Genomic DNA, 44,673 nt, shown 5'->3' with positions numbered 1-44,673 from the left:
CGCGAACCGGCTTGCGTCGAATTCGCTGTTGGAGGCCGTGGTCTACGCCGCGCGCATCGCCGACGACATCGCCGGCCGCACCACTCCCTCGCCCGCACGTCTTGCGGACGTGCCGACGCCGGGGGACGGCGCGCCGGATGCTGCGGCCGTGAAGCGGCTGCGGATGCTGATGAGCACGCATGTCGGCGTGATCCGCAATGGTGACGGGCTTGCGGACGCGGTTCGCAGCTTCTCCGCGCTCGAACGCGAGGCCACGAGCATCGCGGTCCGCAACATGGCAACGGCAGCCCTGCTCGTGGTGGCGTCAGCCTGGAACCGGCGCGAGAGCCGCGGCGCGCACTTCCGCTCCGACCATGCCGCGGACGTGCCCCCCCTCGCGCAACGCACGATGACGACGCTCGCAGCAGTGCGCGAGATCGCGGACAGCCTGAGCGAACGCCCGACACCGCGCACGGCGCAACCGATGACCGCCTGACGGAGTCTGCCATGATCACCCCGAATTCTCTGCTTTATCCCGACGCCTTCCTCTCCCCGCTCGCGATCGACGAGGCCGTGCTGCGCGCGCTCGATGAGGATCTCGGCCGCGCCGGCGACATCACCTCACTTGCGACGATCCCCGAAGCAACGAAGGCGCAAGCAATCCTGGTCGCGCGGCAGTCCGGCGTGATCGCCGGCTTGCCACTGGCGCTCGCCACCTTGCAAAAGCTTTCGCCCGACATCGAGATACGCGCACATGTTCGCGACGCCGCGCGCGTCGCCCGCGGGCAGCAGGTGCTGACGATCTCGGGGCCGGCACGCGCCATCCTCACGGCGGAGCGGACCGCGCTGAATTTCGTCGGCCGCCTGTCGGGCGTTGCGACGCTCACGGCGGACTATGTCGCGCGCACCGAGGGCACCCGGATGAGAATCTGCTGCACGCGAAAGACCACGCCCGGGCTGCGCGCCTTGGAGAAATACGCGGTACGCTGCGGCGGCGGCTTCAATCACCGCTTCGGGCTCGACGACGCGATCCTGATCAAGGACAACCACATCGCGGTCGCCGGCGGCATCCGTCCCGTGCTGGAGCGCGCCCGCGCCCAGGCCGGCCATCTCGTCAAGATCGAGATCGAGGTCGACACGCTTCCGCAGTTGCGCGAGGTGCTCGACACCGGCCTTGCCGACGCCGTGCTGCTCGACAACATGGATATTGCGACGCTGCGCGAAGCCGTCAGGCTCAACGAGGGACGCCTCAAGCTGGAGGCATCCGGCGGTGTCACCCTGGACTCGATCCCAGCCATCGCTGCGACCGGCGTCGACTACGCCTCATCCGGCGCGCTGACGCATTCGGCGCCAAATTTCGACTGCGCGCTGGATATCGAGGCGTGAGGCGCTACCGCCGCTCGGTCGCGCCCATCTCGGCGGAGCTCTTGGCTTGCTGAGTGAGCTCGGCGGAGAGCGCGGCGGTCTGCGCCGGGGTGCCCCAGCTCGGCTCTTCGCTGCCATCGCCCCAGGCGCGTGGGCGATAGAAGGTGTGGACGCCGGTCTTGTACATCTTCTTCATCTCGGCGACCCAGGACGGGCGCACCCAATAGGCGTGGTAGTGCGTGGACTTGCCGACCTCGGGCAGCCAGATCTGGCCGTCGAGCATGGCCTTCGAGATCTTTTTCGCACGGTCCCACATCTCGGGCTCGCGGATCACGTCGGCATTGTTGTCGCAGGCAAAGGTGAACTGGCAAGCGAGATGGCGGTGCTTGTTCTGATAGACGGCGCCGCACACGGTGTCCGGGTATTTGCCGGAGAACACGCGATTCATCACCACCTGCGCAACCGCCATCTGACCGCGCACGGCCTCGCCGCGGGACTCGAAATAGACGGCCTCCGCGAGGCATTTTTCGGACTTCGCGCGCGACTTGTCGTCGAGCGCGAGCCGTTCCGCCGGCGATCTGGCGCGCTGATTGTCGACGTTGACCTCACCCTTCGGCGCGACGCTCTCGCCGCTTTCGATATCCTTCGCAATATCCTCCGACGGCGGCGATAGCGACGCCGTCACCTTCATGTCGGGGTCGGGCATCACGATCAGCGGCTCCGCACCGGGTTGCCAGCTCTCGATGCTCTCGACGTTGCCTCCGAGCGAGGAACTGCCGAAGAACAGGCTCGAGGTCTTGACCCGGAACGGATCGCGCGGCGGTGCAGCCGGAATGGTGGCCTGCTTCAGCGCTTCGAGCGGCTGGAGCGCGAGCGAGCGCGCAGCGTCGCTGGCTTGTGGCGCATTGGTGTATTGCGGCAGCGGCGGCGCACGCAGCGCCTCCGCGAGTTCGGGATCCAGCGCGGCCGCGGATTCCGGCGACATCGCCTGCGGCAGCGCGACGGTCTTGGCGCCGAACACCGAGCTGTTCGACGTCGCGGGATCCTCCTGCGTCGGCACTGCCGTCGGCGCGCCCGCTTCGGGAGCCTGCGTCGGCGTGACCGTTGCGAGGCGATCACCCTTCATCGAGCGATCGACCTTGGGAAAATCGGCGGCCTGGTAGCGGGGCGGCGCCTGCAGCGCCGGATTGCGGCTGATCGCGCCGGTGACGTCGCGGCTGTCGAGGCTCGCGAGACGAACCATCGCGCTCTGCGGAGCCGAAGTGCCGATCGGCCGGGAAAAACTGTAAGTGGCCAGTTGTATGGAGGACGCAGCAGAGAATACCTGCTTCTGCCAACGCTCCGCGACCCCGGGTTGGCGCGCCAACAGCGAGGCAATGTCCTGATAGCCGGTCTCTCTCGGCATCAATGCGAAGATGCAGAGACCGATGCCGAAGGACGCGAACCGCGCGCCCTTCGGATGGGTACGCAACAAAAACATCGATACGCTCACGCTACGCTTACGCTAGAAAAATCGAGCCGCAGTACATCCGTGCAATTCGATCTTTATCGTGAGTATCTAATTTAGGTTGCTGGGGCGTTAATCGGCGTTGCGCATGCGGCACACGCAAGCAATCGCAGGTGTTCTCACGGGGCGATGATGCGCCTTGGTAAATGCGCCCTCACGCGAAGGGGTAAACAACTGGTCAACGCGAATGGTGAAGGAACTCTTGCGCGCACGTGTCATTACGGGATGCGCGCGGTTCCATCGCCACTTCGACCATAGCCGCCATGCCCCGCGAAGGCGGGGCATAGTACGCCGCGGCTCCTTCCCTATCACGTCACCGCCTCTGGAATACTGGATCGCCCGCTTACGCGGGCGATGACACTGAATGTGTGGCAAGAACGTCGCCTCAAAAGAAAGAGGCGGGGTTTTGGCCCCGCCTCTTTCGCTCTCAACATTCAACTCGCCGCTTACCTTACGCTTGGCTCGCGATCGCCTTGCCGAGCGCGGCTTGCGCGGCGGCGAGGCGGGCGATCGGGACGCGGTAGGGCGAGCAGGAGACGTAGTCGAGGCCGATCGCGTGACAGAAGGCGACGGAGGCGGGATCGCCGCCGTGCTCGCCGCAGATGCCGACCTTGAGCGAGGGGCGCGTCTTGCGACCGCGTGCGACGCCGATCTTGACGAGCTCGCCGACGCCTTCCTGGTCGAGCGCGACAAAGGGATCGATCGGCAGGATGCCCTTGGACACGTAGGTGCCGAGGAAGCTTGCGGCATCGTCACGGCTGATGCCGTACGTCGTCTGCGTGAGGTCGTTGGTACCGAATGAGAAGAACTCGGCGCTCTCCGCGATCTCGGCCGCGAGCAGGCAGGCGCGCGGCAGCTCGATCATTGTGCCGACCTGATAGGTCAGCTTGGTGTTGGTGTCGCGCATCACCGCCTTCGCGGTGGAATCGATGCGCGCCTTGACGAGGTCGAGCTCCATCTTGGTGGCGATCAGCGGCACCATCACCTCGAGGCCGACGGCCTTGCCGGTGCGCTTCTCGGCCTCGACCGCCGCTTCGAAGATCGCACGTGCCTGCATCTCGGCGATCTCGGGATAGGCTATCGCGATACGGCAGCCGCGGAAGCCGAGCATCGGATTGAACTCCGACAGCTCCCGCGCGCGGTCGGCCAGGCGCCGCGGGTCGGTGTTCATGGCGCGCGCCACTTCCTCGACCTCGGCATGGGTGTGCGGCAGGAACTCGTGCAGCGGCGGATCAAGCAAGCGGATCGTGACGGGCAGGCCCTTCATGATCTCGAACAACTCGACGAAGTCGGCGCGCTGCATCGGCAGCAGTTTTGCCAGCGCAGCGCGGCGCGACTGCTCGTCCTCGGAGAGGATCATCTCGCGCACCGTGCGGATGCGCGTCTCCTCGAAGAACATGTGCTCGGTACGGCAGAGGCCGATGCCTTCCGCGCCGAACTTGATCGCAGTGTGCGCGTCCTCCGGCGTGTCGGCGTTGACGCGCACGCCGATCTTGCGGACCTGGTCGGCCCATTTCATCAGCGTGCCGAACTCGCCGGACAGCTCGGGCTCGATCATCGGCATGCGGCCGGCGAGCACCTGGCCGAGCGAGCCGTCGATGGTGATGACGTCGCCGGTCTTGAAGGTGCGTGAGCCGATGCTCATGGTGCCGCGGCCGTAATCGACGCGGATGGTGCCGCAGCCGGAGACGCAGGGCTTGCCCATGCCGCGCGCGACGACCGCAGCATGCGAGGTCATGCCGCCGCGGGTGGTCAAGATGCCTTCGGCGGCGTGCATGCCGTGGATGTCTTCGGGGCTGGTCTCGATCCGGACCAGAATCACCTTGCGTCCGTCGGCCTGAAGCTTGGCCGCTTCGTCCGAGGAGAACACGATCTCGCCGGAGGCCGCACCCGGCGAGGCCGGCAGGCCGGTCGCAATCACGTCGCGCTTGGCGTTGGGGTCGATGGTCGGATGCAGCAGCTGGTCGAGCGAGGCGGGGTCGATCCGCGTCACTGCTTCCTTCTTGGTGATCAGGCCTTCATTGGCGAGCTCGACCGCGATGCGCAGCGCCGCCTTGGCAGTACGCTTGCCGCCGCGGGTCTGCAGCATCCAGAGCTTGCCCTGCTCGACCGTGAACTCCATGTCCTGCATGTCGCGGTAGTGCTTCTCGAGCAGCGTGTAGATCCGCGTCAGCTCCCTGAAGGCTTCCGGCATCGCCGATTCCATCGATGCCTTGTCGGAGCCCGAGTCCTTGCGCGCTTCCTCGGTGATGTCCTGCGGTGTGCGGATGCCCGCCACCACGTCCTCCCCTTGCGCGTTGATCAGGAACTCGCCGTAGAGCTTGCTCTCGCCGGTCGAGGGATTGCGCGTGAAGGCAACGCCGGTCGCCGAGGTCTCGCCCATGTTGCCGAACACCATGGCCTGCACGTTGACCGCGGTGCCCCAGGATTCCGGAATGTCGTGCAGCCTGCGGTAGGTCACCGCGCGGGCGTTCATCCAGGATGAAAACACCGCGCCGATCGCGCCCCAGAGTTGGTCGTGCGGGTCCTGCGGAAAATCCTTGCCCGTTTCGCGCGCGACCGCGTCCTTGTACTTGCCGACCAGATCGACCCAGTCGTCGGCGGTGAGATCCGTGTCGAGCGTGTAGCCCTGGCTGTCCTTGAAGGTATCGAGGATTTCCTCGAAATGATGATGCTCGAAGCCGAGCACCACGTCCGAATACATGGTGATGAAGCGGCGATAGCTGTCATAGGCGAAGCGGCGATCGCCCGACAGTTCCGACAGCGCTTCCACCGTCTCGTCGTTGAGGCCGAGATTGAGCACCGTGTCCATCATGCCCGGCATCGAGGCGCGGCCGCCGGAGCGCACGGAAACGAGCAGCGGATTCCTGGAATCGCCGAAGATCTTGCCGGTCAACTTGCCGACATGATCGAGCGCCTTCTCAACCTGCGACTTCAATTCCTTCGGGTAGGATTTGTCATGCGCGTAGAAATAGGTGCAGACCGAGGTCGGGATGGTGAAGCCCGGAGGCACCGGCAGGCCGAGATTGGCCATCTCGGCGAGGTTGGCGCCCTTGCCGCCGAGCAAATCGCGCATCTCCGCTTTGCCCTCGGCCTTGCCGTCCCCAAAGGTGAACACCCACTTGCCGGCCTTGGCCGCAACAGGCGCAGCCTTGGTTGAAGCAGTCTTGCTCGGTACCGGCTTCGCGGCGACCTTCGGCGCAACCGGCTTCGTCGCTGCCTTTGCAACAGCCTTGGAAACCGACTTGGCGGCAGGCTTCACAGCCGGCTTGGCAGCGGCCTTGGCCACGGGCTTCGGGGCGCGCTTGGCAAGTGCCTTGCGGGCCGCCGGCGCGGCTTTCGCCTTGGCGGAGGACTTTGATTTCGCTGGAATTTTCGCTGGAGTTTTCGAGGCGGCTTTGGCCATAGCTTGCACACAACCTGCGAGAGGAATGGGTAATTGCGCGCCTTACACCACTTTGGGCAGGTCCGCGCAAGTCGAAGAGTTCCCTAGAATGAAGGCCTAGAGATGGAGCCACTTCAACAATCCGAGCCCGATCGCACCATTTATGATGAGAAAAATCGCGACGATCAGGTTCAGGAGGCGCGGCATGATCAGGATGAGCACACCCGCAAGCAGCGACAGGATCGGCGAGATGTGGGCGACGGTGATGTGCATGAATTTTCTTTCCGTGGGTGGGGCGAATCGCGGCGGGATCATAGCGGACTGGGTTCCGCGGGTAGAGACGCACCGGGGGCGCGCGAGTTCCCGGCTTCGCGAAAACTGCCCGAAAATGCCGCGAATGCGGCGGGCGTTTTCCGGAACATCGCGGAGACGCATGCATTGGCAACCGGTCGCGCCAGTGGCGCTTCCCGAAAACCTTCTCGAAGGAGTTGCCCATGCGGAACAGGATTCTTGCTCTTGCAGCGCTCGCGGCCTCGATCGGCTCGCCCCTTGCGGCGCAGGCGCAAAGCAGCGTCACCGTGGGACGCGCGCCCGTCGTCGTCGAGAGCGGCCCGACCATTGCGGTCGAGCAGCGGCCGGCTTTCCGCGACTATGTCGTCGAACAACGTGTGCCGGCTTTCCGCATCCCGGATCGCGTGGTGGTCGGTGCCACCTTACCTGAAAGCGGCGTCACCTATTATGACGTGCCGCAACGTTTCGGCGCCACCACCTATCGCTACACCGTCGTAAACGGCGAGACCGTGCTGGTTGAGCCGCGCTCGCGGCGCATCGTCGAGGTGATGGACTAACGTTTCCGGTATCAACTAGGTGTCCGGCGCGTCACATCAATCAGGCTGACGCGAGCAGTATAGTCGGACATCAGGCCCCGCCCGGTCCTCCCCCCGCCGGGCGGGGCTTTTTGTGTGGGCACTCTTCGCGCACAGCAATTGCGGCCACCAACTCCGTCGTCATGGCCCGGGCTTGTCCCGGCCATCCATGCCTCTCCGCGAGCGAAGAAGGACGTGGATGCCCGGGACAAGCCCGGGCATGACGGGGTCCAGTTGCGCCAAGACGCGCTCAATCCTGGATCTTCGAGAAATCCGCCACCGCACGCGTGGCGCTGCGGATCTCGTTGAGCAATTTTAGCCGGTTCTCACGCACCTTCGCATCCTCGTCGTTGACGCGAACTTTCTCGAAGAACGCATCGACCGGCGGACGCAGCTTGGCCATCGCACTCATCGCGGCAGCGAAGTCTTCCTTCGCGACAGCAGCGCTTGCCTCCGCCTTCACTTCGCCGATCGCGTTGGCCAGCGCCTTCTCCTCGTCGAGGCCATAGAGCGCAGCATCGGGCGCGCCCTCGAACGCGCGCTTGTCCTTCTTCTCCTCGATGCCGAGGATATTGCTGGCGCGCTTGATGCCGGCGAGCAAATTCTTGCCGTCCTCGGACTCGAGGAATTTTCCAAGCGCCTCGACGCGGCGGACGATCATCAGAAGGTCGTCCTGGCCACCGAGCGCGAACACGGCGTCGACCAGATCGTGCCGCGCGCCCTGCTCGCGGAGCTGCACTTTCAGCCGGTCTGCGAAGAAGGCGAGCAGGTCGCTCGGAAGCTTCTGCGCATCGGCAGGCTTCAAGGACAAGCCGGCGAGTGCGGACGCCGCCATCTTCATGATCGACATACGCAGTGCGTTCTCACCGATCAGCCTGATCACACCCAGCGCCGCGCGGCGCAGCGCATACGGATCCTTCGATCCCGTCGGCTTTTCGTCGATCGCCCAGAAGCCGACAAGCGTGTCGAGCTTGTCCGCGAGCGCGACTGCGACGCTGACCGGATCGGTCGGCACGCGATCGGCAGGCCCTTGCGGCTTATAGTGCTCCTCGCAGGCGGCAGCGACGGAGGCGTCCTCGCCCTGGGCCAGCGCGTAGTACTTGCCCATCAGGCCCTGCACCTCGGGGAATTCGCCGACGACTTCGGTCAGCAAATCCGCCTTCGCCAGATGCGCGGCGCGCGTCGCCTTGGCGACATCGGCGCCGACGAGCGGCGCGATCTCTGCGGCGAGACGCTCGATTCGCTTGATGCGCGCAGCCTGGGTGCCGAGCTTCTCGTGGAACACGATCTGCTCGAACTTCGGCAGCCGGTCTTCCAGCTTCGTCTTCAGGTCCGTCTCGTAGAAGAATTTCGCATCCGACAAGCGCGGACGAATCACACGCTCGTTGCCGGCGACGATGGTCTTGCCGCCGTCAGGCGCCTCGATGTTGGCGGTGAGCACGAACTTGTTGGTCAGCTTGCCCGTCTTGGGATCTTTGACGACGAAGCACTTCTGGTTGTTGCGGATGGTGGCGCGGATCACCTCGTCGGGGATCGCGAGATACTCCGCTTCGAACGATCCCATCATGACGACGGGCCATTCGACGAGACCCGAAACCTCATCGAGCAGCACCTGATCCTCGACCAGTTCGAACCCTTGCGCAAAGGTCAGCTCCTTGGCGTCGGCAAAGATGATGTCCTTGCGCGCCTGCGGATCGAGGATGACTTTTGCGGCCTTCAGCTTCGCTTCGTAGTCCTCGAAGCGGCGGACGGAAATCGCGCTAGGAGCCATGAAGCGGTGACCGTAAGTGGTCTGGCCGGCCTCGATGCCGTCCACCGAGAATTTGACGACATCGGGCTCTTCGGTCTCGAGCCCAAACGTCGCGGTGATCGCGTGCAGCGGACGCACCCAGCTCAGCGAGCCCGGCTTGCCGGAGCGCGCGCCCCAGCGCATCGATTTCGGCCAAGGGAAAGTGCGGATGATCACGGGGAGGATTTCCGCGAGCACGTCGATGGCGTCGCGGCCGGGCTTCTCGATCAGCGCGATGTAGAAGTCGCCCTTCGGATCGCGCTGGATCTTGGCCTCGTCCAGCGACGTCAAACCCGTCGCTTTCAGAAAACCCTGCACGGCCGCGTCGGCCGCACCGATCTTCGGTCCGCGGCGTTCGGTCTTCAGGTCAGGCTGGCGCGCAGGGATGCCGTGCACGGTAAGCGCAAGGCGGCGCGGCGTCGCGAACGCCTTCGCGCCTTCGTAGACGAGACCCTCGGCGACGAGCTTGTCGGTGACCATGCGGCGCAGATCGTCCGCCGCCTTGGCCTGCATGCGCGCGGGGATTTCTTCCGAGAAAAGTTCAAGCAAAAGATCGGGCATCAGGTCGCTCCGCCCGCTTCAGTATGTATCCAGGCCTCGCCGCAAGCTTTTGCCAGTTCGCGCACGCGAAGAATGTAGCTCTGCCGCTCCGTCACGGAGATCACGCCGCGCGCGTCGAGCAGGTTGAACACATGGCTTGCCTTGATGCACTGGTCATAGGCCGGAAGCGACATCAGATGCGCCTCGCGCTTGCCATCTTTCCAACCCGCATCGAGGTATTTCCGGCAGGCGGCTTCCGCCATCTTGAACTGCTCGAACAGCATCGCGGTGTCGGCCACTTCGAAATTGTGCTTCGAATATTCCCGCTCGGCCTGCAGGAAGACATCGCCATAGGTGACCTTGGCGTCGCCGTCGCGGCCGTTGAAGTTGAGGTCGTAGACCCGGTCGACGCCCTGCACGTACATCGCGAGGCGCTCGAGCCCGTAGGTGAGTTCGCCCGCGACCGGCGCGCATTCGACACCCGCGACCTGCTGGAAATAGGTGAACTGGCTGACTTCCATGCCGTCGCACCAGCACTCCCAGCCGAGGCCCCAGGCGCCCAGCGTCGGGCTCTCCCAATCGTCCTCGACGAAGCGAATGTCGTGCACGGCGGAATCGATGCCGATCGCGGCGAGCGACTTCAGGTACAGCTCCTGAAGGTTCGCCGGCGACGGCTTCATGATCACCTGGAATTGGTAGTAGTGCTGCAGCCGGTTCGGATTCTCGCCGTAGCGGCCGTCCTTGGGCCGCCGCGAGGGCTGCACGTAGGCCGCATTCCAGGGCTTTGGCCCGAGCGCGCGCAGCGTGGTCGCCGGATGGAAGGTACCCGCACCCATCTCCATATCGTAGGGCTGCAGGATCACGCAGCCCTGCTCGGCCCAGAACCGCTGGAGCGCGAGGATAAAGCCCTGGAACGAGCGTTCCGGGCGCATATGGGCGGGCAAGGAGGCGTCCATCGTCAGATCGGGCTCTCGCGGGGGGTTGAATCGCGCGGGACCGTATCGACGGCAGGGGTGGGAATCAAGGTGAAGGGGGTGGATTCGGGCCTAGTTCTCCGTCATGGCCGGGCTTGTCCCGGGCATCCACGTTCTTCGTGCGGTGAGACAAGGCGTGGATGGCCGGGACAAGCCCGGCCATGACGTCTGCAGCAACTAACCCGGCCGATATGCTCCGGTGACGGGATCCTGCTTCAGCGTCTGGACGGCCCCCATATGGGCGGCCTCGGCGACGCGCGAGAGGCGCATCTCCTCCAGCTCCTGGTTGATCCTGACGGCGGTCTTGTAAGCCCAGCGGACCACGGCAAGCCCGCCCAGGACGCCCGCGAATGCGACGAACGGCGGCATCGGTCGTTCCTTGTTCACAATGCTCAGCCCCCACGCGCATTCTTGCGCAGACCGGGCCGCGCCGCAATTGGCACGGCTTCAAGTCTCCTTGGGGCCAAATGGCGCGGAGGGGCTCCGTCTAAAACCCGAATTTCGCCCAGATCGCGCGCGTCTCGACCGCCGAGATCAGGTCGTCCGGCAGGCTGGCCATTGATTCCATGGCGGAAAGCTGCCCCGCGCCGGGCGATTTCCGGCCCAAAAGGCCGGAGAGCAGACCGGTCGGCTGGGCAATCACGGGGGTGAGAACCTTCTCGCCATAGCGGGCACGAAGAGTTGAGCGGAGATCGCCGATGCTGTCGGCGAGCCCCAGCGCGATCGAACTCTCGCCGGCCCAGTATTCGCCCGTGAACAGGGTGTCGTCGGAGCCCTTCAACCGCGCGCCGCGGCTCTCCTTCACCAGCGCGATGAAGATCTGGTGGATCTCGCGCTGGAGCGCCTTGAGCTTGGCGACGTCGTCGGGGTTTTCAGGGAGAAACGGATCGAGCATCGCCTTGTGCGCGCCGGCGGTGTAGAGGCGCCGCTCGATGCCGAGCCGCTTGATCGCCTCCTGGAAACCAAAACTGCCGCCGACCACGCCGATCGAGCCGAGGATCGAGGACGGATCGCAGATGATCTCGTCGCCGGCGCACGCGATCATGTAGCCGCCGGAGGCCGCGACGTCCTCGACGAACACCAGCACCGGCAGCTTCTTCTCCGCCGCGAGCTGCTTGATGCGCAGGTAGATCTGGCGCGACTGCACCGGCGAGCCGCCGGGCGAATTGATCACCAGCGCCACCGCCTTGGCGTTGCGCGTCGAAAACGCCCGCTCCAGAACCCGCGAAACCGTCGCGAGCGTCATGCCCGGGCGCAGCGGCGTCACTGCGCCGATCACACCGGACAGCCGCACCACCGGCACCACGGCCGTGCCGGGACGGAAGCGCGCCGGCAGATATTGCATGAGCTTGTCGGCCAGGCCGGAACTCTCAGGATCGTTCAATTTTTCGGCCATGCCGTTACCTCTGATTAACCGTTTCTTATCACGCGACTGTCATTGGAAGGGCCCGGAACGTGTTTTGCAGAAACGCCGTTGAGAGGCTGCAATGGGCCAGCGGAGAACACCATGAAAATCTATCTGCTGATGCTGCTGATCGGTGCGCTGTTCATGGCGATCCGCCTGACGACTCCGCAAGAGCAGCAGTCGGAATCGCTTCCGCGATAGCTCAGCACGGTTCCACCAGGGGTAGAACCGCCCTTCCCTCCAGAATATCCATCACCTCTATTTTGGGCACGCGTGACTCCTCGTTGAGCATGAGGCCCGGCAACAATCGTACCGGTGCCCTCCCGCCCTTGATTGCGCGCACCAGCACGCGGATCGCGGGCCGCCCGGCTTCACCGTGAACCGGCAGAATCGCGAGACTGCCGAAGCCGCGAGACAGCGCCGCCAAAACCTCCGCGATCCCATCTGCGCGCCAGATCAATGTCAGCGCGCCATGCGATCGGAGGATGCGCCGCGCCGCATGCACCCAGGCATTCAGCGTCTGATCCGTCGCCACATGCGCGATCTGGCGCGCCTGATCGGGCGAACCGCGATGGCGAGCGGGATCGTTGAAGGGCGGGTTCATCAGCACGACGTCGACGCTGTCGGGCGCGAGCCCGCTGGCTGCGAAGGCCTGCGCGTCCGCGGTGACGTCGAGCACGATCGTCTCGGCGGCAATCGCATTCGCGGCCGCATTGGCGCGCGCAAGCTCCGCCAGCTCCGGATCGATCTCGAGCAGGCCGAGCCTGATCCCGGCGACGCGCCGAGCCAACGCAAGGCCCGCCGTGCCGATGCCGGCGCCGAGATCGACGACACGGTCGCCCGCCCTCGCCTCCGTCGCCGCCGCGAGCAGAATGGCGTCGTGCCCGGCGCGATGGCCAGACCGCTTCTGCTTCAGCCGCAATTGCCCGCCGAGAAAGGCGTCCTCGGTGAGGTCTGTCAGGGCTTCACTCATCGCCGCGCAGTTCGTGGCTGAGGCCGGCCTCGGTCAGAAGCTGCCGGGCCTCGATGGCGTCGTCCTCGTGGACCAGGATCCGCCGCGGCAAAATGCCGAGCGAGCCCTCAATGATGCTCATGTTCTGGTCCAGCACCAGATGATGGATGTTGGCGCCGTCGAGCAGCGCGCCGATCGCCGACACCAGCACCATATCGTTGGTCCGAACCAGTTCTCGCAAAACACAGCCTCCTGCCTGACGGGGATTAAGCGCCAAATGTCAATGGTTCCACGGCCCTTGCCGCATCCCCGTCCAGTTTCTATTGTCTTTCCATCAGAATAGCCCTTCCGGGGCAAATATTGGAGACCGGCGTGGCCGTCATCGTACCTTTCGAAACCCCCGGCGCGTCGATCGAAGAGCTGGTTGCCCTTGTCGCCGGTGACATGGAGCGCGTCAACGCCACGATCCTGTCGCGGACCGGTTCGGACGTGACCATGATCCCGGAGGTCGCCAACCATTTGATCTCCTCCGGGGGCAAGCGCCTGCGTCCGATGCTGACGTTGGCCATGGCCAACCTCGCCGGCTACACCGGCGACGGCCATATCAAACTCGCCGCCAGCGTCGAGTTCATGCATACCGCCACGCTGCTCCATGACGACGTCGTCGACGAGAGCGAGATGCGCCGCGGCAAGCTGTCGGCGCGCATGCTCTGGGGCAATGAGGCGAGCGTGCTGGTCGGCGACTTCCTGCTCGGCCAGGCCTTCCGCATGATGGTCGAGGTCGGCTCGCTCCGCGCGCTCGACATTCTCTCCGCGGCCGCCGCCACCATCGCCGAGGGCGAGGTGATGCAGCTTGCCGCCGCCAAGAACACCGCGACCACCGAAGACGAATATCTCGCCGTAATCCGCGGCAAGACCGCCGAGCTGTTCGCGGCCGCCTGCGAGGTCGGGCCCGTGATCGCCAACCGCCCGAAGGCGGAGCAGACCGCCTGCCGCTCGGTCGGCATGAATCTCGGCATCGCCTTCCAGCTCGTCGACGACGTGCTCGACTATGGCGGCAAGAGCGCCAAGCTCGGCAAGAACACCGGCGACGATTTCCGCGAGGGCAAGATCACGCTGCCCGTCGTGCTCGCCTTCCGCCGCGGCAACGACACCGAGCGCGCCTTCTGGATCCGCGCGCTGGAGCGCGGTGAGATCGGCGACACCGACCTCGACCACGCCATCGGGTTGATGAACAAGCATCGCGCGCTCGAAGACACGCGCAGCCGCGCCCAGCACTACGGCGCCATGGCCGTGGACGCGCTGGCGCTGTTCCCGTCCTCGCCGATGAAGAGCGCGCTGGAGCAGGTCGTGGCGTTCTGCCTGGCTCGGTCGCATTAGCTACCTGCATCCTTAGCGCTTGCTGGTAGCCACACCCTCAGTGTCGTCCCGGCGAAGGCCGGGACCCATTACCTCGGTCAGCGTTGTCTTAGCGCCTGTAGCAACCATCGTGCACCACAACAACAGTCGTGGCTATTGGGTCCCGGCCTTCGCCGGGACGACATCGTTGAGATACGCGCCACCACCGCATTAACAGCGTCATTGCGAGCGCAGCGAAGCAATCCAGAATCTTCCCGCAAAGGGACTCTAGATTGTTTCGCTTCGCTCGCAATGACGAGCTAGGTGTGCGAGGGCCGCCTTCCAACTTGCATTCAAATCCTGTGCGCCATCTTGCGGCACACCTCCGTCGGAGTGTTCTAACGGTTCGCCTACTAACTTGCATTTTGCAAGCTACTCACCTACCTTCCCCTCATGCAGCCCAAATCCCCCTCCATTCAGGAATGTCCGGTCGGCCGCGCCGTGGAGACGGTCGGCGAATGGTGGAGCATTTTGATCCTGCGGGATGCATTCCAGGGCGCAACGAGGTTCGACGAATTTTCGCAAAGCCTCGGGATCGCGCCGAACATCCTGTCGCGGCGGTTGGCCCATCTCACCGAAAGCGGCATGTTCGTCCGCCGCCGCTACAATGAACGGCCGCCGCGCTACGAATATGTGCTGACGGACAAGGCCCGGGACTTCTTCCCCGTGGTCGCAACCCTGCTCGCTTGGGGCAACAAGCATCTCGCACCGATGGGCGAAGCGATCCTGCTCGCGAACCGGCACGATTGTCGTCCGTTCAATCCGGTCGTGGTCGATGCCGCCGACATGCAGCCGATCACGCTCACCAATGCGGTCGTCGTCGCAGGCCCCCGCGCCAGCCGTGTAATGCGTAAACGGCTGACCTCGCTCAAAGCCATGAACCCGGCCGTCGCGCCGGCTGGAGACTGACATGCGTCGTATCGTCGTGACGGGAATGGGCGCGGTGTCGCCGCTTGGCTGCGGTGTCGAACTTTCGTGGCGCCGGCTGCTGGCCGGCCAAAGCGGGCTGCGCCCGCTGCCGGAATGGTCGCAGGCGCTGCCCGCACGTATTGCCGGCCTCGTGCCCGACAAGGCCGATGACGCGGAGGGCGGCTTCGATCCCGCGCAGGCCGCCGCGCCGAAAGACCAGCGCAAGATGGACCGCTTCATCCTGTTCGCGCTGCTCGCCACCGCGGAAGCGGTTGCGCAGGCCGGTTGGACGCCGCAGGACGCGGCGGCGCAGGAACGAACTGCGACGATCATCGCCTCCGGCGTCGGCGGTTTTCCGGCAATGGCGGAGGCGGTGCGCATCACCGAACAGCGCGGCCCGCGCCGGCTGTCGCCGTTCACGATCCCCTCCTTCCTCGCCAATCTCGCCGCCGGCCACGTCTCGATCAAATACGGCTACAAGGGAGCGCTGGGCACACCGGTCACGGCCTGCGCTGCCGGCGTTCAGGCGATCGGCGATGCCGCGCGCATGATCCGCGCGGGCGAGACTGATGTGGCGATCTGCGGCGGCGCGGAAGCCTGCATCGACATCGTCAGCCTCGGCGGCTTTGCGGCGGCCCGCGCACTGTCGAGCGGATTCAATGACGCCCGCGCCTCGCGCCCGTTCGATCGCGACCGCGACGGTTTTGTCATGGGCGAAGGCGCCGGCATCCTGGTGATCGAGGAGCTGGAGCATGCATTGGCGCGCGGCGCGAGGCCGATCGCGGAGATCGTCGGATACGGTACGACCGCGGACGCCTATCACATGACATCGGGTCCGCCTGACGGCGACGGCGCCCGGCGCGCCATGGAGATCGCGCTCCGGCAGGCCAAGCTTGCGCCCGCGGATTTACAGCACCTGAACGCGCATGCGACGTCGACGCCGGCCGGCGACGAGAGCGAGCTTGGCGCCATCGCCGCGCTATTCGGCCGCCACCGCGGCATCGCGGTGAGCGCGACCAAATCGGCCACCGGGCATCTGCTCGGCGCCGCCGGTGGCCTCGAAGCGGTCTTCACCGCGCTCGCCCTGCGCGACCAGATCGCGCCGCCGACGCTCAATCTCGAAAACCCTGATCCCGCCGCTGACGGCATCGACATCGTCGCCGGTGTGGCGCGACCGATGCCGATGCAGCACGCGATCTCGAACGGGTTCGGCTTCGGCGGGGTGAATGCCAGCGTGATCTTCCGCCGGATGGGCTGAACGACGGGCCTTAGTCGACGGGCCTTGCAATCGCGGCAAGCATCGCTACCAAAGCAGGATGATCAACACGAATTTCTGGCTGTTCCTGGCCGCCGCTTGTCTCATCGCCGCCGTTCCCGGCCCCGGCATTTTCTACGTCGCGGCACGGACCCTATCGGAAGGGCGCGGCAGCGGTTTTGCATCGACCGCGGGCACCGCACTCGGCGGGCTGGTTCATGTGGTCGCGGGCAGCTTCGGCATCTCCGCGATCATTCTTGCCAGCGCCGAGCTGTTTGCCGCCGTGAAATTCGTCGGCGCACTTTATCTCGTCTGGCTCGGCATCAGGACTTTTCGCAGCGCCAGCCGCGCGCCGTCATTCGACAGCAAGCCCGTCGGCGACAAGCGCGCCTTTCGCGACGGCGTGCTGGTCGAGGCGCTGAACCCGAAGACCGCCGCCTTCTTCCTCGCCTTCATTCCGCAGTTCCTTGACCCGGCGGGATCGAACCCGACACTGCAATTCATCACGTTGGGCGCGCTCTCGGTGACGCTGAACACGCTCGCCGATATCGTGGTGGTGCTGATGGCCTCCGCGACACGTACGCAGTTGATCGGACGCCCGCATTTGATGCGACGTCTCACCCAGGGCTCCGGCGTCTTCATCGCAGGGCTCGGCCTGTCGCTCGCACTGGCGCGGCGGCCCGTGAATGGATAGCGCCACCATGCCCGCCCCGCAAAGCCGCATTTACGAGTCTCACGGCCTGCGGCTGCACTATGCCGACTGGGGCAACGACGGCGCGCCGGTCGCCATCCTGGTTCACGGCGGCCGCGATCACTGCCGGAGCTGGGACGTCATCGCCCGGTCGCTGCAGCCGCATTTTCACGTGCTCGCACCGGACCTGCGCGGTCACGGCGATTCCGACTGGACCAGGGGCGGCAGCTACGCGCTGACGGAGTATGTGTACGATCTGGCCCAGCTCGTCCGTGCCATCGCGGCGCCTCAAGTCACTCTCATCGGCCATTCTATGGGCGGCATGGTCAGCCTGATCTTTACAGGGGCATTCCCCGAACAGGTCTCGAAGCTGGTCGTGCTCGACGGCGTGACGATGTTGCCGGATACACCAAAACCGCCGGTGCATGAGCGGATCGGCAAGTGGATCGGTCAGCTCGACAAGTTGCACGACCGCGCACCGCGCCGCTATTCGACCCTCGAAGACGCGGCGGCGCAGATGGTCCTTCACAACAAGCGGCTGTCTCGCGAGCTCGCGCTGCACCTCGCCACCCACGGCGCGCGGCAGAACGAGGACGGCACCTATAGCTGGAAGTTCGATCCCTACCAGCGCGCCTCTGCGCCGCACCGGCTCTGGCCGGACGATCACATCGCGCTGTGGTCGCGCATCACCTGTCCGACGCTGCTCTTGAATGCCGGCGAAAGCTTTCTGGCTGGCGCGAGGGCCGCGGGGCTGGAGCGCTACTTTCCGCAGGCGCGCGTCGAGACCATTGCAGGGGCCGGACACTGGCTGCAGCATGACAAGCCGCAGGAGGTGTTGGGTGAGATCCGGCGGTTTCTCGGGCTTGGCGAGGACGCTGCGGGCTAGCTCCGCAACATCCGCGTCATTGCAGATCTAGCTCAGCGTTCCCGAGTGCACCCACCAGCCGGAATGATCCCTGCGGATATTCTCGGCGGCGGCATGCGCCTCGGCAGATGCGCCATAGATCGCAAAGCACGTCGCCCCCGAGCCGGACATGCGGGCGAGCTTGACGCCGGCGGAGCCACGCAAGGCTTCCAGCACGTCGCCAATCACCGGCTTGATGCGCATCGCAGGCGCTTCGAGATCATTGGCGACGGTCTCGAGAGTATCGATCCAGTCGGCGATGGAGGCGCCCTCGCCTGGCCAGGCCGGGCCGTCGAAGACGGACGTGGCGCCGACCAGGAGTTCGCCGTTGCGCAGGCCCAGCTCCTGGAACACGTCCTTTGTCGCGACCGGCACGCGTGGATTGACCATCACGCAGGGCATGCTCGGCAGCATCAAGGGCAGCAGCTGCTCGCCGACACCGGTCATGTCGCAGGCGCGCGAGAACAGACACACCGGCACGTCGGCGCCGGTCGCAAGCGCAACCTTCTGGAGGCGGGCGTCGTCGAGCGACAGATCGTTGAGGCGCGCCAGCAACCGCAGCGCCGCCGCGGCGTCGGCCGAGCCGCCGCCGATGCCGGCGGCGACCGGGAGCACCTTGTCGAGCGCGAAGGCGCCCAGCTTCAGGTTCGGGACGGCTTCGGCCAGGAGCTTGGCCGCCTTGAACACGAGGTTGTCGGCCATATTGCCGCAGGCCGCGGCGAGCGGCCCCGTCGTGGTGAGCTTCAGCTCGCCGCCGGGCTCCAGCGTGAGCCGGTCGGCGCAGTCGGCAAAGGCGACCACGCTTTCGAGATCATGATAGCCGTCGGCACGACGGCCCACCACGCGAAGGCTCAGATTGACCTTCGCGCGCCCTTCTTCAATCAACGCCGGCATTGACGACACGCCCCCAACTTCAACTCACTCAGCCGCCCTTGCCGTCGTCCTTCTTCTTCTCCTTCTCCGCCTGCGCAGCCGAGGAGTTCGAATTGTCGTCGGTCATACCGTTTGCAATCTTGGCCTCGATCTTCGGAAGCTCATCCGCTTCGGGCTTGAGATCGCGGGCGTGGGCCCACTGGAACTTGGCTTCCAGCGTGCGGCCGACGCGCCAATAGGCGTCGCCAAGGTGATCGTTGATAGTGGGATCCTCGGGCTTGAGATCAATGGCGCGCTCGAGGTTCTTCACCGCGTCCTCGTAATTGCCGATGCGGTAATAGGCCCAGCCAAGGGAGTCGACGATGTAGCCGTCATCCGGGCGCTGCTCGACTGCCCGCTTGATCATCTTCATGCCTTCGTCGAGATTGATGCCCTGGTCGATCCAGGAATAGCCGAGATAGTTGAGGACGTGCGGCTGGTCGGGTTGCAGCTCGAGCGCCTTCTTCATGTCGGCTTCGGCCTTGCCCCACTGCTTGGAGCGCTCCTCGCAGATGCCGCGATAATAATACCAGACGCTGTTGGCCTTATCGTTGCCGGCCGGCAGCACGTCGACGCCTTGCGAATAGGTCGCGCCGCATTCGCCGAACTTCTTGCGGCCGCGCTCGATGTTGCCGAGCGCCATGATGGCTTCGAGATCCTTGGGATCCTCAGTGGTGACGCCCTTGAGGATCTTGATCGCCTCGTCGGTGCGGTCGGCGGAATCCAGATCGATGGCGAGCTGGATTTGGGCGTTGCGCTTGAGTGGAGAGGACGACGGCACCCGCTCGTAGACCTTGATCGCCATCTGCGGCCGCTTCACCGATTCATAGAGATCGGCGAGCGAGAGCAGCGCCAGGGGATGGGTGGGCTGCAGGTAGAGCGAGAGCTGGAGGTAGACCAGCGCCAGATCCTCGCCGCCGCGGCGGGTCAGTGTGGCGCCGATGCCGTAGAGTGCTTCTGCGGCGCCGGCTTGCGCGCTATCGACCAGCGGCGGCATCTTCTTGCCGGCCTTGGTGTCGCGCAACCCTTCCACGATCAGCGGATGGCGGGCGAGCTTCTTGTCGAAAGCCTGGTAGACCGTGGTCGCGGCGGCCGAGTCCTTGTTGCGAGATAGCCAGCGCGCATAGGCCTCGGTGACACGCAACATGGAATCGTCGAGCTTGTAGGCACGCTCGAACCGGGTGCCAGCGTCTTTCTCCTTGCCGGCGAGTTCGAGGATCATGCCGGCATGGAGATCCTTGAACAGCGGATACCATTCAGGACCGGCCAGCTTGTCGATGGTGGCGACGCCGCCCTTGGCATCCCCCGCACCATAGGCGGCCCAGCCCGACAGCAGCGTGGCGACGAGATCGGTGATCGGACCGCGGATCGACTGGTTGATGTTGGTCTGCGCGGTCGCGTACTTCTTGAACTTGAGATCGTGCACGCCAACGACGAGCCGTGCAACGCGGTTGGTCTTGTCGATGGTCAGGATGCGCTCGGCGAGCTTGACAGCCTCGTCGATGTCACCGTCGGCGACCGAGGAGATGAAGGCGCGATCGAGCAGCTCGTTGTTCTTGGGGTCGGTGCGCAGGGCCGAGCGATAGAATGCGGCGGCGGAGGCCGCGTCGCGCTCGACGCTGGCGTGGCGGGCGGCGAGATAGCTGCCGGAGGTGGTCAGCGCCTTCAGATCGTTTCGGGTCGGAAACTGCGCCGCCGTGTCGGACGGATGGTCCGGCGTCTGCGCCCGGACCGCGCCGGGGACCGTCGCCATCGCTGAGCCCATGAGGGCAATGGCGGCAACAGTCCAACGGTTGAAACGATTTGAAAGCATCGGGGCTCGCCTTGAGTTGGTAGTGCCTGGGTTTGCAGAAGGCCGTATCGCAAGCGAACGCGGCCGGTGGCATGGGGACCCGGAACCGTCAGGCCGACAATGCCGCTTTTGGCGCTTCACCGCAAGGATTCGGGCCGGGCGATCCCCTCCGCACGGCACAAATCGGCCAAGTGACCCGTCAAGAGCGCCCCAAGACGCCGCCAGTATGGCCTTATCGTGACCACGGGGACCGCGGCCGGGTTCTCACGCGAACGTGCGTCACAGGGCGAAGATCACGCAACTCTGGTCACATTGGCCTCGGTCACATGGATCGTGACTTGCTGACCCCAGCCTACATGGCCTCGTAGTTCGGACCGCCGCCGCCCTCCGGGGGAACCCAGGTGATGTTGCCGTTGGGGTCCTTCACGTCGCAGGTTTTGCAGTGAACGCAGTTCTGGGCATTGATCTGGAAGCGCGGGCCCGAACCTTCCTCGATCCACTCATAGACGCCGGCCGGGCAATAGCGATTCGAGGGACCGGCAAACACGTCGTGCTCGGAGGTCTTCTGGAGGTTCATGTCCGTGACCTTGAGATGGACCGGCTGGTCCTCCTCATGATTGGTATTGGACAGGAACACCGACGAGAGCTTGTCGAAGGAAATCTTGCCGTCCGGCTTCGGGTAGGTTCTCGGCGCGTGGGTCTTGGCCGGATCGAGCGTCGCGCGATCGGGCTTCGCGTGCGACTGGGTGCCAAATAGCGAGCCGCCGAACAGCGTGTTGCACCACATGTCGAAGATGCCGAGCCCGGCGCCGATGAAGGTGCCGAACTTCGACAACAACGGCTTGGCATTGCGGACAGGATAGAGGTCCTTACCGACGACGGAATCGCGCCAACCGTTCTCGTATTCGACCAGCTCATCATTGGCGCGGCCCGCAGCGAGAGCCACGTTAACATGTTCGGCCGCGAGCATGCCGGTGCCCATGGCATTGTGCACGCCCTTGATCCGGGGCACGTTGACGAAGCCGGCCGCGCAGCCGATTAGCGCACCGCCCGGGAAGCTCAGCCGCGGCACCGACTGGTACCCGCCTTCGGTGATGGCGCGCGCGCCGTAAGCCAGCCGCTTGCCGCCTTCAAGCGTCGCGCGGACGGCCGGATGGTTCTTGACGCGCTGGAATTCGTCGAATGGCGACAAATAGGGGTCGTTGTAGTTGAGATGAACGACGAAACCGATCGACACCAGGTTCTCGTCATAATGGTAGAAGAACAGGCCGCCGCCGGTGTTGTTGTTCAAGGGCCAGCCAACCGCGTGCTGCACGAGGCCCTTCTGATGCTTGGCCGGATCGATCTGCCAGACTTCCTTGAGCCCGATGCCAAATTTCGGCGGCTCACTTTTGGTGTCGAGCGCGTATTTCGAGATCAGCTGCTTGGTCAGGCTGCCGCGCGCACCTTCGGCGAACAGCGTGTACTTGCCGAGCAATTCCATGCCACGGGTAAAGGAGTCCTTCGGCTTGCCGTCCCGGCCGATCCCCATGTCGCCGGTGGCGATGCCGCGCACCGCGCCATTGTCGTCATAGAGCACTTCGGCCGCGGCAAAACCGGGATAGATCTCGACGCCTAGCGCTTCCGCTTTGCGCGCCAGCCAGCGGCAGACATTGCCGAGCGAGCCGATATAGCAGTGATGATTGTCCATCAGCGGCGGCATGATGAAGTTCGGCAGCTTGATCGCGCTGGTCTCGGTGAACCAGAAGAAGCGGTCGTCCTTGACCTGCGTCTTGAGCGGACAATCGGAATCCTCGCGCCAGTCCGGGATCAGCTTGTCGAGCCCGGCCGGATCGATCACGGCGCCGGAGAGAATATGCGCACCGACCTCGGAGCCCTTCTCCACCACCACGACATTGAGATCGGCATTGATCTGCTTCAGCCGGATCGCCGCAGCCAGGCCCGAGGGACCGGCGCCGACGATGACGACGTCGAATTCCATGGATTCGCGCGGGGGAAGTTCTTCGGTGCTCATCTGATCTCAGCCCTTGAGACGGTCCTTGGTCGATTGCGCCCTCTTGTTTCCGATTTTTCCGGGTAGGACAACCTCGGAAATGCGTTTCGCCGGGGTGCAAGGCGCTCCAAACTGGACTAATAGTCAGACTTTCCGATGATCCCAGAACCCGCACCCACGGTCCGAGAGCTGCTCGCCTTCTATCTGGAGGCCGGAGTCGATTGCACGCTCGCGGAGGAACCGATCGACCGCCTGGCGGAATTGGATGTTCCACCTCCGGCCCCGCGCGCGCCACCTCCAGTCGAGGCCCCACGGCCGGTCGCCGCGCCCGCGGTGATGCGCGGCGAGGCGGCACCTGCGCCCGACATCGCGATCGCCTCGGCGCGCGAGGCCGCACGCACCGCGCCAAGCTTGGAGGCGCTGCGCGAGCTGATGCAGAGCTTTGACGGCTGCGCGCTGAAGCACACGGCGACACGTTTGGTTTTCGCCGACGGCAATCCGCAGGCACGCATCATGTTCGTCGGCGAGGCACCGGGCCGCGACGAGGACATCGAGGGGCTGCCCTTCGTCGGGCGCAGCGGCAAGCTGCTCGATTTGATGATAGGAGCCATAGGCCTCAACCGCACCACGGCCTACATCGCCAACGTGATTCCCTGGCGGCCGCCCGGCAACCGCACGCCGACGCCGCAGGAGACGCAAATCTGCCTGCCGTTCATCCAGCGCCAGATCGAGCTGGTGAATCCGGATGTGCTGGTGACACTCGGCAATCCCTCGACGCAGACGCTGCTGTCGACCCGCGAAGGCATCATGCGTACCCGCGGCCGCTGGTTCGACTACGAGACGGGCGGGCGCACCATTCGCGCGCTGCCGACCTTCCATCCCGCCTATCTGTTGCGCTCGCCGTCGTACAAGCGGCTGGCCTGGCAGGATCTGCGCGCGATCGCGAAGGTGCTGGCGGAGGCGTGAGGGGCCGTACAGCCTTTCGCCGTCATTGCGAGCGCAGCGAAGCAATCCAGAATCTTTCCGCGGAGGGGCTGTGGATTGCTTCGTCGCAAGGGCTCCTCGCAATGACGACCGAAAGAGCGAGCAACTAAGTCCCCTTCGGCCGCACGATGGCCCAGCCGATGCGCAGGAGTTGCTGGCGTCCGGTCACCAGCCATTCGAAGGCGCGCGGGACTTCCGGCACGATGCCGGGAAAGCGCGCGAGGATGTCCGGCGGCGGCGTGCCGGCGGTATCGGAAGCGCGCCAGACCACGACGCCGCCGGTCTCGCTGAATTTGGCCTGATTGATCCAGGGTGTACGCGCGGGCTCGGCATCGATGAAGAGATGCGGCCGGCCGGAATGCAGCGTGATCAAGCTCGCAAGCTGGGTCTCGCCGGCGACCGCGCGCAGGCGATGATTGGTGCGGCGGGCAAAGCTCTCGTCGAAGAAGTCCGAAATCGCGCGGGCCGGCATCGAGGTCGCGATCTCGTTGGCACCGGTCCACGGCAGCAGCAGGACGGCGAGCACGACGCCGATTGCGGGCGCCACGACGGCAGCCGCCCAGACCATCCGCAGCATCCTCGCGCGGCGCATCGCGATGAGATCGCCGGCCCCCACGACCACGGCAAGCCCCGACGACACCAGCACGACGCCGGCGCCGCCGACGACGGCGTCGAGGCCCAGCAGGCCGGAGATCAGCACCGCGCCGAGCGCCGGCGCCAGCGCGAAGAAATAGACGAAATTACGTGCGAGCGGCTCGACCGGCGGGCGGTAGATGATCGGCGCCTCCTCGCTCTTGGGCACGAACAGGCCGGTGTTGAGGACGGTCAGCGCCGGGATCGCCGCCGCACCGAGCAGGAGCCCCCCGAGCAGCCAGGCCGCGTGCAGCGCGCGGGCATTGAGCTGGGCGACCGCAGGCAAGGCCGGCAGGACGAGCGCCTCGGCGCGCATCAGCCAGACGGCATAGGGCAATGCCAGCACGGCGACGACCACCAGCGCAAACAGCGGGTCGAAGGCACGCAACGTGCGGCGGCCGTCCGCGGTTGCGAGCGCGAAGACGACGATCAGCAGCAGCAGGAAGATCGCAGCCGGCGTCGTCAGCAGCAAGAGGCCGGCCTCGATCGACCAGGCAAACCAGGCGTTGCCGCGGCGCTGTCCGATGATCTGCCAGGAATGCAGCAGCAGCAGCGCCCAGAGCGGTCGCGCCAGCACCAGAGGGCCGAAGTCGAGTGTGGGCGAGGAGAAGGCCAGCAGCGTCATGGTCAGCAGCACGGCCAGCACTGCCTGCTGGGGACCGACCACCGCGCGGGACAGATGATAGAGCGTGATCAAAGTCGCGATCCCGCAGAGCTCGGCCAGCACGTAGACACCGAACAGGTGGCCGCCGGCAGCGCGATAGGCGATGTCGGCGAGCCAGACCGGCAAGGGCGGCCCGAGATCGGTGCCGACCTGGTATTCGCGGCCGAAGGCCAGCAGGGTCGCGAGACTGCCGGGCGGGCTGCGATAAAACACGAGCGCCACGAACAGCCACATCGCGGCCTGGAGCAGCACGGCGATCCAGACGATCAGCCGCGGCCGCGCGCGAATGAGCTCGATGACCAGGGAGGTAAACCGCATGCAACGTCCGAAAGATGCAGCCAACCCGTGAAGCCGGCCCTATTCGCTCACGACTGTTTTGATAAAGGGCGTGACGCGTCGTGGCAACTGAGTCTCGTCTAGAGATTTGCCGACGCGTCGACTTCCAGGCTCGTGTCCACCTGCAACTCGATCTCGGTCACCGCAAACAGATCCTGCGCCGGCTCGACCGTCCAGGGCATGTGCTTGGCGCGTGCGGCGGCGACGGGGGCGAAGAAGCTGCGGTGGTGGACGGTGGGACCGAGGCGGTTGAGCGCGTCGAGGTGCTCGGGCACGGCGTAGCCCTTATGCTGCTCGAAACCGTAGCCGGGACAGTCCTGCGCCAACGCGCACATCAGGCGGTCCCGCGTTACCTTGGCGATGATCGAGGCCGCTGCGATCGACAGGACGATGCCGTCGCCGCCGATCACGGCTTCGCAATCGCATTCCGTGTCGAGCCGGTCGCGGCCGTCGACGAAGACGTGCCGCGGCTGCTGGGGCAGCGCCACCACGGCGCGCTTCAGCGCCCACAGCGAGGCGCGCAGGATGTTGTCGCGGTCGATGCGGGAGCGCGAGGCGACGGCCACCGAGACCTGGGCGGTCGCGCAGATCTTGCCGAACAGCCTTTCGCGCTCCTCGGCCGTCAGGCGCTTGGAATCGTCGATGCCGCGCGGGATGCGGTCGGGATCGAGAATCACCGCCGCCGCCACCACCGGACCGGCCAGTGGCCCCCGGCCCGCCTCATCGCAGCCCGCTACCGGCCAAACGCCGCGCTTGATCAGCGCGCGCTCACGGCGGAAGCTTGGGGCAACGATGATGGCGCTCTTTGTGCCGGCCAGCGCCTTGGCGATTTTTTTGGGCGCAGCTTTCTTGTTCTCAGGCGCAGCCTTCTCGTTCTTAGGCGCAGCCTTTTTGGGCGCGCCTTTGGCCGGCTTCTTGGCGGATTGATCCCGAATCATGGCCGGGATCGTGCGCAAGCGGCATGGCCTGCGCAATCGGGAACCTCGAACAATTCCCGTTATTCAAGCCAGCCGCCCTATTCCGCCAGATGCACCCGCCGGTCCTCGCCGACGTCGATGCCGGGCGCGACCACGACCTCCCAGGGATGGCCGTCAGGATCGGCGAAATAGCCGGAATAGCCGCCGTAGTCGGTCTCATGTGCTGCCTTCAGCAACGCGGCTCCCTTGCTGACGGCGAAGACCAGCACCGCATCCACCTCCTCACGCGCGCGGCAATTCCAGGCGAGCGTCATGCCGCGGAACGTCGATGGCCTCGGATGATCAGGCAATTTGGCGTCGACCGCGAGTTGATCCCAGGGAAACAACGCGAGCACCGGACCGCCGGTGTCATAGAACGCAACGGTCTCGCCGGTTACCTTGAGCCGGCGCGAGAAACCGAGCGCGTCGTAAAAGGCAATGCTGGCGCGGATGTCGTTCACGCCCAGCGTGATGACGGTCAGCCGCGGGATAGGAGCTGGCGGTTCCTTACTCATAGACGCCTCTCTCACTTCGTCCCTCAGAACAGGCTGAGCTGATCGCCGTTCCGCTTCGGCTTGGCAAAATGATCCGTCGTCAGCTTGGCGCGCCGTTTGTTCAGCCCGAGCCTGTCGCAAGCGATCTCGAAGCGGCGGCCGATGGTCCAGGCCATCGGGCCGGTGCCCTTCATGCGCTCGCCCCATTTCGCATCGTAGTCACGGCCGCCGCGCATGTCGCGGATCAGCGTGAAGACGTGGCGATACCGGTCCGGATAGTTCGCCATCAGCCATTCCCGAAAGAGATCGCGCACCTCGAGCGGCAACCGCAGCAACACGTAGGAGGCCTCCTTGACGCCGGCATGGGCGGCGGCATCCAGGATGCGCTCGATCTCGGAATCGTTCAGCGCGGGGATCACGGGCGCGACCATGACGGTGGTCGGAATGCCAGCCTCGGAAAGCTGCTTCAGTGCCTCCAGCCGCTTCGGCGGCGTGGACGCCCGCGGCTCCATGGTGCGCGCTAGTTTCGGATCGAGCGAGGTCACGGAGATCCCGACCTTGGCGAGGTTGCGTTTGGCCATTCGCGCGAGAATGTCGATGTCGCGCACGACCAGCGCCGACTTGGTGACGATCCCGACGGGATGGCCGGCGCGCTCCAGCACCTCCAGAATGCCGCGCATGATTTTGCGCTCGCGCTCGATCGGCTGATAGGGATCGGTGTTGGTGCCGATCGCGATCATCCGCGGCTCGTAGCCCGGCGCCGCAAGCTCCTTCTCGAGCAACGCCGGCGCCTCGGGCTTCACGAACAGCTTCGACTCAAAGTCGAGCCCCGGCGACAGGCCGAGATAGGCATGCGTCGGCCGCGCGAAGCAATAGACGCAGCCGTGCTCGCAACCGCGGTAGGGATTGATCGAACGATCGAAGCCGATGTCGGGAGATTCGTTGCGGGTGATCACCTTGCGCGAGGTGTCGATCCCGACCGTGGTCTTGAACGGGGGCAGTTCTTCAAGGCTCTGCCAGCCATCGTCGAATGCGACGCGCGCCTCGGCCTCAAACCGGCCGCTGGCGTTGGACTGCGCGCCCCGGCCTCGCCTGCGCTGGCGGTCGATGGCGACCGCCAGCTCAGGGAAGTCAGAAGGCGCACCCGCCGGCTCGGAGGGCGCCGTGACCGGCGGGTGCTTGAGAGCATGAGAGGATGCTGGACTCATGAAGCCAAGATAGCATGCCAAAGGAACAAATCAAGAACACAAACAAAAAACGTGAAAACAACCCCATGCACAGTCGAGCTGCCCAAATTTCGGGCGGGGGTTTTTGACTTCACGCAACACCAGCGTGACCACGATTCCGTTTGATCACGGGAGGGATCGATCGTCGCGGAACATGGTTGATGACGATCGTTGGGTGAAGGTCGGCAAGAACATGACAAATCAACAACAATTGGCCGCAGCGAGCAGCAACCTCGATCTGCTCGACCGCTATTGGCGCGCCGCGAACTATCTCTCCGTTGGGCAAATCTATCTCCTCGACAATCCGCTGCTGCGCGAGCCCTTACGGCCCGAGCACATCAAGCCGCGTTTGCTCGGCCATTGGGGCACGACGCCCGGTTTGAACTTCATTTATGCCCATCTCAACCGCATCATCCGCGCGCTGGACCTGAACGTGATCTATGTCTGCGGTCCCGGGCACGGCGGCCCCGGCATGGTCGCCAACACCTATCTCGAAGGCAGCTACAGCGAGCTCTATCCCGATATCGCGCGCGATACCGAGGGGTTGCGCAAGCTGTTCAGGCAATTCTCCTTCCCCGGCGGCATCCCGAGTCACGCGGCGCCGGAAACGCCGGGCTCGATCCACGAAGGCGGTGAGCTCGGTTACGCGCTGGTGCATGCCTATGGCGCGGCCTTCGACAATCCCGACCTGATCGTCGCCTGTGTCGTCGGTGACGGCGAGGCCGAGACCGGCCCGCTCGCCGCGTCCTGGCACTCCAACAAATTCCTCAATCCTGCGCATGACGGCGCGGTGCTGCCGATCCTGCATCTCAACGGTTACAAGATTGCCAATCCGACCGTGCTCGGCCGGATGCGCGACGACGAGATCCGCGATCTCTTCCGCGGGCTCGGCCACGAGCCGCTGTTCGTCGAGGGCGACGATCCCAAATTGATGCACCGGGCCATGGCAGACGCGCTCGACGTCGCGCTCGTCAGCATCCGGTCGATCCAGCAGCACGCCCGCGACGGCCGCAAGAGCGTCGAACGTCCGCGCTGGCCGATGATCGTGCTGCGCAGCCCGAAGGGCTGGACCGGCCCCAAGGAAGTCGACGGCAAGAAGGTGGAGGGCTTTTGGCGGGCGCATCAGGTGCCCGTCGCGAACTGTCGCGAGAACCCGGCGCATCTGAAGATTCTCGAAGACTGGATGCGCAGCTACGAGCCGGAAAAGCTGTTCGACGCGAACGGCGCGCTCATTGCCGAGCTCCAGGCGCTCGCGCCCGAAGGCAATCGCCGCATGGGCGCCAATCCGCACGCCAATGGCGGCCTTCTGAAGAAGGAGCTGAAGCTGCCGGACTTCCGCAGTTTCGCCGTCGAAGTAGCGCAGCCGGGCGGCGTCGTGGCGGAGGCAACCCGCGAGCTCGGGAAATTCCTGCGCGACGTCATCCGCCTCAACACCGAGGCCCGCAACTTCCGCATCATGGGCCCGGACGAGACTGCGTCGAACCGGCTCGATGCGGTGTTCGAGGCCACCGAACGCGTCTGGATGGAGCCGACAAAACCTTACGACGTGCATCTCGCCCAGGACGGACGCGTGATGGAAGTCCTGAGCGAGCATCTCTGCCAGGGCTGGTTAGAGGGTTACCTGCTCACGGGCCGACACGGCTTCTTCTCCTGCTACGAGGCGTTCATCCACATCGTGGATTCCATGTTCAACCAGCACGCCAAATGGCTGAAGGTGACCCGGCATCTGCCGTGGCGGCGACCGATCGCCTCGCTCAACTATCTGCTCACCTCGCATGTCTGGCGTCAGGACCACAACGGCTTCAGCCATCAGGATCCCGGTTTCGTCGATCTCGTCGCCAACAAGAAGGCCGACATCGTCCGCATCTACTTCCCGCCGGATGCCAACACGCTGCTGTGGATCGCCGATCACTGCCTGCGCACCTATGACCGCATCAACGTCATCGTCGCCGGCAAGCAGCCGGCGCCGCAATGGCTGTCGATGCAGGAGGCAGCCACGCATTGCGCCGCCGGCATCGGCATCTGGAGCTGGGCCGGCACGGAAGATGCGAATGGCGAGCCCGGTGTCGTGATGGCCTGCGCCGGCGACGTGCCGACACTGGAAACGCTCGCTGCCGTCGACCTGCTGCGCAAGGCGCTGCCCGAGCTGAAGATCCGCGTCGTCAACGTCGTCGACCTCATGACGCTGCAACCCAGGGAGCAGCACCCGCACGGCTTGTCCGACCGCGACTTCGACGGCCTGTTCACGCGCGACAAGCCGGTGATCTTCGCCTATCACGGCTATCCTTATCTGATCCACCGGTTGACCTATAACCGCACCAACCACGCCGGCATGCACGTCCGCGGCTTTGCCGAGGAAGGCACCACGACGACGCCGTTCGACATGGTCGTGCTCAACGAGCTCGACCGCTATCACCTCGCGATCGAGGCGATCGAGCGCGTGCCGGGGCTCGCGACCAGGGCGGCGCAGGTGAAGCAGCAATTCCGCGACAAGCTGATCGAGCATTCGCGCTATGTGCGCGAACACGGCGAGGACATGCCGGAAATCCAGGAATGGGTCTGGCAGAACAGCGCCGGCGGCAACACGCCGGCAGAGGCAGGCGACTGAGGAGAGCCATGTCGAACACGGTTCTCGTTCTCAACTCGGGATCGTCGAGCATCAAATTCGGCCTGTTCGATATCTCGGCGGCCGAGCCCGCCCTGCTCTGCAAGGGCCTGCTTGACGAGCACGAGACGAAGCCGCGGCTCGTCGTGAAGAGTCCCGCGGGCGAAGACCTGTTCGAGAAACGGAGGGAAGCATCGGATGCGGCCAGCGATCATCTGTTCGCCGACGTGCTCGGCTTCATCGAGGATCGTTTCGGCGACCATCGCTTGCGCGCCGTCGGCCATCGCGTCGTCCATGGCGGTCCGGACTATTCCGCTCCGGTCGAGCTGACGGAGGATGTCACCGCAAAGCTGCAAGCGCTGACGCCGCTGGCGCCCCTGCACCAGCCGCGCTGCCTGGCTCCGGTCCGCACTATCACGGCGATCAGGCCCGACCTGACGCAGATCGCCTGCTTCGATACCGCTTTCCACCACGGCATTGCGCCGCCCGCCAGCCGCTTCGCCATTCCGCGACGTTATGAAGAGCGCGGCATCCGGCGCTACGGATTTCATGGCCTCTCGTTCGAATATGTCGCGGGACGGCTCGCCCGAATCGCGCCGCAGCTCGTGGCGAAGCGCACTGTGATCGCGCATCTCGGCAACGGCGCGAGCCTGTGCGGCTTGCGCGACGGCCGCAGCATCGACACCACGATGGGACTGACGCCGCTCGACGGGCTGGTGATGGGCACGCGCTGCGGCAGGCTCGACCCGGGCGTGCTGCTCTATCTGCAACAGCACGAGAAGATGTCGGTCGAAGATGTCCAGCACCTGCTCTACCACGAATCGGGCCTGCTCGGCGTCTCCGGCATCGCGTCGGATATGCGCATGCTGCTTGCGAGCCGCGAAGCTGCGGCGCGGGAGGCGGTCGAGCTCTTCACCTTCCGCGCCGCGCAGGAGGTGGCGGCGATGGCGACAACGCTTGCAGGGCTAGACTGCCTGGTCTTCACCGGCGGCATCGGCGAGCATGCCAGCGAAATCCGCAGCGCGATCGGTGAGCGTCTCGACTGGCTCGGCGTGCGCATCGATGCCGCTGCGAATGATGCGGCGCGCGAGCGCATCAACGATGGCGATAGCGCAGTCGATGTCTTCGTCATTCCAACGAATGAGGAACTGATGATCGCACGACATTGTGCGGCGGTGCTGCGAACAGCGAGTTGACCGGCGTTCATTCGAAGCCCTCGTCAGCAGCGTGGTTGCACGTTTTCCCGTCCTCGCGCTCGTCCGCTATCGCATCCTCCTCTTGCATGATTGCGAACGGCCGGCGCGCCGCGCAATATTGCGGCTCACCTCCGGATTAATACGGACAGGACAGGCTGGGGCGACACATTCGGCAATATCGCCGCCCCGTACGGGACATATTTGGATGCGAGGGCTGCAGCGGTTTACCATCGTCTGCCGAGGCGCGGCCGGAAAGTTGCACTCGGCAGCGCCATGTTTTATGACGCCCTCATAATGAGCTACGCTTCTCCCGAAGTGTGGACAGTGAAGCTTCCATCATGCTGAGTGTCATCATTCCGACCGAAGGCGTCGAGCAGACGGCCGTCGCAACTCTGGCCGCGCTGGTACCCGGTGCCGCCGCAGGCGTCATCCGGGAAGTGCTCCTGGTCGACGGCACCCGCAATGGCGTCATCGAGCGCGTTGCCGACGTCGCGGGCTGCCGTTTCATCGGCTTCGAAGGATCCACTCAAGGCGCCGCGCTCGCCGCCGGCGCACTCCAGGCCCGTTCGTCCTGGCTGATGTTCCTGCCCGCGGGCGCCGTGCTGGAAACCGGCTGGATCGAGGAAACCACCCAGTTCATCCAGTCCGTCTCGACCAGCGGCCGGGATCGTGCGGCCGTCTTCCGCTATGCGCGCTCGCCCTACGCCGATGCCGGCTTCCGCCACATCCTCCGGGCCCTGATGCGCAAGCTCGTCGGTCCCTTCGGCGATCAGGGACTTTTGATCGCGCGTGATCACTACGACCGCATTGGCGGCTACCCGCCCCAAGCCCGCCACTCCGAGGCACGGCTGCTCCGGCGGCTCGGCCGCTCGTCGCGGATCATGCTGCGCAGCCGGATCGTCATGGTCGGCTGAGGCACTTCGATACTTGCCAAGGTCAAATAATTATTTGACAATGGCAAATATCGGAGGTGACCCATGTCGTTCAATCCTACCGACGACCACATCGCAGCGGTCCGCGCCTTCAACCGCTTCTACACCCGCAAGCTTGGCGTGCTCGACCAGCACCTTGGCAAGAGCCCGTTCTCGCTCAGCGAGGCCCGCGTGCTCTACGAGCTCGCGCAACGGGACGACCTTGCCGCCAAGGAGATCGGCAACGAGCTTGGCCTCGACCCCGGCTATCTCAGCCGGATCGTGCAAAGCTTCGACGAAAAGGGCCTGATCACCCGCAGGGCCCTGCCCGCGGATCGCAGGCAATACCAGCTCAGCCTCACCGCCAAGGGGCGCCAGGCCTTTGCCAAGCTGAACCTGGGCTCGCAAAATGAGGTCGCCGCAATGCTGGCTCAGCTTTCGACCAGCGATGCAACGCGGCTCACGCAGGCTATGGCGACCATCGAGGCCGTGCTGGAGCATCGAAGCCACCCCGCGGCTTTCATGCTGCGCAGCCATCGCGTCGGCGACATGGGCTGGGTCATCTCCCGGCAGGCCGCCGCCTATGCGGCCGACTACAACTGGGATATCAGCTACGAGGCCCTGGTCGCCGAGATCTGCGCACAGTTCATCAAGAACTATGACGCCGCCCGCGAGCACTGCTGGATTGCGGAAGTGGGCGGAGAGCCGGTCGGCTCTATCTTTCTGGTCAAGGCCACGGACCAGATCGCCAAGCTGCGCCTGTTGCAGGTGGAAAAGAAAGCGCGGGGACTCGGTGTCGGCCGCGCGCTGGTCGACCAATGCATCCAGGGTGCGCGCGAGAGGGGCTACAGCAAGATGACGCTGTGGACGCAAAGCATCCTGGTCGCCGCGCGTGGCATCTATCAAAGCGCAGGCTTCAAGCTCGTGAAGAGCGAGCCGCATCACAGCTTCGGGCAGGATCTGATTGGGGAAACGTGGGAGCGGGATCTGTAGAACTCTCGCAACGAGCGAGAGGCGCATGTATGCGCCCTCGCCCCTTGTGGGAGAGGGCAGCGATGCTGCCAGACGCACACTCACTAGGGCGAGGGGTATGTCTCCGAGCACTCCGTGCCGATAGATACCCAAGCTTCGCTTCGGCATTCTTTAAGGACGGGCGGCCGAAGGCGGCCTATGCCACCTTTCCCGCATCCGCCTTCGCTAAAGCTTCGGCCGACATGAGCGGAGAAGAAATGTCCAACTACACCGTCGCGCCCTGGGCCTTCGGCCGGCGCAGGTGCTCGTCCAGCCGCGGCATGATCTCGACGAAATTGCAGGGGCGCGTGCGGTAGTCGAGCTGGGCTTTGAGGATGCCGTCCCAGCCGTCGCGGCAGGCACCGGGCGAACCTGGGAGGCAGAAGATGTAGGTTGCGCCCGCGACGCCGGCCGTGGCGCGGCTCTGGATCGTCGACGTTCCGATCTTGGCGTGGCTCAGCATGTGGAATGAGATCGAGAAACCGTCCATGCGCTTCTCGAACAAGGGCTCGATCGCCTCCGGCGTGACGTCGCGCCCGGTGAAACCGGTGCCGCCGGTGGTGATGACGACGTCGACACCTGCGTCCGCAATCCAGCGGCGGATGACGGTGCGGATCGCCTCGACGTCATCGGTGACGATCTCGCGCGCGGCGAGATGATGGCCGGCAGCGGTGAGACGGTCGGCCAGGGTCTGGCCGGATTTATCATCCGCCAGCGCGCGCGTGTCCGACACGGTGAGCACCGCGATGTTGAGCGGGACGAACTGTTTTGTTTCGTCGATGGAGGTCATTGCAACGCACCTTCTTCACAGACCACAGACGTCATCCTGAGGTGCGCGCTCTTGCGCCCTCGAAGGATGGGCCACGGGCTCGCCATCCTTCGAGGCTCGCCAATTGGCGAGCACCTCAGGATGACGGATAACCCCTACTGTCCGCCCCCAAACGTGTTGCAGGCCTGGACGGTGCCCTGCTGGTAGCCGGTCATGAACCATTGTTTGCGTTGCGCCGCCGAGCCGTGGGTGAAGGAATCGGGCACGACGCGGCCTGTGGACTGGCGCTGCAGCGTGTCGTCGCCGATCGCGCTCGCCGTGGTGAGTGCGGCGTCGATGTCGCCCGGCTCCAGGAAGTTCGGCCGCTTCTTCGCCTCGCGATTGACCCAGACACCGGACAGGCAGTCGGCCTGCAATTCGACCTTCACCTGCAGCGCATTGGCCTCCGCCTTGCTGCCGGCCTGCTGCTGCAGCCGCGTCACGCGCGGAATGATGCCGAGCAGGTTCTGGATGTGATGGCCGGCCTCATGGGCGATGATGTAGGCGGTGGTGAAGTTACAGGCCGACTTGCCGGAGCAGCCGCGAAAACGCGTCTCGACCTCTCGGAAGAAACCGGTGTCGAGGAAGATGGTCCTGTCGGGCGGACAATAGAACGGTCCCATCGCCGACTCCGCCCGGCCGCAGCGCCCGCCATTGGTGACGTTGCGGAACAGCACGACCTTTGGACCGGTAAAGGACTGGCCGGAGGCCTGGAAGATCTCGCTCCAGCGATCGTCGATCTCGCCGAGGATGCCGGAGATCATGCTGCCCATCTCGTCGGTCGGCGCGCCGCGCTTGGCGTTGGACGACGATTGGCGATCGGTCTGGTAGGACGGCGCCTGGCCGCCGCCGGTGAGTATCTCGGCGCCGCCGATCAGGATGCGCGGATCGATGCCGAAGGCGTAGCCGACCAGGCCGAGCACGATGATGGTACCGATCCCAAGCCCGCCGCCGCCCATGGGGAGGCCGAACCCGCCTCCTCCACCGCCGCCGCCACCATCGTCGCGACGATCCTCGATGTCGTCGCTGCGGCGGAAATCATCGTAGCGCATGGCGGCTTCCCTCGGTCCTAGCTCAATTCGGCGCGAAAGCGCGAAAGCTCAACGCGCCACATACGTTTCCGTTGCGTTAATCAATATCCCGCTCGGCAATTATTGCCTAGTGCGACAGCATGGCAATGCCAGCAATTTTTTCCGGGCATCGAGCAATTTTTTCCGAGAGGAATTTTGAGTCTTTTTGCGCTCCGATCACAGCCGCAACGCGAAGAAACGCGAAATACACTGCAAAACATGGAGAATGCGCGGAGCGAGCCGCGTGCAAGGCGCGATGTGAGGGCTGTTCACGAAAGCCACGGGTTAAGTCGATTTTTACTTTGCCGCTTCAATGTAACGGTCAGTCGGTTGTTTGGTCCCGCGTCGCCGACAGCGTCGCCTGAGTCAGAGTTCTTGAGTCATGGTAGAGTCGCGTCGCGGGGCGTCTGCAAGGGCGCCCCGCACAAATTTTGAGTCTCCTTCGCACAGCATCGTCCTCGGCGATTGCGTCGCCGAGATGTCGAAGCTTCAGGCTGGTTCGGTCGACCTGGTGTTCGCCGATCCACCCTACAATCTCCAGCTTAAGGGCGATCTCAAGCGCCCCGACGAATCTCATGTCGATGCGGTCGACGACGACTGGGACAAGTTCGATTCGTTCTCCGCCTATGACGATTTCACCCGCGCCTGGCTGCTCGCCGCCCGCCGCGCGATGAAGCCGTCGGCGACGATCTGGGTGATCGGCTCCTATCACAACATCTTCCGCGTCGGCGCGATCATGCAGGACCTCGGCTTCTGGCTGCTGAACGACATCGTCTGGCGCAAGACCAACCCGATGCCGAATTTCCGCGGCCGCCGCTTCACCAATGCGCACGAGACCATGATCTGGGCCGCGCGGGACGAGAAGGCCAAGGGCTACACGTTCAACTACGAGGCGCTGAAGGCCGCCAACGAGGACGTGCAGGCACGGTCCGACTGGCTGATCCCGCTTTGCACCGGCGAGGAGCGCCTCAAGGGCGCCGACGGCAAGAAAGTGCACCCGACGCAGAAACCGGAAGGCCTGCTGGCGCGCGTGCTGCTGTCGTCCTCCAAACCCGGCGATCTCGTGATCGATCCCTTCAATGGCACCGGCACCACCGGCGCGGTCGCAAAGCGCCTCGGCCGCTCCTATATCGGCTTCGAGCGCGACAAGACCTATGCGAAAGCGGCCGAAGCGCGCATCGCCGCGATCGAGCCGCTTCCGGAGGCAAGCCTCGCCCCGTTCATGACGGCGCGCGAAGCGCCGCGTGTGGCGTTCTCCGAGCTGATCGAGCGTGGCATGATCATGCCCGGCACCAAGCTGTTCGACGCGAAGAAGAAACTCGGCGCGCTGGTGCGTGCCGACGGCGCCATCATGTTCGGGGACAAGGTCGGCTCCATCCACCGCATGGGCGCAGTGGCGCAGGGCGCGCAAGCCTGCAACGGCTGGACCTTCTGGCACATCGAGACCAAGAAGGGTCTTAAGCTGATCGACGAGCTGCGCGCCGAGATCCGCGCCGGCATGGCGGCGGGGTAGCCTTCCTTTCGTCGTCCCGGAGCGCGCCTCCTGGCGCGGCCCCGGAATGACGAGACTGGTTGAATACAGCGGCCGGCGGGACTAGATTGACCGCCTACGCCCCGTCTTGACCGGTCGAGCCATGCGACGACAGTCCGAGACATTGCTGCTGGTGCCGCTGCTGCCGATCTTTCTGGTCGGCATGTTTCCGATGTTCCTGATCGCGCTGCTGGGATTTTTCGGCCTCGCCTTGTTCGGCGTGCTCGTGGTCTGTGTCGGGCTCGCCAGCAGCAACGAGGCCCACGACAGCTTCAATCACGACGTCATCGTTCACGGCTACGCGCGCGGATCGGAGCGCGCGGCGCGGGCCTCCGACATGCATATCGCTACCCGGCTCGGGTTGCGCCTGGAGGTCGTGGGCGCGGCCATGGTCATTACGGCGGCGATCGGCCTTTGTTACGCCGGCTGATCTGCGTGACGCGCAGACGCCGCCCGGCAAACTCGCCGGTTGCCCTCCCCGATAAGGTTCAGGCAAGACAAGGCCGCTTGCGGACATGTTGCTGACTCCACTCTCAGCCAACAAACACAGGGGAGATGCCCGATGCTCAAATTCTATTTCAACGGTTCGCCGAACCCGACCAAGGTCGCGCTTTATCTCGAAGAGGCCGGCCTGCCCTTCGAGCCGGTGAAGATCGACACCCGCACGGGCGAGCAGTTCACGCCGGACTACCTGAAGATCAATCCGAACGGCAAGGTGCCGGCGATCGACGACAACGGCACCATCGTGTTCGATTCCAACGCCATCCTGCTATATCTCGCCGAGAAGACCGGCAAATTCCTGCCGGCCGCCAATGTTCGCGGCGAGATGCTGTCATGGCTGATGTTCGTCGCCACCGGCGTCGGGCCGTATTCGGGCCAGGCCGTGCACTTCAAGCATTTTGCGCCGAAAGACCAGAACCACGACTACGCGCATACCGCTATCAGTTCGAGACCGATCGCCATTACAAGATTCTCGACGGCCACCTCAAAGGCCGCCGCTATATGGTCGGCGACAGCTATTCGATCGTCGACATGGCGCTGTGGGGGTGGGCGCGGATGGTGCCGTTCAAGCTCGGCGACGATGCCTTCGCGCGATACCCGAACGTGAAGCGGCTGGTGGACGAGATCTCGGCGCGGCCTGCGGCGACGCGCGCGATCGCGCTGAAGGACAAGTTCACCTTCAAGGCGGAAATGGACGACGAGGCGCGCAGCAACATGTTCAAGCACATGACGACGAAAGTCGCCTGATCGTCTCAGGTCACAATGCGAGGCCACGCGCATGCGCGTGGCCTTTTGCTTCTTGAGGCTCAGGCGGCGTGGACCGAGCTCAGGAAGTTGGCGACTTCCTGCTTCAAGCGATTGCTGTCGGCCGACAGCGAGCGTGCCGCCGAGAGCACCTGCGAAGACGCCGAGCCGGTCTCGGACGCCCCGCGCTGCACGTCGCCGATGTTGGACGACACGAGTTGCGTGCCTTGGGCCGCCTGCTGGACGTTGCGGGAGATCTCCTGCGTCGCCGCACCCTGCTCCTCCACGGCGGCGGCGACCGTCGACGAGATCTCCGACAGCCGCTCGATGGTGCCGCTGATTTCCCTGATCGAGCCGACCGACTCCTCCGTCGCAGCCTGGATGCCCGAGACCTGCTGGGCGATCTCACCGGTGGCCCTCGCGGTCTGCTCGGCGAGCGCCTTGACCTCCGAGGCGACTACGGCGAAGCCGCGGCCGGCTTCACCCGCGCGCGCCGCCTCGATGGTGGCGTTCAGCGCCAGGAGGTTGGTCTGGCCGGCGATGGTGCTGATCAGCTCGACCACGTCGCCGATGCGGGCTGCAGCCTTGGAGAGCTCGCTGACGCGCGCGTTGGTCTTGCTCACCTGACCGACGGCTTCGCCCGCTATGCGCGCCGATTCCTGCACCTGGCGCGCGATCTCCGTCACCGAGGAGGACAACTCCTCGGTCGCGGAGGCGACCGCCTGCACATTGGCCGAGGCTTCCTGGGAGGCGGATTGCACTTCGGTGGAGAGATCCTGAGCGCGCCTCGCGGTCGCGGTCAGGGTGCCGGCCGAGCCCTCGAGCTCGTGCGATGCCGAGGATACGGTATCGACGATCTCGCCCACCGCCTGCTCGAACTGGCTGGCGAGCCGGGCCATGTCGGCCTTGCGGCTCTCGGCCTGCCGGGCCTCGGTTGCGGTCTGCTCTTGGCGCAGCCGTTCGGTCTCGATCATGTTTGTCTTGAAGACGTCGATCGCCTTGGCCATGTCGCCGATCTCGTCGACCTTGCCGCGCGAGGGGATCTCGACGGCGAGATTGCCGCCGGCAAGCAGCCCCATTGCGCGCGTCATCGAGGTCAGCGGCCGCACGATGCTGCGGGCGGTCAGGAAGGCGACGATCAGTCCGAACAGGACGGCGAGGCCGCCCGCGATCTCCTGCAGCGAGGTCGTGCCGTCGATCACAGCATCGGCCGCGGTGCGCGAATCCTTGTAATCCGTCTTCAAGGCGGTTTCCGCGACCTTGAGCTTGGCGATGCTCGCGGAGATGAGCGGTGCGAGATCCTTGTGGTAGATCTCGTCGGACCGCAGCATCGCCGCAGAGGTGGTTTCGAACGCGGATTTGTAGATACCGAGAGCGGTCTTCACTGGCGTCAAAGACGAGCGAAGGTCCGCCGCCTGCGGGCTCCTTTCGACGGCCGCCAGCCGCTGCACCGCCCTGTCGACATTGGTTCTGAAGGCGGTGGGCCCGTTGGCGTCGCGCAGGGCGAGGAAGCGCCAGTTCGCGATTCGAACCAGCAGGACCCGGGACTCGAGGTCCGCGACGAGCGACACCGTGTCGTCGTCGGCGGCGGCACGGGCCACATCGACCAGCTTGGCCATCTTGACGGTCAGCTCTTCGCCACTCGGCAACAGCGTCGCCTTGCCGGTCCGCGCCTCGTTGACGGCGTCGCCGAGACTGTCACGCAGGCTTTTCATTTTGGCGATGTCGGCGATCAGATCGTCGTAGAGCTTCCGCCGCTCCTCCGAGAGGGTGCCCTTTGCTCCCAGCTGCAACAGCCCGGTCGCCGCGGCCTCTCGCTCGGCAGCCTCCCGCATCGCAGGCTCGTTGGCGTCGTAAATGTAGCGCAGATTGGCCCGCTGGATGGCCTGAAGATGGGTCGATATCTCCAGGACGCGCGCCGTGCTGTCCGACAACGCGGAGAGTTTTGCGACCTGATCCTGGACGGATCGCAAATTCCAGATGGCGACCACCGCCATCACAAGACCAACCGCCACCAAGGCCATGAAACCTGCGTACAGGCGTCCCCTGATCCGCAAACGAAAACTCGGCATTCCCACTGTCCACCCAGATGCATGTCAATTCGAGCGGCCGGCCTAATCCGGCGATCGTCACCGGCCACTCTGGCAGCCGCGCGTCGCGTTGTTCGCGACCCACGCTGCACCGCGACACAATGGGGGACACTCGTTAATTGAACCTTCAAATTTTTCGCGCGCGCATCCGTCGGATGGTACAACATCTGCTGATTTTATCGGCAGGTGAGCAAGGTTTTAGCGAGAAGCCCGCAGCGGCATGCAGGCCGCTGCAGCTGGTCCGGCCTGCGCCAGACCAACACGCCCCTCGCCGACCGCGGCGGACGGCACCGGTCGACGGAGGCGACGCTGCTCGATCCGCTCAGCTCGCGGCCCTCACGGCCGTTTGTGGAAACGGACCAAGGGCCTTCTCGGTCAGCACCGAGTCGCAATATTCCCGGATCTCCTTGATCTTGCCGTCCTCGAGACGAAACACGAGACAATAGTCGTTGTCGTAGCGCACGCCTTCTGGCGTGACATTGTCGCCCTTTGCTTCGATGACGACGATATCGCCGTCGGCGATGAAGCGATGAGCGACCGTCCGCGTCCGGTCGACAAGGCGGGTCCGCACATAGCCGTGCAGATCGTTGAGGATCGCCTGTTTGCCCGAAAAGGTGCGCGACCAGGAATACTGGCCGGTCACGATCCATTTGGCGTCGTCGGCAAGACTTTCGGTGAACAAGCCACGGTCGCGCGCAGCCGGATCGGGGCTGGCGGCGGCTGCAAAGATATCCTGCATCAGTTTCTTGTTGGCGCTCGCGCTCATGGCGGCATCTCCTTTGGTGAGAACACGGAAATCATCGCCGCCGGTGCTAAATTCTTCAAATCGATAGTGGATATGATATCTATTCGCCTCATGAATTTGAATTCGCTCGACCTCAATCTCCTGACCGCGCTCGACGCGCTGCTGCGCGAGGCCAGCGTCAGCCGCGCCGCATTGCGGATCGGGCTGTCGCAGCCGGCGGCGAGTCATGCGCTCCAGCGTCTGCGCGACATCCTTGGCGATCCGCTCTTGGTACGCACAGGCGCGCGGATGGAGTTGACGCCGCGGGCGCAAGCCTTGCGCGCGCCGCTGGCGCAGGCGCTCGACCAGGTGCGCGGGCTGTTCGTATCGGATGAATTCGATGCGGCGCGCAGCGAGCGGCAATTCCGACTGATGATGCCGGACCTCGCGGTCGAGCTGTTGATGCCGCCCTTGATGGAAAAGGTGACGCAGGCCGCCCCCAACGTCCGCATCGACGTGGTGCCGTGGCGAGGACCGGCTATTTTCCACGCCGAGTTCGCCCGCACCATCGATCTCGTGATCTCGATCGGCAACGCCTTCAAGGGATTTCACCGCCAGTTGCTTTACACCGACAGCGACGCGCTGGCGGTGCGGCGCGGCCACCCCGTGGCTGCGAAGCTGAAGCGGCGCGAGACGTTCCTGGCTGCACGCCATGTCGGCGTAATCATCCGCGGCCAGCCGGAGGACCTCATCGACACTTGGCTGGGCACCAAGGGCATAGACCGGCATATCGCTCTCGTCGTCCCGGGTTATCTCGAAGCGCTGCACGTCGCCGCCCGTACCGACCTCGTCGCCTTCGTGCCGCGCCGGTTGATCGCGGCGCTGTCCAAGCAGCTCGGCCTCGTCACGGTGACGCCGCCGCTCGACCCCGGCATCGATGAGCAGTTCATGTTCTACCCGACCCGCGCGCAGATGGATCCAGGCTCGATCTGGCTCAGGCGGCTGATGCTGGAGACGGGACGGGATTTGGAGAAGAAAGGGCGCGCTGGATAGGACGCAACTTCAAAGCAAATGGTGTCGTCCCGGACAAGCGCAGCGAAGCGGAGCGCCGATCCGGGACCCATAACCACAGGACGTGGTTTGGCGAAGACTCGTGATTGTCAGCTTGCGTCACAACTTCTCCCTGTGGTTATGGGTCCCGGGTCTGCGCTGACGCTTGCCCGGCACGACAGGGGAATATATTGCCGCGCTCCTACGCCTTCTGCGCGTCCATCACCTTGCGCACGGCGGGGCGGTCGGACATGCGCTTGAAATGATCGGCGATCTTCGGCGTCGCGTTGATGTCGACGCTGTCGCCTTCGAGCCAGGTCGACAGGGTGTAGAGATAAGGATCGCAGATCGTGAACTGCTCGCCCATCACCCAGGGCCCCTTGTACATCTTCTGCTCGATCAGGGCGAAGCAGGCGCCCATGGTCTTCGGGATCATCGCCTTCATGTCGGCGAACGAGCTCTCTTCGCTCGCCCAGCGTGCGCCGCGCATCTTGTGGGCATGGTTGATGTGCACGGTCGAGCAGAGGTAGGAGTTGAACGACTGGACCTGGGCGAAGTCGAAGGGATCGTCGAGCGGCGCGAGCTTCGCCTTGGGGAAGGTCTGCGCGAGATAGGCGAGCATCGCCGGGGTCTCGGTCAAAACGCCGCGATCGGTCACCAGCGCGGGGACGCGGCCTTTCGGGTTGATCGCGAGGTACTCCACGCTGTTCTGCTGGTTGTCCTTGAAGCTCAGCCGCTCCGCCGCGTAGTCGGCGCCGGCTTCTTCCAGGGTGATGTAGGTGGCGAGCGCGCAGGTGCCGGTGGCGTAGTAGAGCTTGAGCATGTCGGACCTCATGGGAAAGCCGGAAGGTAACGGCTGCGGGCCCCGAGGTCCATAGCACGAACCTCTCTTCGCAGTTGCCCACCGGCGCCCGGCTGTGCCAAGACGCCCCGAGTTGGAGGGGCTTTCCCATGACCGTACTCATCGCCGGTGGCGGCATCGGCGGGCTGACGCTTGCGCTCAGCCTGCACGGAGTCGGCGTTCCCGTGAAAGTGTTCGAGAGCGCCGCCGAACTGCGGCCGCTCGGTGTCGGCATCAACGTGCTGCCGCACGCGGTGCGCGAGCTGATCGAGCTCGGGCTGATGGACAAGCTCGATGCCAGGGGCGTGCGCACCCGCGAGCTTGCCTATTTCTCCAAGCACGGCAAGCCGATCTGGAGCGAGCCGCGCGGGCTGGAGGCCGGCTATAAATGGCCGCAGTTTTCGATCCATCGCGGCACGCTCCAGCAATTGCTGCTCGACACCGCCATCGAGCGCCTCGGCCGCGACAACATCCTCACCAGCCATCATCTGACCGGCTGGAGCGAAACCGCCGACGGCGTGCGCGCCGATTTCGTCGACAAGGCCACCGGCAAGGCCGCGGGGACTTACGACGGCACGATCCTGATCGCCGCGGACGGCATCCATTCCGCCGCGCGAGAAAAACTCTATCCCGACGAAGGCCCGCCGATCTGGAACGGCCGCATCCTGTGGCGCGGCGTCACGCCCGCAAAAGCCTTCCTCAGCGGCCGCACCATGATCATGGCCGGTCACGAGATCCTGAAATTCGTCTGCTATCCGATCTCGAAGGAACCGGACGCCGCGGGCAACCATCTGATCAACTGGGTTGCCGAGCGCCACATGCCGCCGACCTATCAATGGCGGCGCGAGGACTATAACCGCACCGCGCGGCTGGAGGAGTTCTTACCCTGGTTCGAGAGCTGGCAGTTCGACTGGCTCGACGTGCCCGGCCTGATCAAGAACTGCCCGCACGCCTATGAATATCCGCTGGTCGACCGCGATCCGGTATCGCAATGGACTTTCGGCCGCGTCACGCTGATGGGCGACGCCGCACATCCAATGTATCCGATCGGATCCAACGGCGCCTCGCAGGCGATCCTCGATGCGCGCACCATCACGCGCGAGATCCTGGCGCACGGCCCGACGCAAGCGGCCCTGCTCGCCTATGAGGCCGAGCGGCGGCCTGCAACCACCAGTCTCGTCCTGCTCAACCGCAAGAACGGCCCCGAGCAGGTGATGCAGCTGGTCGAGGAGCGCGCGCCCGACGGCTACAAGGTCGTCACTGACGTGCTGTCGCAACAGGAGCTCGAGGATGTTGCCGCCAATTACAAGCGCGTCGCCGGCTTCCAGGTGGAAGCGCTGAATGCGAAGCCGCCGATCGTGAGCAAGGACGCGCGCGCGACGAAATGAGTATTCGCACGAAGCGAGACGCACGTTGATGCGCCCTCGCCCCTTGCGGGAGAGGGCAGCGACGCCGCTAGACGCAAGCTCACTCGGGTGAGGGGTCTGTCTCCGCGAGTCTAACTCTCATTTGAACTCGCCGAGACAAACCCCTCATCCGGCGCTTCGCGCCACCTTCTCCCGCAAGGGGAGAAGGAAAAAAGACTGCCCGGCAGCTATTTGCCCACCACCCTCGCCGCCTCCAGCAGCCGCTCGCTCGCCGTCGCCGTCGCCAGCAGCGTTCCGTCCTCTGCCATCAGCTTT

General features: G+C 64.9%; 38 protein-coding genes and 2 pseudogenes (1 of these 40 only partly in view). 18 read left to right on the top strand and 22 right to left on the bottom strand.

All coding sequences use genetic code 11. The features are described 5' to 3' along the window. A pseudogene (locus IVB36_RS13720) lies at positions 1-475 on the top strand (L-aspartate oxidase); the annotation flags it as partial. A gap of 11 nt (positions 476-486) precedes the next feature. After that, positions 487-1,365: a carboxylating nicotinate-nucleotide diphosphorylase gene (nadC, locus tag IVB36_RS13715; protein ID WP_247391679.1), complete on the top strand. Its 879-nt coding sequence runs from the start codon at positions 487-489 to the stop codon at positions 1,363-1,365. A 4-nt stretch (positions 1,366-1,369) separates the two neighbouring features. On the opposite strand, the gene IVB36_RS13710 is transcribed toward nadC, so the two are convergent. From IVB36_RS13710 to IVB36_RS13700, 3 genes are all read right to left on the bottom strand, one after another. Next, positions 1,370-2,824, bottom strand: coding sequence for a cell wall hydrolase (locus IVB36_RS13710; RefSeq protein ID WP_247391676.1), 1,455 nt, complete (start codon positions 2,822-2,824; stop codon positions 1,370-1,372). A gap of 478 nt (positions 2,825-3,302) precedes the next feature. Further along, complete coding sequence (ppdK, locus tag IVB36_RS13705) at positions 3,303-6,257, bottom strand: pyruvate, phosphate dikinase (protein ID WP_247372703.1); 2,955 nt, start codon at positions 6,255-6,257, stop codon at positions 3,303-3,305. Positions 6,258-6,353: 96 nt separating this feature from the next. Next, a complete protein-coding gene (locus IVB36_RS13700; protein ID WP_007594951.1) occupies positions 6,354-6,509 on the bottom strand; it encodes a DUF3096 domain-containing protein in 156 nt (51 codons plus the stop codon). A gap of 221 nt (positions 6,510-6,730) precedes the next feature. On the opposite strand from IVB36_RS13700, the gene IVB36_RS13695 reads away from it, so the two are divergent. Continuing rightward, a complete protein-coding gene (locus tag IVB36_RS13695) occupies positions 6,731-7,084 on the top strand; it encodes a DUF1236 domain-containing protein (RefSeq protein WP_018454893.1) in 354 nt (117 codons plus the stop codon). Between the two features lie 268 nt (positions 7,085-7,352). Here the strand turns inward: IVB36_RS13695 and glyS are convergent, their stop codons facing one another. The 6 genes from glyS to IVB36_RS13665 all read right to left on the bottom strand — a co-directional run bounded on the left by glyS (position 7,353) and on the right by IVB36_RS13665 (position 13,003). Next, positions 7,353-9,452 carry a glycine--tRNA ligase subunit beta gene (gene glyS, locus IVB36_RS13690; protein WP_204513856.1) on the bottom strand — a complete coding sequence of 700 codons (2,100 nt, stop codon included), beginning with the start codon at positions 9,450-9,452 and terminating at the stop codon, positions 7,353-7,355. Continuing rightward, positions 9,452-10,387: a glycine--tRNA ligase subunit alpha gene (locus IVB36_RS13685; protein ID WP_204513855.1), complete on the bottom strand. Its 936-nt coding sequence runs from the start codon at positions 10,385-10,387 to the stop codon at positions 9,452-9,454. The genes glyS and IVB36_RS13685 overlap by 1 nt, the downstream gene beginning before the upstream one ends. 195 nt (positions 10,388-10,582) lie before the next feature. Beyond that, entirely contained in the window at positions 10,583-10,774 is a 192-nt protein-coding gene (locus IVB36_RS13680) for a hypothetical protein (protein ID WP_085352613.1), read from the bottom strand. Positions 10,775-10,892: 118 nt separating this feature from the next. Further along, positions 10,893-11,801, bottom strand: coding sequence for a S49 family peptidase (locus tag IVB36_RS13675; protein ID WP_247372701.1), 909 nt, complete (start codon positions 11,799-11,801; stop codon positions 10,893-10,895). Positions 11,802-12,012: 211 nt separating this feature from the next. Continuing rightward, positions 12,013-12,783, bottom strand: a complete 771-nt coding sequence (locus IVB36_RS13670; RefSeq protein WP_247372698.1) for a methyltransferase — start codon at positions 12,781-12,783, stop codon at positions 12,013-12,015. Then, complete coding sequence (locus IVB36_RS13665) at positions 12,776-13,003, bottom strand: DUF2007 domain-containing protein (protein ID WP_007607161.1); 228 nt, start codon at positions 13,001-13,003, stop codon at positions 12,776-12,778. The genes IVB36_RS13670 and IVB36_RS13665 overlap by 8 nt, the downstream gene beginning before the upstream one ends. A 131-nt stretch (positions 13,004-13,134) precedes the next feature. On the opposite strand from IVB36_RS13665, the gene IVB36_RS13660 reads away from it, so the two are divergent. The 5 genes from IVB36_RS13660 to IVB36_RS13640 all read left to right on the top strand — a co-directional run bounded on the left by IVB36_RS13660 (position 13,135) and on the right by IVB36_RS13640 (position 17,901). Continuing rightward, the gene (locus IVB36_RS13660) at positions 13,135-14,142 is read left to right on the top strand and encodes a polyprenyl synthetase family protein (protein WP_007594965.1); all 1,008 of its coding nucleotides are present in this window, start codon (positions 13,135-13,137) and stop codon (positions 14,140-14,142) included. Positions 14,143-14,553: 411 nt separating this feature from the next. Then, positions 14,554-15,069: a helix-turn-helix domain-containing protein gene (locus tag IVB36_RS13655; RefSeq protein ID WP_018454901.1), complete on the top strand. Its 516-nt coding sequence runs from the start codon at positions 14,554-14,556 to the stop codon at positions 15,067-15,069. 1 nt (position 15,070) lies between these two features. Continuing rightward, a complete protein-coding gene (gene fabF / locus IVB36_RS13650; RefSeq protein WP_247372696.1) occupies positions 15,071-16,327 on the top strand; it encodes a beta-ketoacyl-ACP synthase II in 1,257 nt (418 codons plus the stop codon). Between the two features lie 58 nt (positions 16,328-16,385). After that, entirely contained in the window at positions 16,386-17,018 is a 633-nt protein-coding gene (locus tag IVB36_RS13645; RefSeq protein WP_018454903.1) for a LysE family translocator, read from the top strand. Between the two features lie 7 nt (positions 17,019-17,025). Continuing rightward, positions 17,026-17,901: an alpha/beta hydrolase gene (locus tag IVB36_RS13640; RefSeq protein WP_247299542.1), complete on the top strand. Its 876-nt coding sequence runs from the start codon at positions 17,026-17,028 to the stop codon at positions 17,899-17,901. Between the two features lie 27 nt (positions 17,902-17,928). On the opposite strand, the gene IVB36_RS13635 is transcribed toward IVB36_RS13640, so the two are convergent. The 3 genes from IVB36_RS13635 to IVB36_RS13625 all read right to left on the bottom strand — a co-directional run bounded on the left by IVB36_RS13635 (position 17,929) and on the right by IVB36_RS13625 (position 22,637). Continuing rightward, on the bottom strand, positions 17,929-18,813 hold the full coding sequence (locus tag IVB36_RS13635; protein WP_018454905.1) for a 4-(cytidine 5'-diphospho)-2-C-methyl-D-erythritol kinase: 885 nt from the start codon (positions 18,811-18,813) through the stop codon (positions 17,929-17,931). 28 nt (positions 18,814-18,841) lie between these two features. Then, a complete protein-coding gene (locus IVB36_RS13630) occupies positions 18,842-20,644 on the bottom strand; it encodes a tetratricopeptide repeat protein (protein WP_026232840.1) in 1,803 nt (600 codons plus the stop codon). 331 nt (positions 20,645-20,975) lie between these two features. Further along, positions 20,976-22,637, bottom strand: a complete 1,662-nt coding sequence (locus IVB36_RS13625) for an electron transfer flavoprotein-ubiquinone oxidoreductase (protein WP_018454907.1) — start codon at positions 22,635-22,637, stop codon at positions 20,976-20,978. 135 nt (positions 22,638-22,772) lie between these two features. On the opposite strand from IVB36_RS13625, the gene IVB36_RS13620 reads away from it, so the two are divergent. Continuing rightward, entirely contained in the window at positions 22,773-23,582 is an 810-nt protein-coding gene (locus IVB36_RS13620; RefSeq protein ID WP_247372693.1) for a uracil-DNA glycosylase, read from the top strand. A 124-nt stretch (positions 23,583-23,706) separates the two neighbouring features. On the opposite strand, the gene IVB36_RS13615 is transcribed toward IVB36_RS13620, so the two are convergent. The 4 genes from IVB36_RS13615 to IVB36_RS13600 all read right to left on the bottom strand — a co-directional run bounded on the left by IVB36_RS13615 (position 23,707) and on the right by IVB36_RS13600 (position 27,891). Beyond that, positions 23,707-25,215: a glycosyltransferase family 39 protein gene (locus IVB36_RS13615; protein WP_247391673.1), complete on the bottom strand. Its 1,509-nt coding sequence runs from the start codon at positions 25,213-25,215 to the stop codon at positions 23,707-23,709. 98 nt (positions 25,216-25,313) lie between these two features. Continuing rightward, complete coding sequence (locus IVB36_RS13610) at positions 25,314-26,171, bottom strand: ribonuclease HII (protein ID WP_247372689.1); 858 nt, start codon at positions 26,169-26,171, stop codon at positions 25,314-25,316. 77 nt (positions 26,172-26,248) lie between these two features. Continuing rightward, complete coding sequence (locus tag IVB36_RS13605; protein WP_018454911.1) at positions 26,249-26,704, bottom strand: VOC family protein; 456 nt, start codon at positions 26,702-26,704, stop codon at positions 26,249-26,251. Positions 26,705-26,727: 23 nt separating this feature from the next. Next, entirely contained in the window at positions 26,728-27,891 is a 1,164-nt protein-coding gene (locus tag IVB36_RS13600) for a PA0069 family radical SAM protein (protein WP_018454912.1), read from the bottom strand. 211 nt (positions 27,892-28,102) lie between these two features. On the opposite strand from IVB36_RS13600, the gene IVB36_RS13595 reads away from it, so the two are divergent. The 4 genes from IVB36_RS13595 to IVB36_RS13580 all read left to right on the top strand — a co-directional run bounded on the left by IVB36_RS13595 (position 28,103) and on the right by IVB36_RS13580 (position 33,614). Next, the gene (locus IVB36_RS13595; RefSeq protein ID WP_247372709.1) at positions 28,103-30,517 is read left to right on the top strand and encodes a phosphoketolase family protein; all 2,415 of its coding nucleotides are present in this window, start codon (positions 28,103-28,105) and stop codon (positions 30,515-30,517) included. A gap of 8 nt (positions 30,518-30,525) precedes the next feature. Then, positions 30,526-31,710 carry an acetate/propionate family kinase gene (locus IVB36_RS13590; protein ID WP_018454914.1) on the top strand — a complete coding sequence of 395 codons (1,185 nt, stop codon included), beginning with the start codon at positions 30,526-30,528 and terminating at the stop codon, positions 31,708-31,710. Positions 31,711-32,048: 338 nt separating this feature from the next. Further along, positions 32,049-32,624 carry a glycosyl transferase gene (locus IVB36_RS13585; protein WP_204513849.1) on the top strand — a complete coding sequence of 192 codons (576 nt, stop codon included), beginning with the start codon at positions 32,049-32,051 and terminating at the stop codon, positions 32,622-32,624. 63 nt (positions 32,625-32,687) lie between these two features. Further along, on the top strand, positions 32,688-33,614 hold the full coding sequence (locus IVB36_RS13580) for a helix-turn-helix domain-containing GNAT family N-acetyltransferase (RefSeq protein WP_085352622.1): 927 nt from the start codon (positions 32,688-32,690) through the stop codon (positions 33,612-33,614). A 244-nt stretch (positions 33,615-33,858) separates the two neighbouring features. On the opposite strand, the gene moaB is transcribed toward IVB36_RS13580, so the two are convergent. Together moaB and IVB36_RS13570 are read right to left on the bottom strand one after the other, a co-directional pair. Beyond that, on the bottom strand, positions 33,859-34,422 hold the full coding sequence (gene moaB, locus IVB36_RS13575; RefSeq protein WP_018454917.1) for a molybdenum cofactor biosynthesis protein B: 564 nt from the start codon (positions 34,420-34,422) through the stop codon (positions 33,859-33,861). A gap of 134 nt (positions 34,423-34,556) precedes the next feature. Continuing rightward, positions 34,557-35,492: a neutral zinc metallopeptidase gene (locus IVB36_RS13570; protein ID WP_085352623.1), complete on the bottom strand. Its 936-nt coding sequence runs from the start codon at positions 35,490-35,492 to the stop codon at positions 34,557-34,559. 400 nt (positions 35,493-35,892) lie between these two features. Between IVB36_RS13570 and IVB36_RS13565 the strand changes: the two genes are divergently transcribed. The 3 genes and pseudogenes from IVB36_RS13565 (at position 35,893) to IVB36_RS13555 (ending at position 38,289) form a co-directional block, all read left to right on the top strand. Continuing rightward, positions 35,893-37,023: a site-specific DNA-methyltransferase gene (locus IVB36_RS13565; protein ID WP_085352624.1), complete on the top strand. Its 1,131-nt coding sequence runs from the start codon at positions 35,893-35,895 to the stop codon at positions 37,021-37,023. 121 nt (positions 37,024-37,144) lie between these two features. Beyond that, entirely contained in the window at positions 37,145-37,471 is a 327-nt protein-coding gene (locus IVB36_RS13560; RefSeq protein WP_018454920.1) for a hypothetical protein, read from the top strand. Positions 37,472-37,603: 132 nt separating this feature from the next. Next, positions 37,604-38,289, top strand: a pseudogene (locus IVB36_RS13555) (glutathione S-transferase family protein). A gap of 59 nt (positions 38,290-38,348) precedes the next feature. Here IVB36_RS13555 and IVB36_RS13550 read toward each other — a convergent pair. Both IVB36_RS13550 and IVB36_RS13545 read right to left on the bottom strand, forming a co-directional pair. Further along, positions 38,349-40,358 carry a methyl-accepting chemotaxis protein gene (locus IVB36_RS13550; protein ID WP_247372686.1) on the bottom strand — a complete coding sequence of 670 codons (2,010 nt, stop codon included), beginning with the start codon at positions 40,356-40,358 and terminating at the stop codon, positions 38,349-38,351. A gap of 340 nt (positions 40,359-40,698) precedes the next feature. Beyond that, on the bottom strand, positions 40,699-41,142 hold the full coding sequence (locus IVB36_RS13545) for a nuclear transport factor 2 family protein (protein WP_018454923.1): 444 nt from the start codon (positions 41,140-41,142) through the stop codon (positions 40,699-40,701). A 90-nt stretch (positions 41,143-41,232) separates the two neighbouring features. Here IVB36_RS13545 and IVB36_RS13540 point away from each other — a divergent pair, with 90 nt between their 5' ends. After that, positions 41,233-42,153 (top strand): LysR family transcriptional regulator, encoded by a 921-nt coding sequence (locus tag IVB36_RS13540; protein WP_204513844.1) that lies wholly within the window; start codon positions 41,233-41,235, stop codon positions 42,151-42,153. 199 nt (positions 42,154-42,352) lie between these two features. On the opposite strand, the gene IVB36_RS13535 is transcribed toward IVB36_RS13540, so the two are convergent. After that, complete coding sequence (locus IVB36_RS13535) at positions 42,353-42,973, bottom strand: glutathione S-transferase family protein (RefSeq protein ID WP_085352629.1); 621 nt, start codon at positions 42,971-42,973, stop codon at positions 42,353-42,355. 128 nt (positions 42,974-43,101) lie between these two features. Between IVB36_RS13535 and IVB36_RS13530 the strand changes: the two genes are divergently transcribed. Next, a complete protein-coding gene (locus tag IVB36_RS13530) occupies positions 43,102-44,379 on the top strand; it encodes a flavin-dependent oxidoreductase (RefSeq protein ID WP_085361332.1) in 1,278 nt (425 codons plus the stop codon). Positions 44,380-44,585: 206 nt separating this feature from the next. Here the strand turns inward: IVB36_RS13530 and IVB36_RS13525 are convergent, their stop codons facing one another. After that, positions 44,586-44,673: the final stretch of a PaaI family thioesterase gene (locus tag IVB36_RS13525; RefSeq protein WP_247372684.1), read on the bottom strand. The gene runs 335 nt beyond the window's last position; the window shows 88 of its 423 coding nt (coding positions 336-423); its start codon lies beyond the right edge, outside the window; the stop codon is at positions 44,586-44,588.

Source organism: Bradyrhizobium sp. 35 (assembly GCF_023073215.1).
Classification (GTDB): Bacteria; Pseudomonadota; Alphaproteobacteria; order Rhizobiales; family Xanthobacteraceae; genus Bradyrhizobium; species Bradyrhizobium canariense_D.
This window is presented reverse-complemented; position numbering and strand designations above follow the sequence as displayed.

Coding starts and splice junctions, on each gene's coding strand:
- nadC (WP_247391679.1), top strand. CDS start 487: ATGATCACCCCGAATTCTCTGCTTTATCCCGACGCCTTCCTCTCCCCG.
- IVB36_RS13710 (WP_247391676.1), bottom strand. CDS start 2,824: ATGTTTTTGTTGCGTACCCATCCGAAGGGCGCGCGGTTCGCGTCCTTC.
- ppdK (WP_247372703.1), bottom strand. CDS start 6,257: ATGGCCAAAGCCGCCTCGAAAACTCCAGCGAAAATTCCAGCGAAATCA.
- IVB36_RS13700 (WP_007594951.1), bottom strand. CDS start 6,509: ATGCACATCACCGTCGCCCACATCTCGCCGATCCTGTCGCTGCTTGCG.
- IVB36_RS13695 (WP_018454893.1), top strand. CDS start 6,731: ATGCGGAACAGGATTCTTGCTCTTGCAGCGCTCGCGGCCTCGATCGGC.
- glyS (WP_204513856.1), bottom strand. CDS start 9,452: ATGCCCGATCTTTTGCTTGAACTTTTCTCGGAAGAAATCCCCGCGCGC.
- IVB36_RS13685 (WP_204513855.1), bottom strand. CDS start 10,387: ATGGACGCCTCCTTGCCCGCCCATATGCGCCCGGAACGCTCGTTCCAG.
- IVB36_RS13680 (WP_085352613.1), bottom strand. CDS start 10,774: ATGCCGCCGTTCGTCGCATTCGCGGGCGTCCTGGGCGGGCTTGCCGTG.
- IVB36_RS13675 (WP_247372701.1), bottom strand. CDS start 11,801: ATGGCCGAAAAATTGAACGATCCTGAGAGTTCCGGCCTGGCCGACAAG.
- IVB36_RS13670 (WP_247372698.1), bottom strand. CDS start 12,783: ATGAGTGAAGCCCTGACAGACCTCACCGAGGACGCCTTTCTCGGCGGG.
- IVB36_RS13655 (WP_018454901.1), top strand. CDS start 14,554: ATGCAGCCCAAATCCCCCTCCATTCAGGAATGTCCGGTCGGCCGCGCC.
- fabF (WP_247372696.1), top strand. CDS start 15,071: ATGCGTCGTATCGTCGTGACGGGAATGGGCGCGGTGTCGCCGCTTGGC.
- IVB36_RS13645 (WP_018454903.1), top strand. CDS start 16,386: ATGATCAACACGAATTTCTGGCTGTTCCTGGCCGCCGCTTGTCTCATC.
- IVB36_RS13640 (WP_247299542.1), top strand. CDS start 17,026: ATGCCCGCCCCGCAAAGCCGCATTTACGAGTCTCACGGCCTGCGGCTG.
- IVB36_RS13635 (WP_018454905.1), bottom strand. CDS start 18,813: ATGCCGGCGTTGATTGAAGAAGGGCGCGCGAAGGTCAATCTGAGCCTT.
- IVB36_RS13630 (WP_026232840.1), bottom strand. CDS start 20,644: ATGCTTTCAAATCGTTTCAACCGTTGGACTGTTGCCGCCATTGCCCTC.
- IVB36_RS13625 (WP_018454907.1), bottom strand. CDS start 22,637: ATGAGCACCGAAGAACTTCCCCCGCGCGAATCCATGGAATTCGACGTC.
- IVB36_RS13620 (WP_247372693.1), top strand. CDS start 22,773: ATGATCCCAGAACCCGCACCCACGGTCCGAGAGCTGCTCGCCTTCTAT.
- IVB36_RS13615 (WP_247391673.1), bottom strand. CDS start 25,215: ATGCGGTTTACCTCCCTGGTCATCGAGCTCATTCGCGCGCGGCCGCGG.
- IVB36_RS13610 (WP_247372689.1), bottom strand. CDS start 26,171: ATGATTCGGGATCAATCCGCCAAGAAGCCGGCCAAAGGCGCGCCCAAA.
- IVB36_RS13605 (WP_018454911.1), bottom strand. CDS start 26,704: ATGAGTAAGGAACCGCCAGCTCCTATCCCGCGGCTGACCGTCATCACG.
- IVB36_RS13600 (WP_018454912.1), bottom strand. CDS start 27,891: ATGAGTCCAGCATCCTCTCATGCTCTCAAGCACCCGCCGGTCACGGCG.
- IVB36_RS13595 (WP_247372709.1), top strand. CDS start 28,103: ATGACAAATCAACAACAATTGGCCGCAGCGAGCAGCAACCTCGATCTG.
- IVB36_RS13590 (WP_018454914.1), top strand. CDS start 30,526: ATGTCGAACACGGTTCTCGTTCTCAACTCGGGATCGTCGAGCATCAAA.
- IVB36_RS13585 (WP_204513849.1), top strand. CDS start 32,049: ATGCTGAGTGTCATCATTCCGACCGAAGGCGTCGAGCAGACGGCCGTC.
- IVB36_RS13580 (WP_085352622.1), top strand. CDS start 32,688: ATGTCGTTCAATCCTACCGACGACCACATCGCAGCGGTCCGCGCCTTC.
- moaB (WP_018454917.1), bottom strand. CDS start 34,422: ATGACCTCCATCGACGAAACAAAACAGTTCGTCCCGCTCAACATCGCG.
- IVB36_RS13570 (WP_085352623.1), bottom strand. CDS start 35,492: ATGCGCTACGATGATTTCCGCCGCAGCGACGACATCGAGGATCGTCGC.
- IVB36_RS13565 (WP_085352624.1), top strand. CDS start 35,893: ATGGTAGAGTCGCGTCGCGGGGCGTCTGCAAGGGCGCCCCGCACAAAT.
- IVB36_RS13560 (WP_018454920.1), top strand. CDS start 37,145: ATGCGACGACAGTCCGAGACATTGCTGCTGGTGCCGCTGCTGCCGATC.
- IVB36_RS13550 (WP_247372686.1), bottom strand. CDS start 40,358: ATGCCGAGTTTTCGTTTGCGGATCAGGGGACGCCTGTACGCAGGTTTC.
- IVB36_RS13545 (WP_018454923.1), bottom strand. CDS start 41,142: ATGAGCGCGAGCGCCAACAAGAAACTGATGCAGGATATCTTTGCAGCC.
- IVB36_RS13540 (WP_204513844.1), top strand. CDS start 41,233: ATGAATTTGAATTCGCTCGACCTCAATCTCCTGACCGCGCTCGACGCG.
- IVB36_RS13535 (WP_085352629.1), bottom strand. CDS start 42,973: ATGCTCAAGCTCTACTACGCCACCGGCACCTGCGCGCTCGCCACCTAC.
- IVB36_RS13530 (WP_085361332.1), top strand. CDS start 43,102: ATGACCGTACTCATCGCCGGTGGCGGCATCGGCGGGCTGACGCTTGCG.